Source organism: Janthinobacterium sp. GW821-FHT03C08 (assembly GCF_059420905.1).
The window spans coordinates 1-56,681 of record NZ_JBWKUP010000023.1; the positions used below are offsets into that span (position 1 = coordinate 1).

The following is a 56,681-nucleotide window of genomic DNA, read 5'->3' on the forward strand; positions in this document are numbered from 1 at the left end:
CTGGCGTCCCCAAGGGGATTCGAACCCCTGTACTCACCGTGAAAGGGTGATGTCCTAGGCCTCTAGACGATGGGGACCACGGAACTACAGTTTGCTACTTTACTCCTGCGCTGTTGGTGGAGGTAAGCGGGATCGAACCGCTGACCTCTTGCATGCCATGCAAGCGCTCTCCCAGCTGAGCTATACCCCCCGGGCGCAGAAATAATAAAAGCCGCACTTGGCGACTTTGTTCCACTACTTGCTTTCCATCCAGAACCCGTCTTTTGACCAGCCTGAACTTACAACAATCAGTACAAACAACTGCCACTACTATAACACAACTACCTGGCGTCCCCAAGGGGATTCGAACCCCTGTACTCACCGTGAAAGGGTGATGTCCTAGGCCTCTAGACGATGGGGACCGCGGAACTTCCGTACAACATCTGCACCACTTCAACGACTAACAAAACCTGACTGCGATTTTTCTGCTGGTGGAGGTAAGCGGGATCGAACCGCTGACCTCTTGCATGCCATGCAAGCGCTCTCCCAGCTGAGCTATACCCCCGTTGGTGCAGAAACAAGAGTATAGCAAAGAAGTTTCACTCTGCAAATACCCTTTTTCGTCTATGAGCAACTTTTCATAGGGGGCGGTTTCCACACGCAATTTCCACGCGATTTAACGGCGCGTACTTACAGCCACTTTGCCAGGCGCGCCAACACCGTCTCGCGGCCGAATACCACCACCACCTGGTCGATGGCCGGGGTCTGCAACTGGCCCGTCAGGATCAGGCGCAAAGGCATGGCCAGCAGCGGCATCTTGATGGTGTTGGCAGCCAGCACTTCCTTGATCATGGCGGCGACGGCTTCCTTGCTCCACTCCACCGTGGCGATGCGCTCGGCAAACTGCGCCAACACGGGCTTGATGGCATCCGTGATGTGCTGCGCCGCCAGATCGGCGTCCGGCTGCGGCTCGCGGAAGAACAGCATCGAGGCGGCCGCCAGTTCGTTGACCGTGTTGGCGCGCTCCTTCATCATGCCCAGCACCAGCGCCAGGTCCGGCGCGCCTTCAAAGACGGCGCCCGCTTCCAGCATCTGCGCTCTAGCCAAGCCGGCCAGGCGCGTATTGTCAGCCTGCTTGATGTAGTGGTTATTGAGCCACTTGAGCTTTTCCAGGTCGAACTGCGCGGCCGACTTGGTCAGGTGGTCGAGGTTGAACCATTCGCAGAACTGCTCCACCGAGAACACTTCATCGTCGCCATGGCTCCAGCCCAGGCGCGCCAGGTAGTTCAGCATCGACTCGGGCAGGAAGCCCTGCGCCGGGTAATCCATGACGCTGACGGCATCGCGGCGCTTGGACATCTTCTGGCCGTCCGAACCCAAAATCATCGGCAGGTGGCCATACAAAGGCAGCGGCGCGTTGATGGCGCGCAGGATGTTGATCTGGCGTGGCGTATTATTAACGTGGTCATCGCCGCGCAGCACGTGCGTGATGCCCATGTCCCAGTCGTCGACGGCGACGCAGAAGTTATAGGTTGGCGTGCCGTCCGGGCGCGCGATCACCAGGTCGTCCAGCTCGCGGTTCGAAATCGTGATCGTGCCCTTGACCACGTCGTCCCAGCTGACGTCGCCGTCGAGCGGATTCTTGAAGCGTACGACGGGCTTGCGGTCGGCAGGGATGGCCGGCAGGGTCTTGCCCGGCTCCGGGCGCCAGGTGCCGTCGTAGCGCGGCTTTTCGCCGGCGGCGCGCATGCGCTCGCGCATCGCTTCGACCTCGTCGGGCGAGGAATAGCAGTGATACGCCGTGCCTTCAGCCAGCATCTGCGCCACCACTTCGCGGTAGCGGTCCATGCGGGCCATCTGGTAGAACGGACCTTCGTCGTGGTCCAGGCCCAGCCACTGCATGCCCTCGATGATGGCCTGCACGGCTTCCGGGGTCGAACGCTCCACGTCCGTGTCTTCGATGCGCAGCACGAAGGTGCCGCCAAAGTGACGGGCAAAGGCCCAGCTGTACAAAGCGGTGCGGGCGCCGCCCAGGTGAAGGTAGCCGGTCGGGCTGGGGGCAAAGCGGGTACGCACGGGAGTAGCGGTTGTGGTCATCGAAGTAATCAGGCTGAAATGAAGAAAACACCATTTTACTCTGTTGACTGCCGCCGCTCCACTGGCATGCCTAGAGCAGCTGCAAGCGCTGCTTGACGGCGTCCGCCTGCGCCTGCAGCGCCTGCTCGAACAGGGCCACCAGCTGCGACAGGGGCCGGTGCAGGGGTTTCACGAGATTGACGGTGAATGGCAGCGAGACGCGGAAGCGGCGGATCTGCAAGCCCTGCCCCGCATAGTCGAGCGCCGTGAGCGGGTTGACGATGGCCAGGCCCACGCCCTCGCGCACCATGGCGCAGACGGAAGCGGCGCTGTGCGTGTCGAGCGCCATGCGCCGCTCCACGCCAGCCTGCGCGAAGATGGCGTCGATCTGCTGGCGGTAGGGGTCAACGGCGGCCAGGCTGATGAAAGGCTGGCCCGCGAAGTCCGCCGGCTGCAGCACGGCCTTGGCGGCCAGCGCATGGCCGTCCGGCAGCACGCACACTTCGTCGACGGACATCAGGGTCGCGAGCACCGTGCCCGGCGGCGCATTGCCCACTTCCGTCAGGCCGATGTCATGGCGCTGCGCCGACAGCCACTCCTCCAGCAGCGGCGACTCCTGCGGCGTGATGCTGATGCTCACCTTGGGAAAGTCGGCGACGAAGCGCCTGCACGCCTGCGGCAGCAAGGACTGCGAAAACACGGGCAGGCAGGCGATCGACAGCTGCCCCTGGTCGAATTGGCGCAGGGCCGTGGCCGTGCTGACGATGCGCTCCAGGCCGAAATACGCGCGCTGCACTTCCTCGAACAGCTGCAGCGCCTGCGCCGTGGGGCGCAGCCGCCCCCGCTCGCGCTCGAACAGGGTCAGGCCCGTCAAATGCTCGAGGCGCGCCAGCTCGCGGCTGACGGTGGGCTGCGAGGTATGCAGCATGGCGGCGGCGGCCGTCACGCTGCCCGTCGTCATGATGGCGCGGAAAACCTCGATATGGCGCAGGGAGATGGTCATGGGCATATCATAAATGAATAAGGTCAGCGCAAATGGATATTTTATGTTTATACGAAAATGCCCCATCATGAGCAGCATCGCAGGCTGGCTACGCGGACAAGACCCGCGCCATCCGCCCCCCCCAATATGACAGAGCCCACACCATGAAACCAGTGCCAGACGCCACCCTCGCCCAACTCGCCCAGGAACACGGCACGCCCCTGTGGGTCTACGACGCGGCCACCATCCGCGCGCGCGTCGCCCAGCTGGCGCAGTTCGACACCGTGCGCTTCGCGCAAAAAGCCAATTCCAATATCCATCTGCTCACCCTGATGCGCGAGGCGGGCGTGCACGTGGACGCCGTCTCGCTGGGCGAGATCGAGCGCGCGCTGCAGGCAGGCTTTGCGCCGGCGCAAACCAACGGCGCGGCCGGCGTCGTGTTCACCTGCGACCTGTTCGACCGCGCCACCCTGGCGCGCGTGGCGGCGGCGAAGATCGAAGTCAATTGCGGCTCCGTCGACATGCTGCGCCAGCTGGGCCCCGTGTCGCCCGGCCACCGCGTCTGGCTGCGCATCAATCCGGGCTACGGCCATGGCCACAGCAACAAGACCAATACGGGCGGCGAAAACAGCAAGCACGGCATCTGGCATGAAGAACTGCCGGAGGCGCTGGCCGTCATCCGCGCCCACGGGCTGCACCTGGTGGGCCTGCACATGCACATCGGTTCCGGCGTCGACTACAGTCACCTGGAAACCGTCTGCGGCACCATGGTTGACCTGGTGAAGAACATGGGCCACGACATCGAAGCCATTTCCACGGGCGGCGGCCTGTCCGTGCCCTACCGCGATGGCGAACAGCCCGTCGACACGGACCACTACTTCCAGCTGTGGGACGCGGCGCGCAAGCAGATCGAGGCGCACCTGGGCCATCGCGTGCACCTGGAAATCGAGCCGGGCCGCTTCCTGGTGGCGGACGCGGGCCTGCTGGTGGCCGAAGTGCGCGCCACCAAGCAAATGGGCGGCAACCACTTCACCCTGCTCGACACGGGCTTCAATGAACTGATGCGCCCTGCCATGTACGGCAGCTACCACGCCATGTCCGTCATCGCGCATGACGGCCGCGCCCTGGATGCGCAGCGCGCCACCGTCGTCGGCGGCCCCCTGTGCGAATCGGGCGACGTGTTTACCCAGCGCGATGGCGGCGTGGTGGAAACGCGGCTGCTGCCCGCCGCGCAGGTGGGCGACTACGTCGTCTTCGAGGGCGCCGGCGCGTATGGCGCGTCGATGTCGTCGAACTACAACAGCCGCCCCCACGCGGCGGAATACCTCGTCGATGGCGAGCGATCCCGTTTGATCCGCCGCCGCCAGGCGGTGGCCGAGCTGATCGCCCTGGAACAGTTCTAAGCCGTTTCAAGCACGCGCCCGCGTGCGGGCATGCACATCTGCTAACATCGGGGCAACCCGATGAAAGCCCGCCATGCCTGCCACCACCCTTGCCCTCCCCCGCAGCGCCAGCTTCGTGCTGCCGCTGCTGCTGTCCCTGCTCCTTGCCGGCTGCGCCGCGCTGCCTTCCCTGGAAGGCCGCGTCGCCTCCAGCGTCATCACCGATACGGACGGTACCCGGCTCGGCATGGCCATCGCGCCCCTGGCGGCGCAGCATCCCGGCGTCTCCGGCATCTACCCGCTGGCCGACGGACGCGATGCGTTTGCCGCGCGGGCGCTGCTGGCCGCAGCCGCCGAACGCAGCCTGGACGTGCAGTACTACATCTGGCACAAGGACATCACGGGCACCCTGCTGTTCGACGCCCTGCGCCAGGCGGCGGAACGGGGCGTGCGCGTGCGCCTGCTGCTCGACGATAACAACACCTCGGGCATGGACCAGATCCTGACGATGCTGGGCAAGCAGAAAAACATCGACATCCGCCTGTTCAACCCCTTCGTGCCCCGCTCGCCGCGGGCGCTGGCCTTCGTCACCGATTTCTCGCGCGTCAACCGGCGCATGCACAACAAATCGTTCACGGCAGACAACCAGGCCACCATCGTCGGCGGGCGCAATGTGGGCGATGAATACTTCGGCGCGGCCGGCGACGTGCTGTTTGCCGACCTGGACGTGCTGGCCGTCGGCCCCGTCGTCGACGAGGTGTCGCATGAATTCGATCGCTACTGGAACAGCGCCTCGGCCTACCCGGCGCAACTGCTGCTGACCAGGCCCGTGGAAGGCGACGCGGCCACCATCGCCGCCGAGGCGGACCGCATCGACGACACCCGGGCGGCCGCGGAATACGTGCAGGCGCTGCGCACCTCGCCCTTCGTCAGGCAGCTGATGGAGCGCCAGTTGCCGTTCGAATGGGCGAAGACGCGCATGATCAGCGACGATCCGGCCAAGGTGCTGGACCAGGCACGGCCCGGCACGGGCGTGGCGGAAAACCTGGAAAACCTGCTGGGCGTGCCGCACAAGGAGCTGGACCTGATTTCCCCCTATTTCGTCCCCGGCAAGGCGGGCACCCAGGCCTTTGCCGACCTGGCGCACAAGGGCGTGGGCGTGCGCATCCTGACGAATGCGCTGGAAGCGACCGACGTGGCGGCAGTGCATGCGGGTTATGCGAAGTGGCGGAAGCCGCTGCTGGAAGCGGGCGTGCTGCTGTACGAATCGCGCCGCTCGTGGGAAGCGGGAGACGCGCGCGAACAGCCGGGCCGCTTCGGCAGCTCCGCATCGAGCCTGCACGCGAAGACCTTTGCCGTCGACGACCAGCGCATCTTCGTCGGCTCGTTCAACTTCGACCCCCGCTCCATCGAACTGAACACGGAAATGGGCCTCGTCATCGACAGCCCCGCGCTGGCCGGCCAGCTGGGGCAAGCCATGCGCACGACCATCCCGCAGCGCGCCTACCAGGTGCTGCTGAATCCCGACGGTTCGCTGTACTGGATCGCCCGCAACGCCAACGGCACGACCACACGCTACGACACGGAACCGGGCGCCAGCGTGTGGAAGCGCATGGGCGTGGCGATTTTGTCGGTGCTGCCGATCGACTGGCTGCTGTAGTGCCATTTTAACGACCAACCCACATGCAAACCCTGGGGCCAGACTCTCAGGGTCCGACCCCAGCATTTTCGCCGCTGGGTTCTTTTACCGCACCGCTTCCGTCAGAATGCGCCCTTCCGACGCCGACGGCTGGCGGATGCGCAGCAGGTGGGCGAGCGTAGGCGCGATGTCGACCACTTCCGCGTATTCGCCATACGCGCCCGGCTTGATCCAGCGCGGGCCGAAGACCATCAGCGGCACGTTGGTGTCATAGGTGTACGGCGAGCCGTGCGAGGTGCCCCCGACGCCCTTGCCGAAGTACCAGGCCGGTTTCGTCACCACCATCAGGTCGCCCGACAGCTGGCGGTTCCAGGCGCGGCGCATCAGGGTATCCATGCGCGTGGCCACCGCGCCCGACTCCATCTGCGTGCGCGTGTAGATCTGCGCCATGCCGTCCTGTTGCAGCAGGAAGCGGGCCGCGGCGTCTTCCAGGGCGGCACTCTGGATGCCGCTCTTTTCCGCCAGCGCGTAATCGAGGTAGATATTCGGCATCGACCAGGTCGTCACCAGCTTGTCCACGCCCAGGGTCGTGGCCAGGTGCTGGTTCAGGCTTGCGGCCAGCTTGTCGCCGTCGATGCGCTTGGCGGAAAAGCCGCCGCGCGCTTCCGTAAATTCCGGCACGTTGGCAAAGCCATGGTCGGCCGTCAGCACCACCAGCACGTTGTCCATGCCGACTTTCTTGTCCAGGTCGGCGAAGAAGCCGGCCAGCATGCGGTCCAGGCGCTGCAGGTGGTCATGCGACATCTTGCTTTCCGGGCCATAGGCATGGTTCACATAGTCGTGTGCGGACAGGCTCACGCCCAGGATATCGGGCACGCCGGCCGGGTTGCGGCCCAGGTTCTCGCCATCGACGGCCGCGCGGGCAAATTCCAGGGTCAGCTCGTCGAGGAAGGGACCGGCCTTCAGGCGGCTGTAGTAATCGCCATCGAGGTTGCCGCTGTCGCTGTAGTAGGCGAAGGGGAAGGTGTTGCGCGTGCCCGGCTTGGCCGCCACGAGGTCGTCGCGCGCATCATTGACGTAGGCGCCGTCGGCCAGCAGCGGCGTCCAGCTCTTGCCGTAGTAGCGGTCCTGCGGCTTGGCCGCCTGGTAGCGCTGCACCCATTGCGGATGCTGCTGCATGTAGTAGGTGCTGCTGGCGAAATTGCCCGTCTTTTCCATGTACATATAAGCCGTGCCCGTCTTGCCGGCCAGCAAGATGGCGCCCCGGTCCTTGCCCGACACGGTGACGACCTTGGCCTTGTCGCCCGTGGCGTAGCGCAGCTCGTCGCCCAGGGTGCTCACGCGCAGCTTCACGGGCGAAGTGCCGTCGTCCGGCTTCGTTTCTTCGCCGATGTAGTGGAAATTGCCGTCTTCGGTGCAGTACACGGATTTCTTCGTGACAGGATCGATCCAGTTATTGCCGATCACGCCATGCTGGTAGGGATAGGCGCCCGACAGCACGGCCGAGTGGCCGATGGCCGTCACCGTGATGCCATGCGCCTGGTGCGCATCGCTGAACCACGCGCCCTGCTCCAGCAGGCGGCGGAAACCGCCCGGCCCGAACTGCTCGCGGTAGCGCGTCACCTGCTCTTGCGGCAAGCCATCGACCACCAGCACCACCACCAGCTTCGGCTGCGCCGCCGTGACAGGCACGGCAGGAACGGCAGGAACGGCCTTGGCCGCATGCGCCTGGCAAGCCGCCACGCTCGACACCAGCAGCAGCGCATGCGCCAGTTGCCGGGAAAGGGAGAAATTCTTCGTCATATCCGCTCGTTTATCAAATTTATTCGCAAGGACGCCACGCGCCCTTTTCGGCACCGGGCAGCATACGCAAACTATGTGACGCGATGATGACAGAAGCCATCCGGCCTTGCACGCAGAGAAATGTCTCCACGTAATTGCTTTTATGATAATCTGAGCGCAGACAGGCTGCCCATGAGAGGCGGCCGGGCTGGCCGGCAAGGCCGACACGAGACGAGGAGATTCAATGAAACAGGCATTCACCACGGGCGCAGGCTGTGCGACGGGCACGGTATTGTACGGCTATCTTTTTACGGCCGAGCACGCCCCGGACTGGCAGCGCGCGCTGTTTGTGGGCGTGTGCGTCTTTGCCCTCGCGCTGCTTGCGTCGCGCATCTGGCCGAAAAAGGCGGGCTGAAAAAACAGTGCCGGGGGCCATTTCTGGCGCCCGGCACGCTATCTGGCAAATGCCGCCTACTTCACGGTCACCTGGATGCTTTTGCTCAGCTCCGGCCCGTACGACTGGTGTGCGCCGTTGGCGAACTGCATCGTCAAGGTGTACTGGCCCGGCGGCAAGGTGACGTCCGTTTCCGTCTGGCCCTTGCCGAAATGCAAATGCTTGTCATCCATCGGGATCATCTCGCCCGCCTTCATCGGCCCCGTATTGATCAGCAGATGATGGTGGCCCGTCTTGGCCGTCATGTCGCCGGCCGGCTTGACGTCCATGCCGCTGACGGCAAATTTCACTTTGAACGGGCTGGTCACTGTCGCGCCGTCAGCCGGCTCGACGAAGGACACGGATTGGGCGTAGGCGCTGGCGGCCAGCAGGCTGCCGGCGATCACGGCGATACTGCGGCGCAGGAATACTGTGTTCAGGTGCATGATGTCTCCTCTTGTTTAATAACAACACGGACTGCATGAAACCATATCCCTGGCGGTCGTGGCGCCGGGGAAGATTATATCAATCCAACAGCACCACGGCGACCTTGAAAACCAGGTTTGCAAGGCCACCCAGCCGCTAGTCGTTCTTGATGACGATCGACGGGAACTTGCTTGTCATATCCTTGGCCTTTTCCGCCACCTTGATGGCGATGGTGCGGGCGATCTGCTTGTAGATCACGGCGACGGGGCCTTCCGGCTCGGCCACGACGGTGGGCGTGCCCGAATCCGTCTGCTGGCGAATCGCCATGGTCAGCGGCAAGGCGCCGAGGAATTCCACACCGAAATCCGCGCACATCTTCGCGCCGCCGCCGGCGCCGAAGATTTCTTCCGCATGGCCGCAGTTCGAGCAGATGTGCGTGCTCATGTTTTCCACCACGCCCAGAATCGGAATGCCGACTTTCTCGAACATTTTCAAGCCCTTGCGCGCGTCGAGCAGCGCGATGTCCTGCGGCGTCGTGACGATGACGGCGCCCGTGACGGGCACTTTCTGCGACAGCGTCAATTGAATGTCGCCCGTGCCTGGCGGCATGTCGACGATCAGGTAATCGAGGTCGCGCCAGTTGGTCTGGTCCAGCAGTTGCTGCAAGGCTTGCGTGACCATGGGGCCGCGCCACACCATCGGCTCGTCCGGATCGATCATGAAACCGATCGACGACACTTGCAGGCCGTGGTTTTCCATCGGCTCCATGCTCTTGCCGTCCAGCGTCTTCGGCTGGCCGCTGATGCCCAGCATCATCGGCTGCGACGGGCCATAGATATCGGCGTCCAGCATGCCGACCGTGGCGCCTTCGGCGGCCAGGGCCAGGGCCAGGTTGACGGCCGTCGTCGATTTGCCCACGCCACCCTTGCCGGAAGCGACGGCGATGATGTTTTTCACGTTGCTCATCGGCTTCAAGCCGCGCTGCACCGTGTGCGAAATGATCTTCGACGACACGCCCACGCTGACATTGCCCACGCCCGGCAGCACGCGCAGCGCGGCCAGCACGGATTTGCGGATCAGGTCGATCTGGCTCTTGGCGGGGTAGCCCAGTTCAATGTCGAGCGAAATGTCGCTGCCATCGACCTTCAGATTCTTGACGGTTTTACTGGAAACGAAATCTTTATGTGTATTTGGATCAATAACCTGGGCCAGCGCGGCCTTGACGTCTTCTACTGTGATGCTCATGTAAATCTCCGTGTGTACTTCATATGTGCAATACGCGCAGTCTAGCGCAAATTTGCATGGTGCGATGAAGGCAAAAGCATCACTTGGCGGCGCCGCATCTGCTCATATTGCGTTTCCGCTGTTAAAATGTCCTATTATCCATCCCAAAAGTGCATCAATCATGACTCGCAAGCTGTTCGTCACCACTGCCCTGCCTTACGCAAACGCCGCTTTTCACATTGGCCACATCATGGAATACATCCAGGCCGATATCTGGGTCCGGTTCCAGCGAATGCAACGCGATGGCGCAGCAGCCCGTGAAGTGCACTTTGTGGGCGCCGACGATACGCATGGCACGCCCATCATGATCGCCGCCGAAAAGGAAGGCATCACGCCGCAGCAATTCGTCGCCAACATCGCCGCCGGCCGCGCCCAGTATCTGGACGGCTTCCATATCGCCTTCGACAACTGGTATTCGACCGATTCGCCGGAAAACGTTGATCTGTCGCAATCGATCTACCGCAAGCTGCGCGATACGGGCCTGATCGTCACGAAGACCGTCGACCGCTTCTTCGACCCGGTCAAGGGCATGTTCCTGGCCGACCGCAACATCAAGGGCGAATGCCCGAAATGCGGCGCCAAGAACCAGTACGGCGACAATTGCGAAGTGTGCGGCGCCGCCTACCAGCCGACCGACCTGGTCAACCCCTTCTCCGTCTTCACCAACGCGACGCCCGTGATGAAGCCGTCGGAACAGTACTTCTTCAAGTTGTCCGATCCGCGCTGCTTCGAATTCCTCAAGGATTGGCTGAATACGCCAGGCCGCTTGCAGCCGGAAATGGTCAACAAGGTCAGCGAATGGCTGGGCGAGGCGGGCGAGAAGCTGGCCGACTGGGATATCTCGCGCGATGCGCCCTACTTCGGCATCCCGATTCCCGATGCGCCGGGCAAGTTCTTCTATGTGTGGATGGACGCGCCGGTCGGCTACCTGGCCAGCCTGAAAAACTATTGCGACAAGAAAGGCCTCGATTTCGACGCCTTGCTGAACGATCCTGCCACGGAACAAATCCACTTCATCGGCAAGGACATCGTTTCCTTCCATTTGCTGTTCTGGCCCGCCATGCTGAAATTCGCCGGCCACCCGGTGATCGACAAACTGAAAGTCAATGTCCACGGCTTCCTGACGGTCAACAACGAAAAGATGTCGAAGTCGCGCGGCACGGGCATTTCGCCGCTGCGCTACCTGGACCTGGGCATGAACCCGGAATGGCTGCGCTACTACATCGCCTTCAAGCTGAACTCGAAGGTGGAAGACCTGGACTTCAACGGCGACGATTTCGTCGCCCGCGTGAACAGCGACCTGATCGGCAAGTACGTGAACATCGCCAGCCGCTGCGCCGGCTTCATCGCCAAGCGTTTCGACGGCAAGCTGGCATCGACGCTGTCGGAAGGCGCGCAAAGCTGGATCAACCGCGCACTGACGGTGGACGTCAACGGCGTCATCGTCGAGCGCCAGGCCAGCATCGCCGCGCACTTCGAAAACCGCGAATTCGGCAAGGCCTTGCGCGAAATCATGGAAATCGCCGACATCACCAACCAGTATGTCGATGAAAACAAGCCGTGGATCCTCGCCAAGGACGTCGAGAAGACGTTTGACCTGCACGACGTGTGCACCACGGCCCTGATCCTGTTCCGCCAGCTGACGATTCTGCTGTCGCCGGTCCTGCCGGGCGTGGCGAAGAACGTGGCTTCGTTCCTCAACGACGAGCAATTTACCTGGGCGGATACGCAAGTGTTCGGCGACGCCGTCTCGAACAGCATGCTGGGCCGCACCATCGGCGCCTACAGCCATTTGATGACGCGCATGGATGCAAAGATGATCGAAGCGCTGTTTGACGCACCGCAAGCTGTCGCCATCGCCGCGCCGGCCGGCGACGCCGCCAACGACGCCGCGCCCGTGCCGACCGCTGAAACACCGGCCTCCGCCATCGAGGAACTGGCGCCCGAGATCAAGATCGACGACTTCCTCAAGGTCGACCTGCGCATCGCCAAGATCGTCAACTGCGAACTGGTGGACGGCTCCGACAAGCTGCTGCGCCTGACCCTGGACGCGGGCGAAGGCCGCTTGCGCAATGTGTTCTCGGGCATCCGCTCGGCCTACCAGCCGGAAGAACTGGTCGGCAAGCTGACGGTGCTGGTGGCCAACCTGGCGCCGCGCAAGATGAAGTTCGGCATTTCCGAAGGCATGGTCATGGCGGCATCCGCTGCCGACGAGAAGGCCAATCCGGGCATCTACATCCTGAACCCGTGGCCGGGCGCCGAACCTGGCATGCGCATCCGTTAAGGACAGACAGGAACCGATGATGAATATCGTGGTGCGCGAAGCAACAAATGCCGATGCACAGCTGATTGCCGACCTGACCCGCGCCGCGTGGGCCGGCAAGGTCGCCGCCTCGTCCAGCGGACACCACGAGACGGCCGAACTGGTGGAAGCGCAGCTGCGCCAGGGCGGCGGTTTCGTGCTGCTGGTCGACGACGTGCCGGCCGGCTCGCTGCGCTGGATGCCGCTCGACAGCGATCCCGCCATCTGGAAGATTGCGCGCATGGGCGTGCTGCCCGCCTACCGGGGCAGCCATGTGTCGCAGCATTTGCTCGAAGCCATCATTCATCACGGCCTGTCGTGCCAGGCGGAAGAATTGCGCCTGGCCGTGCGGCGCGACCAGCGCAAGCTCATCGATTTTTACGCGGCCTTCGAATTCGACCTGGCCGAGGAACTGGAATATTCGCACGCCAACCCCGCCGAACCGGCGCCGATGGTGATGCGGCGCCTGCTAAGGTATTGATTTTTAGCATTTTCGCCCCTGGCTTGCCCATACAACAACCCGCCAGCGCAGCCGGCGCGGTAGAATACGGCCGGCTGACCTTACTTATAAGACATTCAGAAGACACTATGAAACTGCCTGCAAAACACAACAACTACGTATCCGACCACACCCTGTTCATCGCCGAACTGAAAGCCAAGAATCCTGGCATGGAAGCGGGCCAGCAAGCGGGCCGCGCCCTGCTGTGGGACAAACCGCCCGTCAGCATCGATGAGCAGGAACGCCAACTGGCATCGGCCGTCAAGCAACAGGCCTACGTCTACCAGAACAAGAACTAAGACCTGGAACCGGCACGATGCTGCCTGAAGAGTCGGCGGGCACGCCCGGGCAGGACGCCCAGGATGTGAACGCGGTCATCGAGTCGCCCGAAGCCGCCGCTGGCGGCGACGGCAGCGGCGCCTCTGCAGCATCTGCACCCACGGACGCAGCGCCCGCCGCCGACCCGGTCGAAGCGGGCATCGCCCGCCTGTATGGCGAGCCCCTGCTGCGCATGCCGACGGATCTGTACATTCCGCCGGACGCGCTGGAGATCTTCCTCGAAGCCTTCGAAGGCCCGCTCGACTTGCTGCTCTACCTGATCCGCAAGCAAAACTTCAACATACTCGACATCCCGATGGCGCAGGTGACCCTGCAATATCTGAAATATGTGGACCAGATCCGCGTGCGCAACCTGGAACTGGCGGCCGAGTACCTGTTGATGGCGGCCATGTTGATCGAGATCAAGTCGCGCATGCTCTTGCCATCGCGCAAGAGCGATGTCGAGGAAGATGGCGGCGACCCCCGTGCCGAACTGGTGCGCCGCCTGCTCGAATACGAGCAGATCAAGCTGGCCGCCTACGACCTGAACGCCATTCCCCAGTTCGAGCGCGATTTCGTGCGCACGCAGATTTTCATCGAGCAAAGCCTCACGCCCACCTGGCCCGACGTGGAACCGGTGGACTTGCAGCAGGCGTGGCTCGACGTGCTGAAGCGTGCCAAGCTGACCCAGCATCACCGCATCAGCCGCCAGGAACTCTCCGTGCGCGAGCACATGTCGAGCATCCTGCGCCATTTGCAATCGTCGCGCTTCGTGGAATTCAGCGAGCTGTTCGACATCGCCGGCGGCGTGCCCGTGGTGGTGGTCAACTTCGTGGCCCTGCTGGAACTGGCCAAGGAAACCCTGATCGAAATTACGCAAGCCGAACCGTTTGCACCCATCTACGTCCGGCTGGCCTATTCGCCCGCCTGATATCCTCTCCCTTTGTCACTGACCACCGTACAACGGGGTTTTAGCGAAAGCAATCCATGAAAATTATTTCCGACATTGAAGAATTGCGCGACCAGCTCAGCGGACAGCTGCGCACGGCGTTCGTCCCCACCATGGGCAACCTGCACGAAGGCCATCTGTCGCTGATGCGCCTGGCGCGCAAGCATGGCGACCCCGTCGTCGCCTCGATCTTCGTCAACCGCCTGCAATTCGGCCCGAACGAGGATTTCGAAAAGTATCCGCGCACCATGGAAGCCGATATCGCCAAGCTGGAAAAGGAAGGCGTGTACGTGCTGTTCGCCCCGACGGAAAAGGAACTGTATCCGGAACCGCAGGAATACCGCGTGCGCCCGCCCGATGACCTGGGCAATACCCTGGAAGGCGAATTCCGCCCCGGCTTCTTCGAAGGCGTGTGCACGGTCGTCACCAAGCTGTTCTCCTGCGTGGGCCCGCGCGTGGCCGTGTTCGGCAAGAAGGATTACCAGCAGTTGATGATCATCCGCAACATGGCACGCCAGTTCGCGCTGCCGACGGAAATCATCGCCGCGGAAACCTACCGCGCCGACGATGGCCTGGCTTTGTCGTCACGCAATATGTACCTGTCGGAAAGCGAACGCGCGGAAGCGCCGGAACTGTACAAGGGTCTTAATTTCGTGGCCGAGGAAGTGCGCAAGGGCAACCTGGCCGTGGGTGAACTGGAACAGGCGGCGATGCGGCTGCTGGACGGCCGCGGCTGGAAATCGGACTACATCGCCGTGCGCAAGCGCGCCAACCTGCAGGCGCCCAACGCCGCCGAACTGGCTGCCGGCGAACCGCTGGTGGTGCTGGCCGCCGCCAAGCTGGGGCAGACTAGACTCATCGACAACCTGGAAATTTAACATACAGCAAAACCTACTGCGCGTCGCGATTTGCGGCCTGCGATGCTCACCACGCTTCAGCACGGTTGCGCTTCTCGGCCACAACTCTCTGCCGCTCGCTACGGTTTCGTCAGATGTTTTCAACGCAGTCACAGCGGGGCCGTTCGGCCCCGTTTCTTTTACTACTTCTCCATCCCTACCAGCTTGAGCTCGGCAAACAGCGGCTTGTTGCTGCCGCGTGCCGCTTGCAACATGTCATAGCTGGCCGCATCGAGCGCGATTTCCTCGCCCGCCCACAGCTTGCGCTGGTGCGCAGGCAGCCTCAGGCTGCGCAGGATGGCGCGGACCTGGGCGGGATCGGCTGCCAGCAGGCGGATGGCATGCGCATGGCGCTGCGTCCCCGTGAGTATCGGCAAGCCGCCTTCGGGGCCATGCTGGCTCAGGCTGACATAATCGCGGCTACCCACGCGGTGCAGATAGGCGTGCCGGCCATCGCCTTCGGCAGGCAATTGCGCGGCCGGCTCCTGCATCTCGACAGACGCGACAGGCACGACGGCGGTTTGCTCAAGGCTCACGCCGCAAGCTGCCAGCAAGGCCGTGCTCAGGGCGAAAAATAAAACGGGTGCTCGGCGCATGCTGCGCTCCTTCTTGTCGGGGTCGGGGACAAAGGGGGAATACTGCAGCGATCATGGGCCAAATCATTTGACGTGTAAAGTTAACTTTGAGAAATATTTCATTCTTTTGCGCAATTTCTTGCAATCAGCCGGCAGGCCGCAAGATCCGCCCGTAATACGCCAGACCCTGGCGCATGTGGGCATCAAAATCGATGCCCTGCTCGCGCATGCGGGCAAAGTCACCTGCGCTGATGCGCATCACATAGCTGTGCTGGCTGACCACCAGCCGCGATGCCACCACCGTCGCCCCCTGCGTGGCGGGGCCGCCATACCATTTCCCCGCCCCGTCATGCAGCGCGGGATAAACGTTGCCGTCCGCCTCCACCTGCCAGCCGCCATCGAGCAGGATCCAGATGCCGCCATCGCCGTCCGTGCTGTCCGCGATCGTCGTGCCTGGCTGCACTTCCCATTCCTGCGCATGCGCGATGACGTCGCGCAGTTGCGCCGTCGTCAGGCGCGTGAAAAAAGGCGTCTTGCGCAGCAGGTGCACATAGGTGACGGACGCTTGCATGGCGGACTCCTTCTGGCGGCCGGTAAAAGAACTGGCGTAGTTAGCCAGCGGCAGGAACAGTGCGCCGGCGGCAAGGGCAACAAGGGAGAATCGGGCTAGGGACAGTTGTCGGGACATGCAGGCCTCCATGGGAAAAGCGTCACTATAGGTAGGCGCGCCCGGCCGATAAAGGGGGCATTCCTGCCCACACCATGCCAGAAGGCTCAACAATCATTGTTAATTTAGATTGCACACTAAAACCAGTTCCGCCACCTTTATCCATCAATAAATAAAGATCACAATGGCTGCACTGGCTCGGCATTGCGGGCCTCCCACCACCACAGGAGAAACACCATGAACACAGCAGCCAAGGTCGCCATCGTCACGGGCGCATCGCGCGGCATCGGCGCCGCCATCGCCCGCCGCCTGGCCCGCGACGGCATGCGGGTCGTCGTCAATTACGCCAGCGGCAACGTCGAAGCGGACAAGCTGGTGGCGGCCATCGCCGCCGATGGCGGCAGCGCCATCGCCGTGAAAGCCAACGTGGCCGATGCGGCCGATGTGCAGGCGCTGTTCGATGCGGCCGAAGCGGCCTTCGGCGGCGTCGACGTGCTGGTCAACAATGCGGGCATCATGCCGCCCGTGCTGCCCGCCCTGGCCGACACGGACGACGCCACCTTCGACAGCCTGTTCGCCATCAACGTCAAGGGCAGCTTCAACACCATGCGCCAGGCGGCGACGCGCCTGCGCCACGGCGGCAGTGTGGTCAATTTCTCGACCAGCGTGATCGGCCTGGCCCTGCCCGGCTATTGCGTCTACGGCGCCACCAAGGCGGCCATCGAAACGATGACGAATATCTTCGCCAAGGAATTGCGCGGCAAGAACATCACTGTCAACGCCGTCGCCCCCGGCCCCACGGCCACGGCCCTGTTCCTGAACGGCAAGACGGAAGAAATGATAGAACGCATGCGCAAGATGGCCCCGCTGGAGCGCCTGGGCACGCCGGACGACATCGCCGCCGCCGTGGCCTTCCTGGCCGGGCCGGATGGCCGCTGGGTGAATGGCCAGACTTTACGCGCCAATGGCGGCCTCGTTTAATCTGGATCTGGCAAAGGACACCATCATGCAACAAATCATTTTGATTACCGGCGCCTCGACCGGCATCGGCGCCCTCTCCGCCCGCGCGCTGGCCGCCGCCGGCCACGTCGTTTATGCCAGCATGCGCGACACGCAGGGCCGCAATGCGCCGCGCGCGCAGGAGCTGCGCGACGACGCTGCAAGGCACGGCGGCGACCTGCGCGCGCTGGAACTGGACGTGCTGTCACAAGCATCGGCCGATGCCGCCATCGCCGCCATCCTGGCCGAACAGGGCCGTCTCGACGTCGTCATCCACAATGCGGGCGGCCTCGTCACGGGCCCCATGGAAGCGTTTACACCGGACGAAATCCAGCACGTCTTCGACACCAACGTGATCGGCGCCCAGCGCGTCAACAAGGCTGCCCTGCCAGCCATGCGGGCGCACGGCAGCGGCTTGCTGCTGTGGGTCGGCAGCAGCACCACGCGCGGCGGCTTTCCGCCGTTCATGGGGCCATACGCGGCGGCCAAGGCGGCCATGGATTCGGTCGCCGTCACGATGGCGTATGAGCTGACGCGCTTCGGCATCGAGACGTCCATCGTCACGCCGGGTGCCTTCACGCGCGGCACGGCGCATTTCCCCAACGCGGGCAAGCCGGCGGACCACGTCACCAGCGCCGCGTATGCGCGCTATGAGGGCTTGATGGACCAGGTGGCGGAACGCCTGTCGGCCCTGACGCCGCCCGATGCCGACCCGCAGGCGGTGGCCGGCGAGATCGTGCGCGTGGTGGGCCTGCCCGCCGGCCAGCGCCCGTTCCGCACGGTGATCGACTTTATCGGTGACGGCGCCCGGGAAGTGTCGGAAATTGCCGAGCAGGTGCGCATCGACTTTGCCCGGCGCATCGGCATCGGCGATTTGCTGTCCCTCCATGCCGCTGCCTGAAGCAAGGGGCAAAAAAAAACGCTGCCAGTTCGCACTGGCAGCGTTTTTTTCAGCGGAAAGACCGAGATCAGGCGCCGGCTTTTTCCAGCTTCTCGAAAATCTTGTTCAGCTTTTCATCGAGGGTCGCGGCCGTGAACGGCTTGACCACATAACCGCTGGCGCCCGCTTGCGCGGCGGCGATGATGTTTTCCTTTTTCGCTTCGGCCGTCACCATCAGCACGGGCAGCTTGGCCAGTGCCGGATCGGCGCGGATATGCTGCAGCATCGTCAGGCCATCCATGTTCGGCATGTTCCAGTCCGAGACGACGAAATCATACGATTCCGCGCGCAGCTTGGCCAGGCCCATGACGCCGTCTTCCGCCTCGTCGACGTTGGCATAACCCAGTTCCTTCAACAGATTCCGGACAATGCGGCGCATCGTCGAAAAATCGTCAACGACTAAAAATTTCATCTTTGGATCAGCCATGAATAACTCCGTTGTTTCTGTAGCGGTTTGTTAATAATATCGACATGAATGCCGACATTATGGTCGACACTACGGCAGCAAGTTGTAGGATAGCATTTTCGTTGCTTTTAGGCGAACAAACTTGCCTCAGATCATATAAAACGTGGCTTACACGCGCAAAGCGCGCATGCCATGCGCAGCCAGGTGGCCCAGCACCATGCCAGGCAGCGCCGTCAGGGCGCCGACCTCATGTGCTGCGCCGATGGCGATCGCCTCGCGCGGCATGCCGAACACCACGCAACTGGCTTCATCCTGCGCGAAATTATACGCTCCCGCCGCCTTCATCTCCAGCATGCCTTGCGCGCCATCCTTGCCCATGCCGGTGAGGATCACGCCGACGGCATTCTTGCCGGCCGATTGCGCGGCCGAGCGGAACAGCACGTCCACGGACGGACGGTGGCGGTTGACGGGTTCGCCCTGGTCGATCTTCGTCATGTAGTTGGCGCCGCTGCGCGTCAGGGTCAGGTGCGAATGGCCGGGCGCGATGTAGGCGTGGCCGGGCAGCACGCGTTCGCCGCCTGCCGCTTCCTGCACCGAAATCTTGCACAGCGAATCGAGGCGGCGCGCGAACGAGCGGGTAAACCCTTCGGGCATGTGCTGCGTGATCAGGATGCCGGGGCAGTCGGACGGCATCTGCATGAGGAATTCGCGGATCGCTTCCGTGCCGCCCGTCGAGGCGCCCACGATGATCAGCTTTTCGCTCGACGTCAGGGGACTGCGCAGGGCCGGCAGCGGCGCGGCCGCCTTGTCGCTGGCCGATGGCAGGGTGCGCGCGCGGATGCGCGCCTTGGACGCGGCGCGGATTTTATCGGCGATCATGTCAGTGTATTCGCGCATGCCGCTCTGGATCGAGATTTTCGGCTTGGTGACGAAATCGACGGCGCCCAGTTCCAGCGCGCGCATGGTGATTTCCGAACCGCGCTCCGTCAGCGAAGACACCATCAGCACCGGCATCGGGCGCAAGCGCATCAGCTTTTCCAGGAAGTCCAGGCCATCCATCTTCGGCATCTCGACATCCAGGGTCAGCACGTCGGGATTGGTCTGCTTGATCATCTCGCGCGCCACCAGCGGATCGGGCGCCGCGCCCACCACTTCCATGTCGGGCTGGCTGTTTACAATTTCCGTCATGACGCTGCGGATCAGCGCCGAATCATCCACGATCAAAACCTTGATCTTCATAGTCATCCTTCCAGGCCTGGCGGCCCTTATTCTTCATCAAAAAAACAGCTGATCAAACCATTGCGGGCGGCAGTGATGCGCAGCGCAACCGTGCCGGGGCGCGGCAAGCATCGCAGGGCGCAAGGCGCCACGCGCAGCAGGCTTGCTCCGGCGCTTAAAACAGCTCGATCTCGCCGCCCACGGGCGCCACCTTGAGGCGGCTGGCGTAATCGAGTTCGCGGCGCACCAGCGTGTCGTTATGCGTCTGCATCAGCTTTTTCACCAGCACCTTGCCGCTGCGGGGGAAAAAGTACACCTTGCGCGGGTGGATGTCGTTCAGGTCCTCGGCCACCACGCGCATCTTTTCCGCCTTCAGGTAGTTGATGACGAAGGCCGCGTTGCGCTCGCCGACGTTGATCGCCGTGAAGCCGCGCAGCACGGCGCCGCCGCCGAAGACCTTCGCTTCCATGTTCTCGCGCCGCGCGCCCGCCTTCAGCAGGTCATTGATCAATATCTCCATGGCGTAGGTGCCATAGCGCATGGAGGCCGAGATCGGGCTGTTGGTGTCGCTGCCGCCGTCCGGCAGCATGAAATGGTTCATGCCGCCCAGGCCCGTCACACGGTCGCGTATGCAGGCAGATACGCAGGAACCGAGCACGGTGACGATCAGCATGTCCTTGTTGGTGAAGTAGTACTCACCAGGCAGTATCTTGGCGGCGTCACAATTGAACGTCCGGTCGTAATAGACGTTAGTGGCGAATTGCTCTTTGGGTTCCAGGCTCATATTTCACTCTCATGTACGATGCGACGATGCCTTGGGTGCGCTGCCCCGCGGCTGATCGAGCTCATAGACTGTTTTACCGCGCAGCTTCAATGAATCCGACACGTACAGAAAATTCTCCGAATGCCCCGCAAACAGCAGGGCATCGGGCTTCATCAACGGCACAAAGCGCGACAGGATCTTGCGCTGCGTCGCCTTGTCAAAATAAATCATCACGTTACGGCAGAAGATGACGTCGAACTGCCCCGTCAACGGCCAGCCGTCGGCCAGCAGGTTGAGCGGCTTGAAGGTGATCATCTGGCGCAGTTCCGGGCGTACCCTGACCTGCCCCTCGCGGTCGCCCTTGCCACGCAAGAAAAAACGCCGCGCGCGGTCGGCCGGCATCTTGTCGAGCCGGTCCAGGTTGTAGACGCCATTGGCGGCCGTGGCCAGCACGTTCGTATCGATATCGGTGGCGATGATGGTGACCGGCGGCGTGAGCGTGTTGAATGCCTCGCACACCGTCATGGCGATCGAATACGGCTCCTCGCCGGTGGAACTGGCCGAACACCAGATGGTGATCGGCCCGCTCAGTTTCTTCACGTGCTCGGCCAGCAGGGGAAAGTGATGCGCCTCGCGGAAAAACGACGTCAGGTTGGTCGTCAGCGCATTCGTGAACGCTTCCCATTCGTCGCCCATGCGCCCCGCTTCCAGGTCGTCCAGGTAGCGGACGAACGAGGAAATGCCGGTCGCGCGCAGCCGCCGTGCCAGGCGGCTGTAGACCATCTCCTGCTTGCTGTCGGCCAGCGCGATGCCGGCCCGCTTGTAAATCATGGCGCGGACCCGTTCGAAGTCCTTGCCGGTGAAGTCAAACTCCTTGACCGAATCCGTTTTAGTTTGCGGCATTTGTTTTTACCTCTCTATGACTACTCTGACCAATGCCTTTGCAAGTATAACTAGCGGGACCGGGCTGGCGTCAGAACTCTTCCCAATCGTCGCCGCCGGCTGCCGCCAGCTTTTTCGCCGGCGCCGACGTCACGGCCTGCGCCGCTTTCGCCTGCCGGCCCATGCCTGCCGCCACCTTCAGTGCAGGGCGCGCGGGCACGGTGGCCCGTGCAGCTACCGGTGCTGGAGCGGCCGGCGCCACCGCTTCGCTACCCAGCTTGAAGATGCTGACGGCATCTGCCAGTATCTGCGCCTGGTCCTGCATGCTCTCGGCGGCCGCCGCCGCTTCCTCGACCAGCGCCGCGTTCTGCTGCGTCATCTGGTCCATCTGCGCGATGGCCTGGTTGACCTCTTCGATGCCATGGCTCTGCTCCTGCGTCGCCGCCGTGATCTCGCCCATGATGTCGGCCACTTGCCGGATCGACGTGACGATCAGGCCCATGGTCTGTCCTGCTTCGTCCACCAGGCGGCTGCCCGCGTCGACCTTGTCGACCGAATCGCCGATCAGGCCCTTGATTTCCTTGGCTGCGCCGGCCGACCGTTGCGCCAGGTTGCGCACTTCCGTCGCCACCACGGCAAAACCGCGTCCCTGTTCCCCGGCGCGCGCCGCTTCCACGGCCGCATTCAGGGCCAGGATATTCGTCTGGAAGGCGATACCGTCGATGACACCGATAATATCGACGATCTTGCGCGAACTGTCCTTGATCGAACCCATGGTATCGACCACTTGCGCCACCACCTTGCCACCCTGCTCCGCCACCGACGACGCCGACACGGCCAGCTGGTTGGCCTGGCGCGCATTGTCCGCATTCTGCTTCACCGTCGACGTCAGCTCTTCCATCGACGACGCCGTCTCTTCCAGCGAACTGGCCTGGTTTTCCGTGCGCGCCGACAGGTCCGCATTGCCGCTGGCGATCTCGCGCGACGCCACGGTAATGGTTTCCGTACCGTGACGCACATTGCTGACCGTCTGCACCAGGCTGTCGTTCATGTCCTTCAATGCCTGCTGCAGCGCACTCGTTTCATCCTTGCCTTCGACTACCACGCGCGACGTCAGCTCGCCCGCCGCCACCTTCTGCGCCACGGCCAGCGCGCCCGACAAGGGCTGCGTGATCGAACGCGTGATGAAGACGGCGCACCAGGCACCGATCGCCACGGCCGCGCCGCCCAGGATGAACAGTACCGTCATCAGGCGCGCATCGGCCGCCAGCGAACCGTCCATGAAGCTTTGCTGCGCCACGTGCTGCAAATCCAGCAGCTTGTTGATGTCGGCCAGCGTCTTCTTGTTCAGCGGATCGATGCGCGTGGCGATCACCTTGGCCCCGCCTTCGCTGTTAAACGCCAGCACCTGTCCCATCGCTTCCTTGAAGGCCGCATCGACTTCGAGGTCTATCCTGGCGATATTGGCCAGCAGCGCCTTCTCGCTATCGGACAGGCCCAGGGTCGCCAGCTTGGCGCGCGCGCCGTCATACAGCTTGCGCTGCTCGCGTACCTTGTTTTCTTCCGCCTGCATCAGGCCCACGTCGCCCTGCAAGCCGATATTGCGCATGGCGATGCCCGTTTCCAGCATCGCGCTCTTCATCAGCGACGCCTGCGTGTTTTTCTCGCCTGCCAGCGCCAGGCCGTCCAGCAATTCCGCCTTGTTGCGGTAATTCAGGGCGTTGGCCGAGACGACCACCACCACCAGGATGGCCAGGATGCTGCCAAAACCGATTCCCAACCGCGTGCCTATCTTAAAATCGCGCAAACTCATTACAGTCTCCCATATATATGTGTGAACGGCGCCCGCTCAACCGTGCGGTGCCGTGTTGTGGCCGGGTCTCTGTCGGACCTTGCAGCCTGCCGGCGCGCCTCTGGCCAATGCCCGCGCCGGTACATGCATATCTGTAGTGATTCTTTGCGTGGCAAAACGGCGGCGCACCCGGCGCCGCCCGCCGGCATTACGCTGCCAGCTTGTCGATCAGGCCCATCTCGCTGCTCGACATCAGCTTGTCGATATCGACCAGGATCAGCATGCGCTCGTCGATGGTGCCCAGGCCGATCATGTAGTCGGTCGAGAAGGCGGTGCCCATTTCCGGCGCCGGCTTGACCTGCTCGGGGCTCAAGGTGGTCACGTCGGACACGCTGTCGACCACCATGCCGACAATGCGTCCGCCGATGTTCAGGATGATCACTACCGTGAACTGGTCGTACACGGGCGTGCCCAGGTTGAACTTGATGCGCATGTCGACCACGGGAATGATGATGCCGCGCAGGTTGATGACGCCCTTGATGAATTCAGGCGCGTTGGCGATGCGGGTGACCGCCTCGTAGCCGCGGATTTCCTGGACCTTCAGGATATCGATGCCGTACTCTTCGGAGCCCAGGGTAAAGGCCAGGAATTCACGGCCGGCGATGTCCTTGCCGTCGCCCGGTTTGCTACCGGATAATGCTTGAGTATCTGACATGGTGGGTTTTCCTATCTGTTATCTGTCTGTGTTGCGAAAAGGGACTCGTCAGCCAGCTGGCGAGAGGAGCGGATCAGGGCGGCGACGTCGAGAATCAGCGATACGCCGCCGTCGCCAAGGATGGTGGCGCCGGAAATGCCCACCACCTTGCGGTAGTTCGATTCGAGGTTCTTCACCACGACTTGCTGCTGGCCCACGAGATCGTCGACAAACAGGGCCGCCTTGCGCCCTTCCGTCTCGAGGATCACGCAGATGCCTTCCGAAGGGCTGGTAAAGCGCGGCGCGATGTCGAACATCTGGTACAGCGGGATCAATGGCAGGTATTCGCCGCGCACCTTCACCACCTGGCCCTTGCCACTGATGTCCTTGATGTCTTCAACGGCCGGCTGCAAGGATTCGATGACAAAGCCCAGCGGCAAAATATACACTTCGTCGCCCACGCGGATCGACATGCCGTCCAGGATGGCCAGGGTCAGCGGCAGCGAGATGGAAATCGTCGTGCCGAAGCCCTTCGCCGAGCGGATGTCGACGACGCCGCCCATGGCGCTGATATTGCGCTTGACGACATCCATGCCCACGCCGCGGCCCGACACGTCGGTGACCGCTTCGGCGGTGGAAAAGCCGGGCGCGAAGATCAGTTGCCACACCTCGGCATCGCTCATCGTCTCGGACACGTCCAGGCCCTGCTGCATGGCCTTGGCCAGGATGCGCTCGCGGTTCAGTCCGGCGCCGTCATCGGACACTTCGATGATGATGTTGCCGCCCTGGTGGCTGGCCGACAGGAACAAGCGGCCCGCCTCCGTCTTGCCGGCGGCCACGCGCGCGGCCGGCATTTCCACGCCGTGGTCGATGCTGTTGCGCACCAGGTGCGTCAGCGGATCGACGATGCGCTCGATGAGGCCCTTGTCCAGTTCCGTGGCGGCGCCATTGGTGATGAAATCGACCTTCTTGCCCAGTTTCGTCGCCAGGTCGCGCACCATGCGCGGGAAGCGCGAAAAGACGAAATCCATCGGCATCATGCGGATCGACATCACCGCTTCCTGCAAGTCGCGCGTGTTGCGCGTCAGGTGGCTGACGCTGTCGAGCAGTTTTTCATGCAGCATGGGGTCGAGCGCGCCGGCGCGCTGCTCGATCATGGCCTGCGTGATCACCAGTTCGCCCACCAGGTTGATCAGCTGGTCGACTTTCTCGATCGAGACGCGGATCGACGACGATTCGGCAGCGGCCTTGTCGCCCTCTTTCTTGGCCGGCTTCCTGTCCTGCTCCGCTTCTGCGGCAACGACCGACACAGGCGCGGCGGCACTCGCAGAAACAGCGGGGCTGGCCTTGGCCGCCTCGGCGCGGATCTGTTCGAGCGGCTGGAAGAAACCGTAGCCGCGTTCGGCATCGCTCTGCACGCCGGCGGCGGCGCGGATTTCATCCAATGGCTGGAAGAAGCCATAGCCGGGATCGGCAGGCGCCTGCGCGGCGGCGGTTGCGCCCGGCAAGGGATCGAAGAAACCGTAGCCCTGGGCCTTTTCCTGTGCCGCGCGGGCAAGCTGGGCCGCATCGGCTTCGCCTGGCGCCAGCGGCGGCGCCTGCGTGATCACCATGTCGTCCGGATTGAGCACGAACGAGCAGATGGCCAGGATATCGTCCAGGCTTTCGTGCGTGGTCACTTCCAGCACCTTGCGCGCGTCGGGCAGGCTTGACACGGCCACGTCGCCCAGCAGGCCCAGTTCGGCCGCCAGCGCATCGACTTCGCGCTCTTCCATCTTCGGCAGCTCCAGGCGGTAGCGCTGGCCGCCAGCGTGGCTGACGACTTCCTTTTCCGCCGTGTGGAAAGCCGGCGCGACGGGCGTGAGCGCCGCCACGGGCACGTCCTGCGAAAACGACTGCAGCATCATGCGCACGTCGGCCACGGCATCCTGGTCGACGGGGCTGCCCAGACGATGGCCGTCGAGCTGCATCTTGAGAATGTCCTTGGCCGCCAAAAAGGCGTCGACGTGTTCCGCCGTCAGGGCCATCTGGCCCTGGCGGATGCGGTCGAGCAGCGACTCGAGGATATGCGTCACCTCGCTCATGTCGGAAAGGCCGAACGTCGATGCGCCGCCCTTGATCGAGTGGGCGGTGCGGAAAATGGCATTCAGGTCTTCGGCGTCGGGCGCCGCAATATCGACGGCCAGCAGCAGCCGTTCTTTTTCAGCCAGCAGTTCTTCGGCCTCATCGAAAAAGACCTGAAAAAACTGGCTAATATCGATGGTCATAGGGTGACTCCGTCAATTGCATCGTTGCGCTGCGCGGCTGGCATCAGCCAATCACCTTCTTGACCACTTCGATCAGGCGTTGCGGATCGAACGGCTTCACCAGCCAGCCATTGGCGCCGGCGGCACGTCCCTTCGACTTCATTTCGTCCGATGATTCCGTCGTCAGCATCAGGATGGGCACCTTCTGGTAGGTCGGCAGTTCGCGCAGCAGCTTGATCAGCTCCAGGCCGTCCATGCGCGGCATGTTCTGGTCCGTCAAGACCAGGTCCACGGTTTGCAGCTTGGCTTTTTCCAGTCCGTCCTGGCCGTCCACGGCCTCCACCACCTGGTAACCGGCGGCTTTCAGGCTGAACGCCACCATCTGGCGCAATGAGCTGGAATCGTCCACTGCAAGTATCGTTTTGGCCATCTTTGCTCCCACTTATTCCGGGCATCCTGCCCGAGTATTTGATTAATCAATCCATGCAACCGCAAGCGTTCCGCATCCTCATGCTAGAACAGCTCGATGTCGCCACTTTCCAGATGCTGCTGGCTGACCGCCTTGCGCAGCACGCTGCGCAACTCCAGGCTTTGTATCGCCAGCGCCATGCTGACCCGCCCCAGCAAGGCGACGATTTCCTCGTTGTCGCTCTCCGGCAGCATTTCCGCGCCGTGCGATCCCAAGGTCCCGAGGAACTCGCGCAAGCCCGTCACGCGCTTCAAGGTGCGTTCGATCAGCTGGCTGGTCATGTCCTGGAACTGCAGGCTGGTGATGGCCGCATTCACGTAGCCCCCGACCTCGTCCTGCAGCGCCAGCAGTCTTTCCCGCTGCTCTGCGGCCGGCACGCCGCCGTCGAGCAGCATGGCAATGGTGTCCTGCTGCGCCGCGACGGCCGCATGGATGGCCATGAAATTGAAGGACAGCTTCTCGATCGCCTCTTCCAGCAAGATGCCGGTCTGCACCAGGTCGGTTTCCACCTCCGTCAAGTGCTTGCGGCCATGGTCCGACACGCCGGACAGCAGGCGCTTTACATGCGAGCCAAGTATTTTCTTTCTTGTCATAAAGGTCTCATTGTTTCAATACACCACGCGTCGACGGTCCATGCGTGTTATTTTTTCGCCGCTGCCGGGCTGGGGACGGGGGCCGTCGCGGGCGGCGTACCGGCGGCCAGCCCGGAGGCAACTGCGGCGGAAGCGGCGTCGGTCACGGGCAGCTCCATCGCCGAACCATCGCGCAGGACGTTCTCTTCCGTGCGCTTGTTCATGACGATGATGCTGATGCGCCGGTTGATCGGATTGAACGGGTCGAGCTTGTCCAGGTGCGCCGCCGAACCCAGGCCCACCACGCGCAGCACCTTGTCTTCATTCATGCCGCCGATGACCAGTTCGCGCCGCGACGCATTCGCGCGGTCGGCCGACAGTTCCCAGTTACTGTAGCCGGCATCGCTCATGTAGGGCGTCGAATCCGTGTGGCCGGACAGGCCGATGCGGTTCGGCACTTCATTGAGCACGGAACCGATGGCGTGCAAGATTTCCTTGGTATAGGGCTGCAGGTTCGCATTGGCCAGCGCAAACATCGGACGGTTCTGCTCGTCGACGATCTGGATGCGCAAGCCTTCGCTGGTAATGTCGAGCAACAGCTGGTTCTTGTATTTTTTCAGCAGGGGATTGGCGTCGATGGTCGCCTCGATGCGCGCTTTCAGCGCCTGCAGGCGCCGGCCCTCCTCGCGCTCGAGCGCGGCCTTGGCCGAATTGAGGTCGAAGGACTTGCGCTGCTGGTCTTCCTGCGCCTTGCGTACCTGGCCATCCTGGCGCGACAGGTCCTGGCCGCCGCCCTGGATGACGGAATTGCTCTCGCCGCTGCCGGAACCGCCGGCCATCGCCACCTTCAGCGGCGTCTTGAAGAATTCGGAAATGCCGTTCAAGTCGCCCTTCGACGTGGAGCCAAGCAGCCACATCAGCAGGAAGAAGGCCATCATGGCCGTGACAAAGTCGGCGTAGGCGATTTTCCACGCCCCGCCATGGTGCCCGCCAGCCGTCTTCTTGATACGCTTGACGATAATCGGGCGCATGCCTTCATCGGCCATGGCGTCCCCCTTCCGTGTGCTGCAAATGACTCATGGTGTCCAGGCGTATATTCACTGCTTACTTCGTTTTCGATTTCTTGATGTGGTCTTCCAGCTCGTTGAACGTCGGGCGCTCGGTCGAGAACAGCACCTTGCGGCCGAACTCCACGGCCAGCGCCGGCGCATAGCCGTTCAGGCTGGCCAGCAGGGTCACTTTCACGCACTGGAACATCTTGCTCGACTCTTCCAGCTTCTGCTCCAGCAGGCTGGCCAGGGGGCCGACGAAGCCGTAGGCCAGCAAGATGCCGAGGAAGGTGCCGACCAGCGCGTGCGCGATCAGCATGCCCAGCTCGGCCGGCGGTATGCCCACCGATTCCATCGTGTGCACCACGCCCATCACGGCGGCGACGATACCGAAGGCGGGCAAGCCGTCGCCCACCTTGGCAATCACGTGGGCCGGCACGGCGCCTTCATGATGGTGCGTCTCGATCTCGTTGTCCATCAGGTTTTCGATCTGGAAGGCATCCATATTGCCCGACACCATCAGACGCAGGTAATCGGTCATGAATTCGACGATATGGTGGTCGGCCAGCACGGCAGGATACTTGGAAAACAGCGGGCTTTCTTCCGGCTTGTCGATATCGCCTTCGATCGACATCAAGCCTTCCTTGCGCACCTTGCTGAGCACCTCGAACAGCAGGGACATCAGCTCCATGTACAGTTCCTTGGTGTAACGCGATCCCTTGAACAGGCTGGGCAAGGCGGCCAGGGTGGCCTTGATCGCCTTGTTATTGTTACCAACAAGGAAGGCGCCCAGGGCGGCGCCGCCGATCATCAGCAGCTCGATCGGCTGGAACAGCGCCGCCAGATGGCCGCCCGCCAGCGCGAAACCGCCAAAAACCGAGGCGCAGACGACGATGTATCCGATTATGACTAACAAGTGCCCTGACTCCCAATTAGGACCGGGCTGACGCGCCCGGCATGCTCAAACCAGCTCCCTGCACCGCGGGCCGGGAACAGCGACAAAAAGTAACTGTAGGTAGATTGAAATGGCCTGCCTTTCAACACAATTTCAACAAAATGCCGTGTGGAACTACAATAACGTGAGATTGTCCTCCGGGCAAGCAAATAACGCAGACAATTGCTTAAAAGCACCATATGTAGAGCAAGGGACCACGCCCTGTGGCGGCGATGGTCTTATCGGGTTCGCGCGCGGCAATCTTGAATTCGTAACTAAGAAGCATACTACCGGGCAACATTTCCGCTTCCGCCTTGACCCATAGGGCCGCCATCGCTGCCGGCGACAGGTAGGCAAACACCACGTCGTAGCGGCCAAAATCGAGCGCCTCGTAGTCGCCGCGCAGGAAGCGGGCGGAGCTGCCCGCCAGCCGCGCGCGCAGGCGGCTGATCAGCCACGGCAGCGGCGCCAGTTCGATGCCGCAAAACTGGCCATCCGGACGGCGCCGCGCCAGGTCCAGCACGAGGCCGCCCAGGCCGCTGCCGATATCGACCAGGCGCACGCCGGGCCGCTCGGCGATCAAGTCGGCCACGGCTTGCCATGCCTTCGGCCCGGACGGATAAAACGGCACTTGCGTGCGGAAGGTGGACCAGTACAGACTCAGCAGGAAAACAAACGCCAGCAGGAAGACGAGAGGCGGCAAGTCCAGCTGGCTGGCGGCCAGCAGGGCCGGCGCGAACAGCAGGCCGATGGCGCACCACCAGCGCGCCAGGCCCGCGCGCCACGTGATGGCGGCCGCCAGCACGCCCTGCACGCCGGCCACGGCCAGCAGGGACATGGCGATGCCGGCACGCGCCAGGCCATATACCAGCAGCAACATCAAGGGAAAGGCCAGCACCTGGATCAGGATGGCCTTGAGCGCGGGGGCGCGCAGGATTTGTTGCAGCATGGGCAAGTTCAATGGGGAAAACGCCAGTGTAAGCGATGAGGGCAAAAAAAGCCGGAGTGCGGTCTGGCGACCGGCTCCGGCTTTCCCTGCACACGATAAATGTCGGCTCAGGCGGTCACGCCCGGCGCGGCGGCGGCCGCTTCATCGCGCGCCTTCTTGGTCTTGCCGGCCCGCGAAGGCATGTGGCACAGGCCGCACACATAATCGGCATTGAGGTCGAGGCAGTTGACGACGAACTTGCCGCCACACTTGCCGCAAGGCGCCATGGCCAGCATCTTGCTGCTGAAAAAGCGCACGAGGGTCCAGGCCCGCGTCAGCGACAGCAGCGACTCTTCGCCCGCTTCGGGCGGCATTTGCTCCAGATACAGCTTGTATGCCTTCATCACGGCTTCGATGCCCGTGGCGCCGGCGTGCTCGACGAGGAATTTATGGATGTTGATGAACAGCGAGGAATGGATGTTCGGCTGCCAGGTGAGGAACCAGTCGGTGGAAAACGGCAGCATGCCCTTGGGCGGCGAGACGCCCTTCAATTCCTTGTACAGGTTCAGCAGGCGCTCGCGCGACAGCGACACTTCCGTCTCCAGCAATTGCAGGCGGGCACCCAACTGTATCAATTCGATGGCCAGCTGGATTTCCTGCGCTTCCGATACGACACTTTTCTTGGCCATGCTAGTTGCTCCAGGTTTGACGGGTGCGAATAAACAGCCTTAAGCGATTTCTTCGACGCCCTGGCCAGCCATCAGGATGGCGGCGTGCGACTGGGCCAGCGAGCGGTCTTTATTGTAGTTCGTTAGCATGCCCAGGATGGCGCTGTCATCGAAACGGAAGCGGGCCAGCATCATGTTGCCGCCAGCCAGTTTCAGGATCTGCGCATTGCTCATGCCTTCGATCAGTTCGGCGATTTCGGCGGCGATGCCCAAACGGAAGATGGCCGTCACTTTATCCGCACGAATCATTTGCTGGGCCAGCATCAGGTAGCTCAGGTTAGCGTCGCGAATCTCAGCCATCATATCGTTAGCAGTCATTTCCATCTCCTCAATCCGTTGAATTCTGCTGGCAGTGTGTGTTGCCAGTGAGATACATTCTGCAGGAGCAACATCAAACGCAACAGAGGCCTAGCTCTGTATTTTTGGTCGGGGAATGACGGAAGGGACCGTAGGTGTTTGTCTGACAAACACTGCTCGATCATGGTCGCACGCCTGCAACGGCGCGGATTCTTGAGGTATGCAGGACGTCAGGTTTTGCTGACTTTTCACCCGCATTTAATATCACTTTTTTACAACAACTTGACCTGAATCAAGCCTATCTACCCATGTAACGGGGATCTCGGCAGGAACTTTAGGGCTTTTTTGAAAAATATTTCAAAAAACTTGACCACCCCATCCGGCCGATTTCACCGTTCATGTAATCGTTGACGGCGGCGTCTGGCGGAACTTTAGGGCTTTTTGAAAATATTTTTAAAAATCGTGATTTTTTTCGTTGACGCCCCGTGGACGGACATTTTTCAGCCACCTTCCCTACCGTAAATCTGGCGTTCGCGGCGGGATTTGTTACACTGCCGGCTCCTGCGTGATACTTCAAGCCTCAAGTAATATCATGCCATCCAGACAAGTCTCAACATGAAAGCCACCATGATTTCACTACATGATTGCAATGCGCGCGACCTGGACGACCCGCTGGCGCCCCTGCGCCAGCAGTTCGACCTGCCCGCCGGCGTGATTTACCTCGATGGCAACTCGCTGGGCGCCCGTCCCAGCGCGGCCCTGGCGCGCGCCCAGCAAGTCATCACGGCCGAATGGGGCACGGACCTGATCCGCAGCTGGAACACGGCCGGCTGGTTCGACTTGCCCAAGCGCCTTGGCGACCGCCTGGCACCGCTGCTCGGCGCGCAGACTGGTGAAGTGGTGATCACCGACACCACCTCCGTCAACCTGTTCAAGGCCCTGGCCGCCGCCCTGCAGATGCAGGCGAGCGACCCGGCGCGGGCAGCGCGGCGCATCATCGTGAGCGAACGCAGCAACTTCCCCACCGACCTGTACATGGCGCAGGGCCTGGCCGCCTGGCTCGACCGTGGCTACCAGCTGCGCCTGGTCGACAGTCCCGAAGAACTGGCGCAAGCCATCGCCGCCGATTGCGCCGTCGCCATGCTCACGCACGTGAATTACCGCACCGGCTACCAGCACGACATGGCCGCCATCAGCAGCCATTGCCACGCGCAGGGCGCGCTGGCGCTGTGGGACCTGGCCCATTCGGCCGGCGCCGTGCCGCTGGACCTGAATGGCGCCGGCGCCGACCTGGCCGTCGGCTGCACCTATAAATACCTGAATGGCGGCCCCGGCTCGCCCGCCTTCATCTGGGTGCCGGAAAAGCACCAGGCGCGCTTCCGCCAGCCTTTATCCGGCTGGTGGGGCCATGCGGCACCCTTCGCCATGGAACCCGGCTTCGCCCCGGCCGACGGCATCGCCCGCGCCCTGTGCGGCACGCAGCCCATCGTCTCGCTGGCCCTGGTCGAATGCGGCCTGGAGATCTTCGCGCAAACGAGCATGGAAGCGATCCGCCGCAAGTCGCTGGCCCTGACGGACCTGTTCATCGCGCTGGTGGAACAGCGCTGCGCCAGCCATCCGCTGGGCCTCGTCACGCCGCGCGAGCATGCGCGCCGCGGCAGCCAGGTCAGCTTCACGCACCCGCACGGCTATGCCGTGATGCAGGCACTGATCGCGCGCGGCGTCATCGGCGACTACCGCGAGCCTGCCATCATGCGCTTCGGCTTCACGCCCCTGTACACGAGCTTTGCCGACGTGTGGCATGCCGTCGAGATCCTGCGCGACATCCTCGACACGCAAGCCTACGACATCGCGGCCAAGCGCGATGCCGTCACCTGAACCATCCCATGAGCGACGACAAGACTATGAACAAGGAAAACACGAGCGGCTGCCCCATGCATGCGGGCGGCCAGCAAGACGCCGAATGGCATGGCGCGCAGATGGATTTCAGCGAATCTATGAGCTACGGCAACTACCTGGCGCTGGACCGCATCCTCACGGCCCAGCATCCGCTGTCGCCGAACCACAACGAAATGCTCTTCATCGTGCAGCACCAGACGAGCGAATTGTGGATGAAGCTGATGCTGCATGAGATGCACGCCGTGCGCGCCAACCTGCAAAGCGGCGACCTGGCGCCCGCGTTTAAAATGCTGGCCCGCGTGGCGCGCATCATGGATCAATTGGTGCATGCCTGGGACGTGCTGGCCACCATGACGCCGCCGGAATACACGGCCATCCGCCCCTACCTGGGTGCCTCCTCCGGCTTCCAGTCCTACCAGTACCGCGAAATCGAATTCATCCTGGGGAACAAGAACGCGGCCCTGCTCAACGTGCACACGACGGCGCCCGACACCTACAAGGTGCTTGATGCCGCGCTGCGCACGCCGTCCGTCTATGATGAATCCATAAAGCTGCTGGCACGCAGCGGCCTGCACATCGCTCCAGAGCGCCTGGACGCCGACTGGACCCTGCCCACGGCCGCCGACGCTTCCGTCAAGGCGGCCTGGCTGGAAGTCTACCGCGACCCGTCGAAGCACTGGGCCCTGTATGAACTGGCCGAAAAGCTGGTGGACCTGGAGACGGCCTTCCGCTTCTGGCGCTTCCGCCACGTGACGACGGTGGAACGCATCATCGGCTTCAAGACCGGGACGGGCGGCACGGCGGGCGTGAGCTATTTGCGCAAGATGCTCGACGTGGTATTGTTCCCGGAGTTGTTCGCCCTGCGCACCGAGCTATAAAAATGCCAGGCCAGATCGACTGCGCGGCGCGCCTTGCGGCCTGCCATGCTCACTGTGCACGCGCACAGCTGCGCGTCTCGGCCGCAATCCACTGTCGCTCGCTACGATTTTGTCGGGCATTTTACAAGGAGATTTGATGTCGCCTCTCGTCCTGACCCTGGCCGGCCTGTGGAATTCCGGGCCGCAGCACTGGCAAACCCATTGGGAAGCGCGCCACCCGCAATGGTCGCGCGTGCCGCACGGGGAATGGCAGACGCCGGACAAGGACGAATGGGTGGCGGAACTCGACCGGGCCATCGCCGCCTGCGCGCGTCCGCCCGTGCTGGCGGCGCACAGCCTGGCCTGCGCGCTGGTGGCCCACTGGGCGGCCAGCGGCTCGCCGCACAGGATCGCCGGCGCTGTCCTCGTCGCCCCCAGCGATGTGGAAGCGCCCTCCTACCCGTCCGGCACCACGGGTTTCTCTCCCATGCCGCTGCAAGCCTTGCCGTTCCCCAACCTGGTGATCGCCAGCGGCGATGACCCCTACGTCAGCTTCGCGCGGGCGCGCGCGTTTGCCGCCGCCTGGGGCAGCGACTTCACCCTGATCGGCGACGCCGGCCATATCAATGGCGACGCCGGCTACGGCCCATGGCCGGAGGGCGAACAGCTGCTGCTGGACTTCTGCGCCGCGCACCAGCCTTGAGAAGACGGCGCACGCACGTGCGCACGATAGGCAGGCATTTGCCCACAAGGAAGAACGCAGGCAGAATCGTGGCCTTTCCATAGCGGCGCCCCGGCGCCAGCCCCACGATGAAACGTCTGCTTCTGCCCTTGCTCCTCTGCTCCGCGCTGGCGCATGGCGCGCCCTTCTACGAAGGCAAGAGCCTCGCCCACCCCGCCATCGTCGCGTCGCAGGACAGCGGCCTCGATATCGCCTTCCTCAAGGAAAAAGACGGCGTGAATGGCTATTACTGCGAGTGCAAGAATGACAATACGAAACCCGTCCTGCTCGACCGGCTCGACAACGCCGCCATCCGTTCCGTCTTCTACGCCGCGCTGGACAAGGAGGGGGACGACAACGTGCAAACCATGCTGGTGCTGTTCCGCCAGGGTGACAGGAATGGCTTGCGCGCCTACCGTTACCACCGCAGTTCCGGCAAGTACCGGCGCCTGGACGGCTTGCAGCCGGCATTGAACCGCATCGTGGCGCAGAGCGCCAGCCCCAATGCGGGACAGGTCAAGGCCGCGCTGGCGAAACTGGCGCCCATGGACTACAGCGTCGCGCGGGGCAAGAGCGGCAATGCCGAGGTCGACGCCATCGACCATACGCAAGGCACCATCGTCGGCTACTACAGCGATGACGGCAAGCCCGTGGCGCCCGGCAGCAAGGACGCCATCACCTACAAGAAAACCTTCCTGAAAAAAGGTGGCCATTACCTGACGGCCAGCTACACCTTGTACAGTGATGCGGGCGCGGGCATCCTGCCCAATTACCGGCTGTGGCAAGTGACGTGGGAAACGGCACCGCAGCAGTTCACGGGCAGCGAAGACGGTCCGTCCGTCATCTACAGCCTGGCCTGGGACGACGGCTCGGTGGTCGAACGGGGCCAGTACGCGAAAGGCAAGCGCCAGGGACTCTGGGTGCGCGACGGCATGCACGAAGGCCGCGTCAAGGGCCATTACGTCGGCGGCCTGCAGGAAGGCCTGTGGCAATTCGACTATCCCAGGCAGAGCGAGAGCGGCATGTACCGGGCCGGCAAGCGCGAGGGCCGCTGGACGGTCGTCAACTATGCCGACGAAGAAGAGGTGACGGGCTTCGACACCTACGCGGACGGCCAGCTGAACGGCCCGCATGAGCGCCGCATGGGCGGCAAGCTGCGCACGCAGGGCAACTACGTCAACGGCACGCGCCACGGCGCGTGGATCACGGAAGACGGTGACGGCAGCTTCATCGACGGCTTGCGCGACGGGCCGTGGAAACTCAAGCTCAAGGACCAGGCCACGCAAAGCGTCACTTTCGTGAAAGGCAAGAAACAGGGCGAGGCGCTGGACAGGGATGCGCAAGGCGCGCTGCGCCAGCGCGACCATTACCAGGCCGGCGTACTCGAAGGCGCGCGCACGCGCTACCTGGGCCCGCCCGGCAAGGAATACGTGGTCTACACGGCCACCTACCGCAATGGCCAGCTCGATGGCCGCGAACAGGCGTTCGACGACAGCGGCAAGGTCCTGCGTCTCGACACCCTGTGGGACAACGGCAAGAAGCAGGGCCTCGACGCGCGCTACTACCCGAACGGCAAGCCCGAACGCCTGGCCGTCGTCGACCAGGGCCGCCTGCTCACCCACCTGCGCGAATACTATGAAGACGGCCAGCTGCTCAACGACATCCACCGCTGCACCTTCAAGGAGGATGGCAGCACGCGCGAAGACGTGTGCGAGTACCACCACATGTACTACCCGGACGGCAAGCCGCAGTACTACTACGCCTTCCAGTACGGCCAGCGCCAGGAGGGATACGAGAACTACCCGAACGGCAAGCGCAAGAATGAACTGCTGGTCGACCGCGCCGCCGACACCTCCGTCGTCAACGCATACTATGAAAGCGGCCAGCTCAAATGCACGGAGCCGCGCAGCGGCCACAGCACGCGCACGGTGAACGGCCAGACCATGATCAGCTACGCTTCGGCCGACCGCGATGGCGACAATATCTGCTACCACCCGAACGGCAAGGTGGCCAGTATCTACACCTTCCGCAAGCGCGTGCTCGTCGAATGCGGCAAGCGCTACGACGACACGGGCAAACAGACGTTCCCGGGGCCGGAAGGCTGCCCTCCCCCCAGGAAAGTCGACTACCCGATAGGACTGTGACGATGACGCAAACAAGACAGCCGCAGCGCATCCAGAATCCCGAGCGCATCGATGCCGGGGCGATCCGCGCCGCCATCGCCGCGGACGGCAAGGTCATCGTGCAGTTCGGCGAACACGTTGATGCCACACCGCTGCTGGCGGACCTCGATGCGCTGGCCGCCGCCTGCGGCGCGGCGCTGGAAATCCGCTTCTTCGGCCATCACTTCACGCCGTTCGACGCGGCCATCCTGCGCAAGCTGCCACAGGTGGCCAGCCTCTCGCTGGACTGCCATACCAGCGCGGTCAACCTGCAGACGCTGGGCGAGCTGCCGCACCTGCGGCGCTTGCAGCTGGGCGTCTACGAGATGCAGGAACACGACATCCTGGCGCTGGCGAACCTGCGCACGCTGGAGTATCTGAGCCTGGGCGAGACGCGCAAGGCCAACATCGACCTGGCGCCGCTGCGGCACTGGCCGCGCCTGGCGCAGCTGCACAGCACGGGCCACGTGAAAAACATCGGCGCCATCACGGCCCTGCCCGCGCTGGCCAAGCTGTCGCTGTCGCAAGTCAAGAGCAGGGACCAGGTGGACTTCATCAGCGCCATGCCGGCACTGGCGCAGCTGCGCTTCATCCTGGGCGGACGCGCGTCGATCGCCCACGTCACGGCGCCGCTGCTGGAGGAACTGGACGTGGTGCGCGTGCGGGGATTGGAAGACCTGGGCGACATCGGCCGTTTTCCCCGCTTGCGGCGCCTGTCGGTGGAAGACCAGATCAAGCTGAGGGAAATCCGGCTGGGGGCCAACCCTGCGCTGGAATGGCTGGTCCTGCGCAACTGCAAGACCCTGGAGCGCCTGCACGGCGTGGCCAGCCTGCCCGCGCTGCGCGACCTGGCCGCGTACCTGACGCAGCTCGACACGGATGCGCTGCTGGCCGGCGGCTTGCCGGCGACACTAAAACACCTGACCCTGGCGACGGGAAAAAGAAAACGCGATGAAGAAATCGCGGCGCAATTGGCAGCGCTGGGCTACGCCGAGGCGCGCTTTTACTGACCGCGGTGACTGGCGTCAGCGGCTGGCCGCCAGCCGGCGCTGCCACAGCGCCACGTCGATCATGACGCCGTCCGCGCCCGTGTTGCGGATGTACACGCGGTAGCTGCCCTGCCCCATGTCGCCATCGAGGTAGGCGGTACGCTCGTTGCGCTGCAGCCTCGCGCCCTTGGCCATCTGGCGGTAGCGCTCCACCACCGCGTCGAAACTGGCATAGCTGCGCAACGCCACTTCCAGGTCGCGCGGCGGACGGCCTTCGGCCTGGTCCAGCACATTGTTCTGCTTCTTGCCCTTCAGCGTGAGCGGATAGGCAAACACGCCGGCGCCGGCCGAGGTCAGCACGGTGGATTTGTCAAGCAGCAGCGGCAGCAGCGCCGGCGGGAACGCAGGCGGCAGCTGGGCGCGGTTCCAGCCCGGCAGCGGCGGCTGCGCCAGCACATATTCGACCGTGGCGATCTTCTGCCCGTCGGCCCCCGTTTCCCTGTCGCCCGCGATGAGCGCCAGCATGGGCGGCAGCTGCCTGGCCCAGGCCAGCAGGGGCGCCGCCTCGCCGACCAGCATGCCCTTGCGGTGAAACACCGTCAGCACCGTGTTCGGATCGGGATTGCAGACCTTGGCCAGCGGCTGGCCCTCCAGGTGGCAATGGCCGTTGACGAGGCCAAAGGCGATGATGGCACCGCGCTTGTCGAGCAGCATGGCGCCCCGCTCGCGGCCCTGGTTACGGTCATTCATCGACGCCAGCAGCTGGCGCCCGTCGGGCAGCACGCTGCGCGTCGCGTCGCGCTTTTCGCTGATGGCTTCGAGCGCCTGCGCCAGCAGCAAGTCATCGTCTTCCGTGTAGCTGCCGCGCGCATAGCCGAAGAAATCGAACAGGGCGGCGCGCACCTGCGGGTCTTCGCTCAGGCGCGGCAGGGGACCGCCCGCCAGCAGCGAGGCCAGGCTTTTCGCGGCCATCGGCGACGACGCCGTACTGGCGCTGGCCCAGGCAGGCTGAGAAAGGAAGCTGGCGGCCACCAGCAAGGCACCACCCAGGGAACGGTAAGTCGGTAAAGTGATATGCATGTTTCTGTCTGCCCGGGATCTACCCGTTATTCCGGCCACGCGTGGCGCGTCGGTGATTCTAGCATGGCGCCAGCGCCCATGCCGGGCGCCAGGCGGGTGGCGTGCGCGGCGGCCTGGCTGCTATCATGGCCAAGATGACGCCACTTGCCCACGCCTTCCCCCTGCTTGTCCTCCTGCCCGGCATGGATGGCACGGGCCGGCTTTTCCAGCGTTTTGAGGCGGCCCTGCGCGCGCAGGCCGACATGGACAGCCTCGCCTTCACCTACCCGGCTACGCCGCTCGCTTATCCGGCACTGGAAGCGTTCGTGCGCGAACGCCTGCCGAGCGACCGGCCTTTCATCGTCCTGGCCGAATCGTTTTCCGGGCCGCTGGGGGCAGCTTTGCGCGCCGATCCGCCGCCTGGCATGCGCGCCCTGATCCTGTGCTGCTCCTTCGTGTGCAACCCGCGCCCCCTGCTCGCGCCGCTACGCCACCTGCTGGACCTGCTTCCCTTCGGCTTCATGCCCGGCTTCGCCCTGCGCCAGGCGCTGCTGGCGCCCTTCGCCACGCCGGACCTGGAGGCGGACCTGGCCGGCGCGCTGGCGCAGGTGCCTCCCGGCGTGCTGCGCCAGCGCCTGCGCGCCGTGATCACGGCCGATGCCACGCCGGCGCTGGCACGCGGCAGCCTGCCCGTGCTGTACCTGCGCGCCCGCCACGATCGCCTCGTACCGCCGGCGACCGCCCTGCAGATACTGCGCCTGGCACCGGGCGCGCAGCTGGTCGACATCGACGCGCCGCACATGCTGCTGCAGGCGGCACCGGCCGCGGCGGCCGACGCGATTGCCGCCTTTTGCGCCAGCCTGTCAGCCGCGTAGATAGCGGCTCAGGCGCACGCTGGCCAGCACGGCCAGCCAGCTCAAACCGCCCGACAGCATGCTGAAATAAATGGCGCGCAGCGGATGCTGCGGCAGCAGGTACGCGAGCACCGCCGCTCCCAGCACGCCGCACAAGACCGGCTTGACCCGGCCTTCGGGCAGCAGCGCCAGCAGCAGGTTCGTGCCCGCATACACGTAAAACACCAGCAGCAAGGCCAGGCCACCGGCCACGCCGCGCGAGCCCAGACTGCCAAACAGCTGCGTGTACAGGAAAAAACCCAGCCAGCTCAAGGCAATAAACAGCAGGCAGCCCAGCGCATGCGCGCCCAGGCCCGCCATCCAACGCATTTTCATGATGCCCCTTAAAGAAAAAGCCGGCCCTTTCACGAGGAAAGAGCCGGCTTGGCTGCGTCTACGACAAGGAGATTACTTCGCCGAATTGAGCAGCAATTCGTTCAGGCGCTTGACGAAACTGGCCGGATCGGCCAGCGAACCGCCTTCGGCCAGCATGGCCTGGTCGAACAGGATGTTGGCCCAGTCGCCGAACTTGCCGCCTTCCGCGTCTTCGTATTTCAGACGCGTCACCAGCGGGTGGTTCGGGTTGATCTCCAGGATCGGCTTCGATTCCGGCGCGCTCTGGCCCGCAGCCTTGAGCATGCGCAGCAAATTGCCCGACAATTCGTTTTCATCGGCCACCAGGCAGGCTGGCGAATCGGTCAGGCGGAACGTCACGCGCACATCCTTGGCCTTGTCGGCCAGGACCGTCTTCATCTTGCCCACCAGGTCGGCGTACGAGGTTTCCGTTTCTTCGTGCTCTTTCTTTTCCGCTTCGTCTTCCAGGGCGCCCAGGTCCAGGCCGCCCTTGGCCACGGAGACCAGTTCCTTGCCTTCGAAATCCTGCAGGAAGGACAGCATCCATTCATCCACGCGGTCCGTCAGCAGCAGCACTTCGACGCCCTTCTTGCGGAAGATTTCCAGGTGCGGGCTGTTCTTGGCGGCGGCGTAGTTGTCGGCCGTGACGTAGTAAATCTTGTCCTGGCCTTCCTTCATGCGCGCCACGTAGTCGGCGAACGAGGTGATTTGCTCGTCGCTGTCGTTGGCCGTCGAAGCAAAGCGCAGCAGCTTGGCCAGGCGTTCCTTGTTGGCCGCGTCTTCGCCGATGCCCTCTTTCAGCACCTGGCCGAATTCCTTCCAGAAGACGGCGTACTTGTCCTTCTTCTCTTGCTCGTCCGCGTTCGCCAGTTCTTCCAGCATGCCCAGCACGCGCTTGGTCGAGCCTTCGCGGATGACTTTCACGTCGCGCGATTCCTGCAGGATTTCGCGCGACACGTTCAGCGGCAGGTCGGCCGAATCGATCACCCCGCGCACGAAGCGCAGGTAGGTCGGCATCAATTGCTCGGCATCGTCCATGATAAAGACGCGCTTGACGTACAGCTTGATGCCGCCGCGCTTGTTGCGGTCCCACATGTCGAACGGCGCCTTGGCCGGGATGTACAGCAGCTGCGTGTATTCGCTGCGGCCTTCGACGCGGTTGTGCGTGTGCGTCAGCGGCGCCTGGAAATCGTGCGACACATGCTTGTAGAATTCGTCGTACTGTTCCGGCGTGATATCGGCCTTGTTGCGGGCCCACAGGGCGCTGGCCTGGTTGACGGTTTCGTACTCGTCCTTCAGGACGGTTTCCTTCTTCTCTTCGTCCCATTCTTCCTTCTGCATCACGATCGGCAGCGAGATATGGTCCGAATACTTGCGGATGATGGACTTGATCTTCCAGCTCGACAGCAATTCATCCTCGCCTTCGCGCAGGTGCAGGATGATGTCCGTGCCGCGCGACGGCTTGTCGATGGTTTCGATGCTGTAATCGCCTTCGCCGGCCGATTCCCAGCGCACGCCTTCGGCAGCGTCCACGCCGGCGCGGCGCGTTTCGACGGTAATCTTGTCGGCCACGATGAAGCCCGAATAGAAGCCCACGCCGAACTGGCCGATCAGGGCCGCGTCCTGCTGCTGGTCGCCCGACAGCTTGCCGAAGAATTCCTTGGTGCCCGACTTGGCGATGGTGCCCAGGTGCGAGATCGCCTCGTCACGGGTCATGCCGATGCCGTTGTCGGAAATGGTGATGGTGCGCGCATCCTTGTCGAAGCTGACCTTGATCTTCAATTCGTGATCGTTGCCATACAGGGCATCGTTATCGATCGCTTCGAAGCGCAATTTGTCGGCCGCGTCGGACGCGTTCGAGATCAATTCGCGCAGGAAGATTTCCTTGTTCGAGTACAGGGAATGGATCATCAGGTGCAGCATTTGCTTCACTTCGGTCTGAAAACCCAGGGTTTGCTTTTCGGAAACAGCCATTTTTACCTCATAGTCTTGTGGATGGGACGGATGCTACGGAGTTGGGGATTGTACAAGCGATTTCAAGAGCCGCCGCTGAAACTCGCGCCTACCCCAGCGCGCGGGCGAAAAATTCCCACACCCGTTCATCCTGCAGCGTCGCCAGGTTCAGGCGCATGAAGGTGGATGGCAGCTGGCGCGGCGAGAACAGGCTGCCCGGACCCAGCACCAGGCCCTCGGCCAGCGCTTTTTCGGCCAGCACGTTCGTGTCGCAGCCCGCATCGGCCCAGATGAACATGCCGGCCGGCGCCGGATCGAAACGCAAGCCGGTCCGCTCGATGCGGCGATACGTGCCTTCGCGCACCTTGTCCAGGCGCGCGCGCAGGCGCTCGGCGTGCTTGCGGTACAAGCCCTGCGAGAGGATTTTATACACCACCCGCTCGCCGATGTCGCTGGTGGTCAGGGTGGCCAGCATCTTGCGGTCGGCCAGGCGCTGCGCCCGCTCCTTTGAGGTGGCGATGAAGCCCACGCGCAGGTTCGCCGCCAGACTCTTGGAAAAGCCGCCCAGGTAAATCACGCGGCGCAACTGGTCCAGCGCGGCCAGGCGCGTGGCCGCCTGCACGACGGCACCCGGGTGCATGTCGCAGTAGATATCGTCTTCGACGATGAGGAAATCGTGCTGCTCGGCCAGGCGCAGCACCTGGAAAGCCTTGGCCGCCGACAGCGACGTCGAACTGGGATTGTGCAGCACCGAGTTGATGACGTACAGCTTGGGGCGGTGCAGGGCCGCCAGCTGCTCCAGCATGGCGATATCGGGGCCGTCTTTCAAGCGCGGAATGCCGATGACCTGCATGCCCATGGCGGCAAAGGCGCCGAACATCAGCCAATACGCCGGATCGTCGACGAAAATGCAGTCGCCGGGGCGGGCAAACTCGCGCGCCACCAGGTCCAGCGCCTGCATCACGCCCACCGTGGTGACGATCTGCTCCGGCGGGCAGGCGATTTCCAGGCCCGCCAGCTTCAGCTGCAACTGCTGCCGCAGTGGCAGGAAGCCCTGCGGCGCGCCATAGCCCAGCAGCAGACTGCCCGGCTGGCGGCTGACATCGCGCAAGGCACGGGCCACCAGGTCGCCATCGAGCCAGTCGGCCGGCAGCATGCCGGAGCCGGGCGCGGGGATGACTGGCGTCTGGCGGAACATATTGCGGATCAGCCAGACGACGTCCATGGGCTGTGCCCCCGCGTCCAGGGCGCCGGGCGGCGCGGGCGTGTTCAGGGGCGAGCGCTCGCGCACGAAAAAGCCGGCGCCGCGCCGCGATTCCAGGTAGTCGCGGGCCACCAGCTTGTCGTAGCTGGCCACCACCGTGGCGCACGACACGCCATAGCTGGCGGCGCACTGGCGGATCGACGGCATGCGCGCGCCGCCGCGCAGCAGCTTGTCGTCGATGCGCGCCGCCACCGAGCGGACGATCTGGTCGATCAGGGTTTCGCCCGAGGCGCGCGACAGCAGGGGATGTGTATTGCTCATTTCACCATCACAGTATATGAAATTATGCGTTGAAGTGTATTTGTACTGTACTGCTATTGCGCCCTAGGATAGCAGTACAGGATAGATACATCCATGCCTGCCGCACATTTGATCCATACCGCCAGTTCCAGGACACCCATGCCATCGCACACCAGCACCGCTTCCGCCAGCTCCCCTCCCCGCCTCAGCGCCGACCACAAGGGTCTGCTGCTGGGCCTGATCGCCGTCGCCCTCTTCAGCCTCACGCTGCCCTTCACGCGCCTGGCCGTGGCCGAACTCGATGCCACCTTTGTCGCCCTGGGCCGCGCCCTGGTGGCCGCCAGCCTGGCGGGCATCTGGCTGTGGCAGCAGCGCGCGCCCCTGCCGCGGCGTGAGCAGTGGTTGCCGCTGGCGCTCGTGTCGCTCGGCTGCGTGCTGGGCTTTCCCTGGCTGACCTCGATCGCCATGCGCAGCCTGCCCGCGTCGCATGGCGCCGTGCTGGTGGGCATTTTGCCGCTGGCCACTGCCGTGTTTGCCGTACTGCGCGGCAAGGAGCGGCCCTCCCCCGGCTTCTGGCTGATGGCCGTGATCGGCACGGCCCTGGTGGTGGTCTTCGCGCTGCGCCAGGGTGGCGGCAGCTTTCACGTGGCCGACGTGCTGATGTTCGCCGCCGTGCTGCTGGGCGCGCTCGGCTACGCGGAAGGCGGGCGCCTGGCGCAAAGCATGCCGGGACAGCACGTGATTTCCTGGGCCCTGCTGCTGGCCGTGCCTTTTGTCTTGCCCGTGGTGCTGTGGAGCGCCTGGCCCCAGCGCACATTGATGGCGCAGGCCAGCACCGCCGCCTGGCTGGGTTTTGCGTATATTTCCGTGTTTTCCATGTTCATCGGCTTCTTTTTCTGGTACCGGGGCATGGCGCTGGGCGGCGTGGCGCGCGTGGGACAGACGCAGCTGCTGCAGCCTTTCCTTACCCTGCTGGGCGCCGCCGTCCTGCTGGGAGAGCCGCTGACGGGCGCCAGCCTGCTGTTTGCCGGCGCCGTGATCGCCGTCGTGGCGGCGGGACGCAAGCTGAAATAAAGCGCCATTGACGCCCGTTTGCAACGCCGTTGCGCGTGCGGATGGGCAGAGCGGCGTGCAAGCCGTACAATACCGCAGCACCATGGCGGCGCCTATCCGGCGCCGCTTGCGCACGCACCGCCACAAGCGGGCCAACAAAACCAGCCGGCGCAGCTCGGCATCTTCCGTGAGACTCGCATGAAAATTGAAAATCCGAATCCGATCCAATGGCGCTTTGCCGAACGCGCGGAACAGCTGCAAAGCTCGTTCATCCGCGAAATCCTGAAGATCACGCAGCGCCCTGAAATCATCTCGTTTGCCGGCGGCCTGCCCTCGCCCGCCACCTTCCCCGTCGAAGAAATGAAGACGGCCTTCGACAAGGTCCTGTCCAGCAATGGCAAGGTGGCCCTGCAATACGGCCCCACCGACGGCTACCTGCCGCTGCGCCAGTGGATCGCCGACTCGCTCTCCGGCCATGGCAGCAGCATCCTGCCGGAACAGGTCTTGATGACGTCCGGCTCGCAGCAGGCGCTGGACTTGCTGGGCAAGGTCCTCATCGACGAAGGCAGCAAGGTATTGGTGGAAACCCCCAGCTACCTGGGCGCCCTGCAGGCGTTTTCCGTCTACCGTCCCGAATTCGTCTCCGTCGATACGGATGACCAAGGCCTGGTGCCGTCGTCCATCGACCCCGTCGCCGATGGCGCGCGCCTGCTGTATGCGCTGCCGAACTTCCAGAACCCGACGGGCCGCAGCCTGTCCGTGGCGCGCCGCGTGGAACTGGTGGAAACCTGCGCCCGTCATGGCCTGCCGCTGATCGAGGATGATCCGTACGGCGCCCTGAGCTACAGCGGCGAGCCGTATCCGAAGATGGTCAACATGAACCCGGACGGCGTGATCTACATGGGTTCCTTCTCCAAGGTGCTCACGCCCGGCATCCGCCTCGGCTACGTGGTGGCCCCGCCACCGCTGGTGCGCCGCCTGGAACTGGCCAAGCAGGCGGCCGACCTGCACACCTCGCAACTGACGCAGATGGTCGTGCACGAAGTGATCAAGGATGGCTTCCTCGAGCGGCATATCCCCAGCATCCGCAGCCTGTACGGCAACCAGTGCCAGGCCATGCTGTCGGCGCTGGAAGAGCACTTCCCGGCCGGCGTCACCTGGACGAAGCCGGAAGGCGGCATGTTCATCTGGGTCACCCTGCCCAAGCACATCGACGCGATGCAGCTGCTCGACGAAGCCATCGCCAACAAGGTGGCCTTCGTGCCGGGCGCGCCGTTCTACGCGAACACGCCGGACACGCACACCTTGCGCCTGTCCTTCGTCACGGTGCCGCCGGAACGCATCCGTGAAGGCATCGCCATCCTGGGCAAGCTGATCGCCGCCAAGGTCTGACGCCCCTCCTCCACGCCCCGCCTTGCGGGGCGTTCCCGCTGTCCTGGCCGCCGCCGGGCACGCGTCTTTTCCCTCTAAAAACAGTCTACACGGCAACAACTTCGTGTATTTATTTTTAAAAATAGCATAAAATTAATGGTTTCCGCATCGCGGAGCGTCGATTTTTCACCCAAAAAATTGGCAAAGCGGTATGATTTGGCCGAAGTGCCAGATTTGAACCCGGTCAGCCTTTGACTACACATGTGTACATGCGCTCACGGTCCGCGGTCCGCAGCCTGGGCAACATTCCCGGCACCACCTTGTCCGCCGCCAGCCGCGGCGGGTACGGCGCGCGGGACTTCGGTACCGCCGACAGTGCAGCAAACGCTGGCCTGGAGCCTGGACAGGTTCCTGTAGCAGCACATCCGAAAAGGCCGGTAGCAATGAGTTCAGGCAGTGTGGGATCTTCCCAACGGCGCGAAGCCGCCATTTTGATTGTCGATGATGCGCCGGCCAACCTCGAGCTGCTGCGCAAGCTCATGAGCGAACAGGGCTATCAAACCTATGTCGCCACGTCCGGCGAACGGGCGCTGGCGATTGCCCAGCGCGCCCACCCCGACCTGATCCTGCTCGATGTGCTGATGCCGGACATGGACGGCATCGAAACCTGCCGCCGCCTCAAGCAGCACCCGCTGACGCAGCGCATCCCCGTCATTTTCATGAGCGCCAAGACGGAAACGGAAGACGTGGTGGCCGGCTTCGACTGCGGCGCCGTCGATTACATCAGCAAGCCGCTGCGCATGGCCGAGGTGTGCGCCCGCGTGCGCGCCCAGCTGCAAATCCGCAGCAACAATGAAACCCAGCAGGAACAGGCCGAACGCCTGCGCACCATCGTCAACAACATGGCCGAGGGCTTGCTGATCATCGAGGCCGATGGCCGCATCCAGTACACCAATCCCGCCTGCGACCAATACCTGGGCTACCGCGAGAATGAACTGGCGGGGCGCTCGATCGGCGAGCTGCTCAGCCCCCTCGTGACGCAGGAATACCTGGATTATTTTGCCATGTACGCGGCCAATCCGGACACGGCGCACAACCATGGCACGCGCGAAGTGGCGATCCGCCACCGCAGCGGCGACAAGCTCAGCATGGATCTGACCCTGACGCCCATGTATTTGCGCCAGCCCTTGTATATCGGCCTGCTGCACGACATCACGCACCACAAGCAGTCGGAAGACGCGCTGCAGCGGGCCGCCTACCTGGACCCGCTGACAAAGATCGCCAACCGCCGGCATTTCGACAGCTTCCTGGAAAAGGAATGGCAGCGCGCCGTGCGCGGCGGCAGCGCCCTGTCGCTGGTGGTGCTCGACGTCGACCATTTCAAGCTGTACAACGACAGCCTGGGCCACCCGGCCGGCGACACCTGCCTGCAGCAGGTGGCACAGGCCATCGCCGCGCATGCCAGCCGCCCCGGCGACCTGGCGGCGCGCTACGGCGGCGAAGAATTCGTGATGCTGTTTGCCGACACGGATGCCGACCGCGCCCTGGCCCTGGCCGAAACCATCCGCGCGCGCATCGAAGCGCTGCAACTGCCGCATCCGCGGTCCGCCACCTCGCCATGGATCACCGTGAGCATCGGCGTGGCCACCATCGAACCGCACCAGCTGGACGACCGCAAGGCGCTGTTCGTCGCCGCCGACCGCGCCCTGTACGTGGCCAAGGAAGGGGGCCGCAACCAGGTGCGCGCCACGCATTCGGGCAGCACGGCCTGGGAAACGGTCAAGGCACTAGTGTTACGTTAAGGCCTAAATACAACGCAAGATACGGCGAACCGGGAGTAGGTCCACGCCCCACGCAAAGACACCCCGGGCCAAGCAGACCTGAAAAATGTCGAGGGCAAGGCGCAGCGACGCAGACAGTACGCAAGTACGGCAAGGAAGCTGCAACGCCGCCATCGGCATTTTCTCAGGCCCGCGTCTCCGGCCCGCCATTTTCAGAAGTAATCAGAATTTTCTGGACACACTCAGCTTCGCATTACGCCCCACGCCCGTCACCGCCTCGCTCAGGTAGGGCATGTAGTTGCGGTTGAAGACATTATCGACCGTCAGGCGCACTTCCGTGCCGCGCCAGACGCCTTGCCGGCCGTTCCACGATGCGAACAGCGTGTGCAGCGCATAGCCTTTCGACGGCGGCAGGCGGTACACATTCCCCACCGGCAGTACGCGGTCCTGCTTCGCGACAAACCGGCCCTGCCAGCCGATGCTGGCGCCCAGGTCCGGCATGCGCCAGCCCAGGCCCGCCATCAGCTTGTCCGGCGCGATCGTCGACACGGGTTCGTCCGCGCCCCACGGGTCGCGCTGGGAGCCGGTGCGCGTGCCGCGCTGCTTCGACAGCGAAGCGCTGGCGAACAGGCGCGGCGAATTGTAGTAGGACTCGACTTCCACGCCCTGCGTATGGAAGCCGGCCAGGTTGCGGTAGTCGGATAGGGCCGGCGGCACCTTGCCCGATCCCGGCACATAGCCTTCGATCAGGATGCCCAGGCGCGGGCCGATATTGTCGCTGACCTTGTTGCGGTAGGCCGTCAGGCGCAGCTGCACGTCGTCGCGCTCCATGAAGACGTTCTGGCGGTGCAGCATGACGCCGGCGCGCACGGCCGTCACGCGCTCCACGGCCAGGTCGCGGCTGGTGCCCGGCGTCGATGAGCCCAGCCTTTCCGACACATAGTACTCATTCGAGTACATCTCGTCGATCGTCGGCGCGCGCCAGGTGCGGCTCAAGTCGCCGAACAGCGCCACGGCATTCGACGCCTTCCAGAACAGGCCCAGGCGGGGCGACCAGTCCGCGTGCACCTTTTCGCTGAAATCATGGCCGGCGGCGGCCAGCGGGCTGTTATAGCGCGACGCCTTGTTCGGCACGCCCTCGGAAACGACGCGGTCGTGGCGCAGCGCCGCCGTCAGGGTCACGCTGCCATAGGTCATGGCGTCCTGCAGGTACAGGCCCGTCGTTTCCTGGCGCCCGGCCGGCATGTAGTAGGGCTGGAAGTAGCCATAGTTGTACGTCGGGTCCTTCAGCGCCGTCGACGACGGGTAGTACATCAGGGTGTCGCGCACGTTCTTGTGCCACTGCAGGCCCGTTTGCAGCACGTGCGACACGGTGCCCGTGCCAAACACGCTTTCGTTGCGCACTTCGGCGATGCGGTCCACGTACGAGGCCCAGCTCTCGTTGCCCAGCGACCCCAGGTAGGAACCCGGCGAGGCCGATGGCAGGCGCTTGTCGTGCTGGTCCGTGTGCGAATAGCCGGCGCTGGCCGTCAGCTTGATCCACGGATTGTCCTGCGGCGCGTATTGCCACTTCACGGAATACGTGTCGTCGTTCTGGTCGCGGTAGACGGCCTTGCGCTGCCATGCCTCTTCCAGCCCGTACTTCCTGATTTCCGCCTCCGTCGGCGTGGGCACGTCCTCGCCCATGGCGGCGAACGGGCCCCAGCCCGTGCTGCCGCTCTTCATCGCCGTCAGGGTCAGCAGCTGCTCCGGCGTCAAACGGATATTCAGTTTCGCCAGGCTCGATGGCGCGTCGATGGCGGAAAAACGGAATGGCTTGCCATCGGGCTTGCGCAGATCGTCGGACTTGCGCTGCGTGGTAAACGCCATCGCATCGAAGCGGCCATCTTCCGTGCGGCCATACACGGCCACGGTGGCGTCGTTTTCGCCATTGTTCGAATGGCGCGAATACTTCACCATGGCGCCGATTTTCTCGTCGCCTTCCAGCATGTCCTTCGCATCCTTGGTCTCGACCGTGATGACGCCGCCGAAACCGCCATTGCCATACAGGCTGGTATGCGCGCCCTTGTTCACTTCGATCTGCTTGATCAATTCCGGCTCGATGAAGATGGAGCCCTGGCGGTATTTTTCGAACCCCTTGGGCACGCCGTCGAGGATGACCTTCACGTCCTGCACCTTGTTGAAGCCCCAGATATTGAGGCTCTGGCCGCTGGGACGGGCCGTGCCGGCCAGGTCCACGCCGGGCAAGGTGTCGAGCAGCGAGGCGACGTTGTCCGCCTGCTGGCGCTCGATGTCGGCGCTGCTGATGTACGAGCGCCCGGCCGTGCCGGCGCTGATGGCGTCGCCAAAGACGCTGATGGCCGGCATCTGCGTGGCGTTCTCAGGACTGGCGGCATCGGCGGTGTTGGCGGCCCAGGCGCCGGTGCCCAGGGTGCCGAGCGCCAGCGCCAGCGCGGCGGCCATCGGGGTCAATGCGCTGGCGCGCATGCGGTGTTTGCGTATCGTCTTCATTGCTGTCCTTGCCGACTACTTCATGCTTGTGGAATGAAAAAATGCAGGGCAGAGAAAACGGACTGGGCACGATCAAGCGGCGGCGTTGAAGGAAGCGTTGCGGCGGCATTCTGCCCGCGCGGACACGCCGCCGGCGCATGGCCGGCGGCGCACTGCAGTCACCGGGGATATGTTGCCTAAGTGAAATGCGGAGCACATCATAACTCAGATGCGAATGATTCGCAATACGATTTAATGGAGGCTACTCCGGGTAGCCGGTGATCTCGGCGATCTCGCGGTACAGGGGCTGCAGCCGCGCATACATCTTCCGGTACACGCGCCGGTACAGCTGCTCGTAGGTCTTGCGGTGTTCGGGATGCGGCTGGAAGACCTTACCCTTGCGCGTCATGGCCCGCACGGCGGCGGGGAAATCCGCATGCCAGCCCAGGCCCACGCTAGCGGCGATGGCCGCGCCCAGGCCCGAGCTTTCATACACGTGGGCGCGCGCTGCCGGCAAACCGAAGATGTCGGCCGTCAGCTGCATGGCGGCGTCGCTCTGCGAGCCGCCGCCGGCGATGCGCAGCTCCGTAATGGCGATGCCGCTGCGCCCCTCGATGCGCTCCTTGCCCTCGCGCAGCGCATACGCGAGGCCTTCGAGGATGGCGCGGTAGATGTGCGCGCGCGTATGCACGTCGCCAAAGCCGATCATGGCGCCCTTCGCTTCCGGCCCCGGCACCTTGATGCCGGGACTCCAGTACGGCTGCAGCATCAAGCCCATGGAACCGGGCGGCACGGCGTCGACCAGGCGGTCGAACAGCGCCTCGGCGCAGAGGCCCGTGCCATCTTCGGCGGCCGCGGCCCGTTCGCGGTCGCCGAACTGCTCCTTGAACCAGTTGACCATCCAGTAGCCGCGAAAAATCTGCACTTCCGTGCTGTAGGCGCCCGGCATGGCGGCCGGATATGGCGGAATGAAGCGCGTCACTTCCACGTATTTCCGATTCGTCGTGTTGATGGTGGCCGTGGTGCCGTAGCTCAGGCACGCCACGTGCGGCTCGACGCAGCCGGCGCCCAGCACCTCGCACGCCTTGTCGGCGGCGGCCGCCAGCAAGGGTGTGCCTTCAAGAATGCCCGTCGCGGCGGCCGCGGCGGCCGTGATGGCGCCCATGCGCGTGCCCGGCGTCACCAGCTCGGGCAGCATGGCGCGGCGAATGGCCAGCGCCTGCCACTTCCAATCGAAGCGCCCGGCCCAGGCGTGGCGCTTGTAGTCGAACGGAATATACGCCACCTGCGAGCCCGTCGAATCGATATATTTCCCGCAGAGGCGGTGGTTCAGAAAACCCGACAGCAGCAGGAATTTGTGCGTGCGCCGCCAGATGTCGGGCTGGTGCGCGCTGATCCAGTTGATCTCAGCCTCGCGGCGAAAATACCGGATCGTGCCATCGAGGCGCGTGGCGCGGAACAGGGCGCGCCACCACGGCGCCAGGCGGGGAATGTCGCGCGTATTGCGCTGGTCCAGCCAGGTGATCGCGGGCCGCAGCGGCGCGCCATATGCATCCACGTTGACCACCGTGCCGCGCTGCGTGGTGACGGCCACGCCGGCCACCGACGATTTTGCGATGTCCGTGACGCGCCACAGCTGCTGGCACGCTGCGCACACGGCTTGCCAGTAGCCGTCCGCGTCGTGCTCGGCCCAGCCGGGGTGTTCGGAGTAGTACGCTTCCAGGAAGACTTGCGCCTTGGCGGCCAGCTTGCCGTCCCGGTCGAACAGCAGCGCGCGCACGCTTTGCGTGCCATTGTCGATGGAAAGAATGTACGGGCCATCGCCCGCGACGGCGGCCATGGCTCAGGCCACGCTGGCCAGCGCGGCGCGCAGCGCCTGCAGCAGCGCTGGCGGCGTCAGTTCCGGCCTGGCGCTGAAGACGGGCGCTTCCCAGTCCTGATCCCGCACGGCCACCACGCGCAATCCCCCCTCCTCGCTCCATGCCGGATACCAGCCCACGTCGACGATGTCGCCGTTCGCGCAGGTGATTTGCAGCAGGTCCTCGCCCAGGTCGTCGACGAGGGCGGCGACGCCCTGGCGCAGGTCCAGCGGCGACAGGCTGTCATAGGTGATGCGGGCATTGCCCAGTTCCAGGGCCTCGCCAAACAGGGTGATGTCGATGATGCTCTCCTTATTCTTATGGTTTTCAATCGTATCGCGGCACGCTGTAATGGCGGCGCCACAGGGCCAGGTAGCGCTGCAGCTCGGCGTCCCAGCGCGCATCGTCCCAGCCCAGCTCCGCCTGGCAAATGGCGCGCAGGCGCGGCATGATAGCAAGCGCGCCGCCGGCCAGCTGCAAACCGAGGCGCGTGCGCCGCAGCAGCAGGTCGTCCAGGTGCTGCACGTCCTCGTTGCGTGCGCCCCAGCGCAACTGCGCCCACAGGGTCTGCGTGCCGGGAATCGGCTCCAGTTCGCCCTCGTGGGCCGCATCGCACAGCCCCTGCGCGTGTGCGCCATGACGGCCCAGCAGGCGCGCGCGCTGTTCCGCGTCGAGCAGCAAGGCCTTGCCCGACAGCGGTGGCACCGCGTCGAAGATGGGCAAGGGACGCAAATCCGCCTGCCAGCCCGGCAGCAGCGGCGCCGCGCGGCGCAGTGCGTCGAGGGCGATCACGCGAAATGTCGTCAGCTTGCCGCCGGCCACCGTCAGCAAGCCGTTTTCCAGCCATAGCGCATGTTCGCGCGCTTCCTTCGACGGGTCAAGCCGGCCGCTGTCGATGACGGGGCGCACGCCGGCAAACGTGGCCAGCACGTCCTCTTCGCCCAGCGCCAGCTGCGGGAATTGCCACTGCAAGGCGGCCAGCAGGTAATCGAGCTCGCCGCGCGTGATGGCCGGCTCCAGCTCCAGGCTGGCGCCGTGGTCGACATCGGTGGTGCCCACCAGGGTCACGCCCTCCCACGGATAGGCAAACACGGGGCGGCCATCGCGCGGATGCATCAGGCTGACGGCCTGCGCCAGCGGCAAACGCCAGGCGGGCAGCAGCAGATGGCTGCCGCGCAGGGGCCGCAATTTCGGCGGCTCTCCCACCTGGCCGCGCAAGGCGTCGGCCCAGGCGCCCGTGGCGCTGATCACCAGACACGCGCGCACGGTGGCTGCCGCGCCATCGAACGCATCGTGCAAGGTGGCGCCAACGACCTTATCTCCTTCGCGCAGCAAGGACGCCACGCCCAGGTAGTTGACAGCCACGCCGCCATGGCGCCGCGCTTCCTGCAGCACGCGCAGCACCAGGCGCGCATCGTCCGTCTTCGCGTCCTGGTACAGCATGCCGCCGCGCAGGCCGTCGCGCCGGACGTGCGGCGCCAGCATGGCAAAATCGGCCGCATCGACATAGCGCCGCGCGCGCCGCCCCGCCATCAGGTCGTAGATAGCCAGGCCCAGCATGAACTGGCGCCGGCCCGGCTTGCGTCCGATATAATCGCCGAAGGCGAAACCCTGCGCCTCGACCAGCCCGGCCGCATCCGCCAGCAAGGCTACCCGCTCGTGCACCGACTCGCGCGTCAGCGCGAACTGTCCCTGCTTGAGGTAGCGCAAGCCGCCGTGCACCAGCTTGGACGAGCGGCTCGACGTGCCCCAGGCAAAATCGCGCTGCTCCACCAGCAGCGCCTTCAAGCCGCGCCGCGCCGCTTCCAGCAGGATGCCGGCGCCCGTGATGCCGCCGCCGACGATCAGCACATCCCACTCGCGCGCCAGGATGCCAGGCAGCTCCTCCCTGTTCATGACGGGCCGCCGGCGTCGGGCAGCAGCTTGCCGGGATTCATCATGCCCTGCGGGTCGAACTGGCGCAGCAGCGCGCGCATGGCGGCGATGCCCAGTTCTCCCTTTTCCGCGGCCAGCCACGGCGCATGGTCCGTGCCCACGCCGTGCTGATGGCTGATGGTGCCGCCGTTGGCGACGATGGCGGCGCCGGCCGCGCTTTTCAGGCTGCGCCAGCGCGCCAGGTTTTCCTCGTAGGTGGGCGCCAGACGATACACATAGGTCGTGTAGACGCTGGCGCCCTGCGCGTACACATGCGACAGGTGCGTGTACGCGTGCACCTGCTCGCCGTGCGCGGCCAGCGCGGCGCGGCCAGCCTGCTCCAGCGCCGCCATCATGGGCGTGACGCGGGGCCAGTCGACGGCCGTTTCCACCGTGTCGATGACGTAGCCATGTTCCCAGGCGCCGTTGCGCAGGTAGACATTGCGAAAGCGCCCCTGCTTCCATTTGTCGCCCATGTGGCGCCCCACGTGCACGCCCCCATGGCGCCGCGCCAGCCCCAGGGCGGCGCGCAGGGCCGCCCGCGCCGGCTTTTCTTCCCCGCTGACGCCCACCATCAGCATGCACTTGCCGTCGCCGCAGCCGCGCAGGGACAGATAGCGTTCCAGCAGTCCCACCAGCTTCTTGTGCCCGGCCAGGGTCAGCATGGTCTGCGTTTCCGGCCCGTTCGACAGGCGCAGCATGGACAGGGACAGGCGCGACTGGGCCAGCGTGCGCACGGCGGCCTGCGCCTGCTCCCAGCCGGCAAAGAACACGGCGTGGAACGCTTCGTACGGTGGCAGCGGCGAAATGCGCACGGTGGCCTGCGTCACGATGCCCAGCCGCCCTTCGGAGCCGAGCACCATTTCGCGCAGGTCGATGCCGGCCGCCGAGGCGGGGAAGGTGGGGATGGCCAGGGTGCCGGCCGGCGTTTCCAGCACGCCGCCCGCGAACAGCTGCTCGATGCGGCCATAGCGCAGGGACTGCTGGCCCGATGAGCGCGTGGCGATCCAGCCGCCCAGGGTGGAATACTCGAACGACTGCGGATAGTGGCCCAGAGTGTAGCCGTGCGCGCGCAGCTGCGCTTCCAGGTCGGGGCCGTACACGCCCGCGCCGAACGTGGCCAGCTGCGCCTCGCGGTCCAGGTGGGCCAGCGCGCACAGGTGCGTGAGGTCGAGCGACAGCACGGGGCGCGGCCCCGGCGCCACCGTCAGGTGTCCCGCCACGCTGGTACCCCCGCCGCGCGGAATCACGGCCACGCAGGCCTGGCGCGCAAACTCGAGCAGCTGGCGCACCTGCTGCGCGCTGTCGGGGAACGCCACGCCGTCGGGAACACAGCCGACGCGGCCATGGCGCAGCTTGAACCAGTCAGGCAGGCTTTGACCCAGTGCATGGCGCACGCGCGTGGCCGGCGCCGTATCGATCAAGGGATGCGGCGCCAGGCGCGAGGCGGGCACCTGCGCGCAGGCGTCGTCAAAGCTGGCGTCCACGATGGCGCTGCCCGGCCCCAGCCGCGCGCGCAGGAACGCCAGCGCGTCTTCGCCCAGCACATGCACGATGCTCTCGTCACCCCAGCCATTCCAGCGTTGCATCGACATCCCCTCGTATTGGCCCAGTTGCGCGCCACGGCGGCTTGCTATACTGTGTTTTCCTGATCTCTTGCCTGATCAACAGCATATGCCGCCACGCGCCACGGGTATTGGTTTTTCATGACAAACGCATTGTTCCATCATGACAGCACTGACAGCCGCCACACGGAAGGCCGGGTCGCCATCGCCTACCTGCAGCCGTTGCTGGAGGCGGCCGAGGCGCACGGCATCGGTGCCGCCGCCCTGGCCAACGCGGCCGGCATGGCGCCGCACGACCTGGACGGGCCGTCGGCCACGGTGGCCGCGCGCGACTATGTGCGCCTGCTCGACGCGGGGGCGCAGCTGGCGGGCGACGCCCATTTCGGCCTGCACGTGGGCCAGCGCGTACGCATGGGCGCGTACAGCACCTATGGCTTGATCTTGCTCAGTTGCAGCAACGTGGGCCAGGCGCTGGAACAGACGGCGCGCTATGAACGGCTGGCGCACGACCTGGGCCGCTCCACCCTGCAGCGCGACGGCGCCGTGGCCCACTACCGCTGGAGCAGCCACTATCCGGCAGCGAGCCGGCACCTGGTCGACAGCGTCTTTGCCGGCGTCAAGGTGTGCGGCGACTGGCTGGCCGGCATGCCCCTGCCGCCGGCCCGGCTGGCGTTCACGCACGACGGCGGCGGCGAAACACTGCTGCGCCACGCGGCGCACCGCGACGAATACGTGCGCGTGCTGGGCAGCCTGCCCGCCTTCGACGCCCCCGCCAACACGGCCACCTTCGACGCGCAGTTGCTGGACTGGCCCGTGCCGAACGCCGACGTCAGCCTGTATGCCGTGCTGTGCCAGCACGCGGAACAATTGCTGGCGCAGCGGCAGACGGCCGCGGGCGCGGCGGCAGGCATCGACGCCCAGGTGCACGCGGCCATCGTGGCGGGCTTGCGCCACGGTTCGGCCAGGCTGGCCAGCATCGCCGCCGCGCTGGCCGTCACGCCGCGCACCCTGCAGCGCAAGCTGGCCGATGCGGGCACCAGTTTCCAGGCCCTGCTGGACCAGGCCCGCTACGGCCTGGCGCGCGATTATCTGCGCCAGCCGGGGCTGTCGCTGGTCGATATCGCCTTCCTGCTGGGCTACCAGGAACAGAG

The 56,681-nt window shown here is 64.2% G+C and carries 50 protein-coding genes and 4 tRNA genes (1 of these 54 running past the window's edge); 20 read left to right on the forward strand and 34 right to left on the reverse strand.

Annotated elements, in window-relative coordinates:
• Position 1 precedes the first annotated feature (1 nt).
• From AC07VL_RS25390 to AC07VL_RS25415, 6 genes are all read right to left on the reverse strand, one after another.
• Positions 2-77 (reverse strand) — tRNA-Glu (locus AC07VL_RS25390).
• A 37-nt stretch (positions 78-114) separates the two neighbouring features.
• A tRNA-Ala gene (locus AC07VL_RS25395) sits at positions 115-190 on the reverse strand.
• A gap of 135 nt (positions 191-325) precedes the next feature.
• Positions 326-401: transfer RNA gene (locus AC07VL_RS25400), tRNA-Glu, on the reverse strand.
• Positions 402-468: 67 nt separating this feature from the next.
• Positions 469-544 (reverse strand) — tRNA-Ala (locus AC07VL_RS25405).
• A gap of 125 nt (positions 545-669) precedes the next feature.
• Positions 670-2,076 (reverse strand): glutamate--tRNA ligase, encoded by a 1,407-nt coding sequence (gene gltX, locus AC07VL_RS25410; protein ID WP_494808308.1) that lies wholly within the window; start codon positions 2,074-2,076, stop codon positions 670-672.
• 70 nt (positions 2,077-2,146) lie between these two features.
• Positions 2,147-3,058 (reverse strand): LysR family transcriptional regulator, encoded by a 912-nt coding sequence (locus AC07VL_RS25415; protein ID WP_494808309.1) that lies wholly within the window; start codon positions 3,056-3,058, stop codon positions 2,147-2,149.
• Positions 3,059-3,201: 143 nt separating this feature from the next.
• Here AC07VL_RS25415 and lysA point away from each other — a divergent pair, with 143 nt between their 5' ends.
• Complete coding sequence (gene lysA / locus AC07VL_RS25420) at positions 3,202-4,440, forward strand: diaminopimelate decarboxylase (RefSeq protein WP_494808310.1); 1,239 nt, start codon at positions 3,202-3,204, stop codon at positions 4,438-4,440.
• Positions 4,441-4,513: 73 nt separating this feature from the next.
• Positions 4,514-6,079: a phospholipase D family protein gene (locus tag AC07VL_RS25425; protein WP_494808311.1), complete on the forward strand. Its 1,566-nt coding sequence runs from the start codon at positions 4,514-4,516 to the stop codon at positions 6,077-6,079.
• 84 nt (positions 6,080-6,163) lie between these two features.
• Here AC07VL_RS25425 and AC07VL_RS25430 read toward each other — a convergent pair whose 3' ends face one another.
• The gene (locus tag AC07VL_RS25430; RefSeq protein ID WP_494808312.1) at positions 6,164-7,861 is read right to left on the reverse strand and encodes an alkaline phosphatase family protein; all 1,698 of its coding nucleotides are present in this window, start codon (positions 7,859-7,861) and stop codon (positions 6,164-6,166) included.
• Positions 7,862-8,084: 223 nt separating this feature from the next.
• Between AC07VL_RS25430 and AC07VL_RS25435 the strand changes: the two genes are divergently transcribed.
• Positions 8,085-8,255, forward strand: coding sequence for a hypothetical protein (locus AC07VL_RS25435; protein WP_494808313.1), 171 nt, complete (start codon positions 8,085-8,087; stop codon positions 8,253-8,255).
• A 56-nt stretch (positions 8,256-8,311) separates the two neighbouring features.
• Here AC07VL_RS25435 and AC07VL_RS25440 read toward each other — a convergent pair whose 3' ends face one another.
• Together AC07VL_RS25440 and apbC are read right to left on the reverse strand one after the other, a co-directional pair.
• Positions 8,312-8,719 (reverse strand): DUF4399 domain-containing protein, encoded by a 408-nt coding sequence (locus AC07VL_RS25440; RefSeq protein ID WP_494808314.1) that lies wholly within the window; start codon positions 8,717-8,719, stop codon positions 8,312-8,314.
• Positions 8,720-8,855: 136 nt separating this feature from the next.
• On the reverse strand, positions 8,856-9,944 hold the full coding sequence (gene apbC / locus AC07VL_RS25445) for an iron-sulfur cluster carrier protein ApbC (RefSeq protein WP_070219730.1): 1,089 nt from the start codon (positions 9,942-9,944) through the stop codon (positions 8,856-8,858).
• A gap of 160 nt (positions 9,945-10,104) precedes the next feature.
• On the opposite strand from apbC, the gene metG reads away from it, so the two are divergent.
• The 5 genes from metG to panC all read left to right on the forward strand — a co-directional run bounded on the left by metG (position 10,105) and on the right by panC (position 14,929).
• Positions 10,105-12,267 carry a methionine--tRNA ligase gene (metG, locus tag AC07VL_RS25450; RefSeq protein WP_494808315.1) on the forward strand — a complete coding sequence of 721 codons (2,163 nt, stop codon included), beginning with the start codon at positions 10,105-10,107 and terminating at the stop codon, positions 12,265-12,267.
• Positions 12,268-12,286: 19 nt separating this feature from the next.
• On the forward strand, positions 12,287-12,766 hold the full coding sequence (locus AC07VL_RS25455) for a GNAT family N-acetyltransferase (protein WP_494808363.1): 480 nt from the start codon (positions 12,287-12,289) through the stop codon (positions 12,764-12,766).
• A gap of 107 nt (positions 12,767-12,873) precedes the next feature.
• Positions 12,874-13,083 (forward strand): DUF3460 family protein, encoded by a 210-nt coding sequence (locus AC07VL_RS25460; RefSeq protein ID WP_289952775.1) that lies wholly within the window; start codon positions 12,874-12,876, stop codon positions 13,081-13,083.
• 17 nt (positions 13,084-13,100) lie between these two features.
• The gene (locus AC07VL_RS25465) at positions 13,101-14,033 is read left to right on the forward strand and encodes a segregation and condensation protein A (RefSeq protein WP_494808316.1); all 933 of its coding nucleotides are present in this window, start codon (positions 13,101-13,103) and stop codon (positions 14,031-14,033) included.
• Positions 14,034-14,089: 56 nt separating this feature from the next.
• A complete protein-coding gene (gene panC, locus AC07VL_RS25470) occupies positions 14,090-14,929 on the forward strand; it encodes a pantoate--beta-alanine ligase (protein ID WP_290603446.1) in 840 nt (279 codons plus the stop codon).
• Between the two features lie 161 nt (positions 14,930-15,090).
• On the opposite strand, the gene AC07VL_RS25475 is transcribed toward panC, so the two are convergent.
• Together AC07VL_RS25475 and AC07VL_RS25480 are read right to left on the reverse strand one after the other, a co-directional pair.
• The gene (locus AC07VL_RS25475; protein ID WP_494808317.1) at positions 15,091-15,543 is read right to left on the reverse strand and encodes a hypothetical protein; all 453 of its coding nucleotides are present in this window, start codon (positions 15,541-15,543) and stop codon (positions 15,091-15,093) included.
• A gap of 124 nt (positions 15,544-15,667) precedes the next feature.
• Entirely contained in the window at positions 15,668-16,210 is a 543-nt protein-coding gene (locus AC07VL_RS25480) for a hypothetical protein (protein WP_494808318.1), read from the reverse strand.
• 216 nt (positions 16,211-16,426) lie between these two features.
• On the opposite strand from AC07VL_RS25480, the gene AC07VL_RS25485 reads away from it, so the two are divergent.
• Together AC07VL_RS25485 and AC07VL_RS25490 are read left to right on the forward strand one after the other, a co-directional pair.
• Complete coding sequence (locus AC07VL_RS25485) at positions 16,427-17,170, forward strand: SDR family oxidoreductase (RefSeq protein ID WP_494808319.1); 744 nt, start codon at positions 16,427-16,429, stop codon at positions 17,168-17,170.
• Positions 17,171-17,195: 25 nt separating this feature from the next.
• Positions 17,196-18,089, forward strand: coding sequence for an SDR family NAD(P)-dependent oxidoreductase (locus AC07VL_RS25490; RefSeq protein WP_494808320.1), 894 nt, complete (start codon positions 17,196-17,198; stop codon positions 18,087-18,089).
• 67 nt (positions 18,090-18,156) lie between these two features.
• Here AC07VL_RS25490 and cheY read toward each other — a convergent pair whose 3' ends face one another.
• From cheY to flhD, 14 genes are all read right to left on the reverse strand, one after another.
• A complete protein-coding gene (cheY, locus tag AC07VL_RS25495) occupies positions 18,157-18,555 on the reverse strand; it encodes a chemotaxis response regulator CheY (RefSeq protein ID WP_010396677.1) in 399 nt (132 codons plus the stop codon).
• Positions 18,556-18,702: 147 nt separating this feature from the next.
• On the reverse strand, positions 18,703-19,773 hold the full coding sequence (locus tag AC07VL_RS25500; protein ID WP_290603449.1) for a protein-glutamate methylesterase/protein-glutamine glutaminase: 1,071 nt from the start codon (positions 19,771-19,773) through the stop codon (positions 18,703-18,705).
• Between the two features lie 154 nt (positions 19,774-19,927).
• The gene (cheD, locus tag AC07VL_RS25505) at positions 19,928-20,536 is read right to left on the reverse strand and encodes a chemoreceptor glutamine deamidase CheD (RefSeq protein ID WP_071324465.1); all 609 of its coding nucleotides are present in this window, start codon (positions 20,534-20,536) and stop codon (positions 19,928-19,930) included.
• 9 nt (positions 20,537-20,545) lie between these two features.
• Positions 20,546-21,418, reverse strand: a complete 873-nt coding sequence (locus AC07VL_RS25510) for a CheR family methyltransferase (protein WP_290603450.1) — start codon at positions 21,416-21,418, stop codon at positions 20,546-20,548.
• A 70-nt stretch (positions 21,419-21,488) separates the two neighbouring features.
• A complete protein-coding gene (locus tag AC07VL_RS25515; RefSeq protein ID WP_494808321.1) occupies positions 21,489-23,210 on the reverse strand; it encodes a methyl-accepting chemotaxis protein in 1,722 nt (573 codons plus the stop codon).
• 187 nt (positions 23,211-23,397) lie between these two features.
• Positions 23,398-23,904, reverse strand: a complete 507-nt coding sequence (locus tag AC07VL_RS25520; protein WP_092799771.1) for a chemotaxis protein CheW — start codon at positions 23,902-23,904, stop codon at positions 23,398-23,400.
• An 11-nt stretch (positions 23,905-23,915) separates the two neighbouring features.
• Positions 23,916-26,150, reverse strand: a complete 2,235-nt coding sequence (gene cheA, locus AC07VL_RS25525; RefSeq protein WP_494808322.1) for a chemotaxis protein CheA — start codon at positions 26,148-26,150, stop codon at positions 23,916-23,918.
• A 43-nt stretch (positions 26,151-26,193) separates the two neighbouring features.
• Positions 26,194-26,559 (reverse strand): response regulator, encoded by a 366-nt coding sequence (locus AC07VL_RS25530; protein ID WP_034758362.1) that lies wholly within the window; start codon positions 26,557-26,559, stop codon positions 26,194-26,196.
• An 83-nt stretch (positions 26,560-26,642) separates the two neighbouring features.
• Complete coding sequence (locus tag AC07VL_RS25535; protein WP_290603453.1) at positions 26,643-27,191, reverse strand: chemotaxis protein; 549 nt, start codon at positions 27,189-27,191, stop codon at positions 26,643-26,645.
• A 47-nt stretch (positions 27,192-27,238) separates the two neighbouring features.
• Positions 27,239-28,216: a flagellar motor protein MotB gene (gene motB / locus AC07VL_RS25540; RefSeq protein ID WP_494808323.1), complete on the reverse strand. Its 978-nt coding sequence runs from the start codon at positions 28,214-28,216 to the stop codon at positions 27,239-27,241.
• A 58-nt stretch (positions 28,217-28,274) separates the two neighbouring features.
• Positions 28,275-29,135 (reverse strand): flagellar motor stator protein MotA, encoded by an 861-nt coding sequence (gene motA / locus AC07VL_RS25545; RefSeq protein WP_290603455.1) that lies wholly within the window; start codon positions 29,133-29,135, stop codon positions 28,275-28,277.
• A 205-nt stretch (positions 29,136-29,340) separates the two neighbouring features.
• The gene (locus AC07VL_RS25550) at positions 29,341-30,102 is read right to left on the reverse strand and encodes a class I SAM-dependent methyltransferase (RefSeq protein ID WP_494808324.1); all 762 of its coding nucleotides are present in this window, start codon (positions 30,100-30,102) and stop codon (positions 29,341-29,343) included.
• 107 nt (positions 30,103-30,209) lie between these two features.
• Positions 30,210-30,770 (reverse strand): flagellar transcriptional regulator FlhC, encoded by a 561-nt coding sequence (gene flhC / locus AC07VL_RS25555; RefSeq protein ID WP_494808325.1) that lies wholly within the window; start codon positions 30,768-30,770, stop codon positions 30,210-30,212.
• A gap of 39 nt (positions 30,771-30,809) precedes the next feature.
• On the reverse strand, positions 30,810-31,127 hold the full coding sequence (gene flhD, locus AC07VL_RS25560; RefSeq protein ID WP_034758381.1) for a flagellar transcriptional regulator FlhD: 318 nt from the start codon (positions 31,125-31,127) through the stop codon (positions 30,810-30,812).
• 606 nt (positions 31,128-31,733) lie between these two features.
• Between flhD and kynU the strand changes: the two genes are divergently transcribed.
• The 5 genes from kynU (at position 31,734) to AC07VL_RS25585 (ending at position 37,755) form a co-directional block, all read left to right on the forward strand.
• Positions 31,734-32,984 (forward strand): kynureninase, encoded by a 1,251-nt coding sequence (gene kynU / locus AC07VL_RS25565; RefSeq protein ID WP_494808326.1) that lies wholly within the window; start codon positions 31,734-31,736, stop codon positions 32,982-32,984.
• Positions 32,985-33,010: 26 nt separating this feature from the next.
• On the forward strand, positions 33,011-33,883 hold the full coding sequence (kynA, locus tag AC07VL_RS25570) for a tryptophan 2,3-dioxygenase (RefSeq protein WP_494808364.1): 873 nt from the start codon (positions 33,011-33,013) through the stop codon (positions 33,881-33,883).
• 136 nt (positions 33,884-34,019) lie between these two features.
• Positions 34,020-34,565, forward strand: a complete 546-nt coding sequence (locus AC07VL_RS25575; protein ID WP_494808327.1) for an RBBP9/YdeN family alpha/beta hydrolase — start codon at positions 34,020-34,022, stop codon at positions 34,563-34,565.
• Positions 34,566-34,672: 107 nt separating this feature from the next.
• Complete coding sequence (locus tag AC07VL_RS25580; RefSeq protein ID WP_494808328.1) at positions 34,673-36,727, forward strand: toxin-antitoxin system YwqK family antitoxin; 2,055 nt, start codon at positions 34,673-34,675, stop codon at positions 36,725-36,727.
• A 2-nt stretch (positions 36,728-36,729) separates the two neighbouring features.
• On the forward strand, positions 36,730-37,755 hold the full coding sequence (locus AC07VL_RS25585) for a leucine-rich repeat domain-containing protein (protein ID WP_494808329.1): 1,026 nt from the start codon (positions 36,730-36,732) through the stop codon (positions 37,753-37,755).
• A gap of 15 nt (positions 37,756-37,770) precedes the next feature.
• On the opposite strand, the gene AC07VL_RS25590 is transcribed toward AC07VL_RS25585, so the two are convergent.
• A complete protein-coding gene (locus AC07VL_RS25590) occupies positions 37,771-38,814 on the reverse strand; it encodes a hypothetical protein (RefSeq protein ID WP_494808330.1) in 1,044 nt (347 codons plus the stop codon).
• 125 nt (positions 38,815-38,939) lie between these two features.
• On the opposite strand from AC07VL_RS25590, the gene AC07VL_RS25595 reads away from it, so the two are divergent.
• The gene (locus tag AC07VL_RS25595) at positions 38,940-39,668 is read left to right on the forward strand and encodes an alpha/beta fold hydrolase (protein WP_494808331.1); all 729 of its coding nucleotides are present in this window, start codon (positions 38,940-38,942) and stop codon (positions 39,666-39,668) included.
• Here AC07VL_RS25595 and AC07VL_RS25600 read toward each other — a convergent pair.
• From AC07VL_RS25600 to AC07VL_RS25610, 3 genes are all read right to left on the reverse strand, one after another.
• Complete coding sequence (locus AC07VL_RS25600; protein WP_494808332.1) at positions 39,657-40,022, reverse strand: hypothetical protein; 366 nt, start codon at positions 40,020-40,022, stop codon at positions 39,657-39,659. The genes AC07VL_RS25595 and AC07VL_RS25600 overlap by 12 nt on opposite strands.
• Positions 40,023-40,094: 72 nt before the next feature.
• Complete coding sequence (htpG, locus tag AC07VL_RS25605) at positions 40,095-42,014, reverse strand: molecular chaperone HtpG (protein ID WP_494808333.1); 1,920 nt, start codon at positions 42,012-42,014, stop codon at positions 40,095-40,097.
• A gap of 88 nt (positions 42,015-42,102) precedes the next feature.
• Complete coding sequence (locus AC07VL_RS25610) at positions 42,103-43,518, reverse strand: aminotransferase-like domain-containing protein (protein ID WP_494808334.1); 1,416 nt, start codon at positions 43,516-43,518, stop codon at positions 42,103-42,105.
• Between the two features lie 138 nt (positions 43,519-43,656).
• Between AC07VL_RS25610 and AC07VL_RS25615 the strand changes: the two genes are divergently transcribed.
• From AC07VL_RS25615 to AC07VL_RS25625, 3 genes are all read left to right on the forward strand, one after another.
• Positions 43,657-44,571 carry a DMT family transporter gene (locus AC07VL_RS25615; protein WP_494808335.1) on the forward strand — a complete coding sequence of 305 codons (915 nt, stop codon included), beginning with the start codon at positions 43,657-43,659 and terminating at the stop codon, positions 44,569-44,571.
• 177 nt (positions 44,572-44,748) lie between these two features.
• Positions 44,749-45,942 carry an aminotransferase-like domain-containing protein gene (locus AC07VL_RS25620; protein WP_494808336.1) on the forward strand — a complete coding sequence of 398 codons (1,194 nt, stop codon included), beginning with the start codon at positions 44,749-44,751 and terminating at the stop codon, positions 45,940-45,942.
• Positions 45,943-46,364: 422 nt separating this feature from the next.
• On the forward strand, positions 46,365-47,723 hold the full coding sequence (locus AC07VL_RS25625; protein WP_494808337.1) for a diguanylate cyclase domain-containing protein: 1,359 nt from the start codon (positions 46,365-46,367) through the stop codon (positions 47,721-47,723).
• 201 nt (positions 47,724-47,924) lie between these two features.
• Here AC07VL_RS25625 and AC07VL_RS25630 read toward each other — a convergent pair whose 3' ends face one another.
• The 5 genes from AC07VL_RS25630 to AC07VL_RS25650 all read right to left on the reverse strand — a co-directional run bounded on the left by AC07VL_RS25630 (position 47,925) and on the right by AC07VL_RS25650 (position 55,554).
• The gene (locus AC07VL_RS25630) at positions 47,925-50,213 is read right to left on the reverse strand and encodes a TonB-dependent hemoglobin/transferrin/lactoferrin family receptor (protein ID WP_494808338.1); all 2,289 of its coding nucleotides are present in this window, start codon (positions 50,211-50,213) and stop codon (positions 47,925-47,927) included.
• Between the two features lie 241 nt (positions 50,214-50,454).
• Positions 50,455-52,032, reverse strand: coding sequence for an FGGY-family carbohydrate kinase (locus tag AC07VL_RS25635; protein WP_494808339.1), 1,578 nt, complete (start codon positions 52,030-52,032; stop codon positions 50,455-50,457).
• Between the two features lie 3 nt (positions 52,033-52,035).
• On the reverse strand, positions 52,036-52,455 hold the full coding sequence (locus AC07VL_RS25640; protein ID WP_494808340.1) for a hypothetical protein: 420 nt from the start codon (positions 52,453-52,455) through the stop codon (positions 52,036-52,038).
• Positions 52,379-53,947, reverse strand: coding sequence for a glycerol-3-phosphate dehydrogenase/oxidase (locus AC07VL_RS25645; RefSeq protein ID WP_494808341.1), 1,569 nt, complete (start codon positions 53,945-53,947; stop codon positions 52,379-52,381). The genes AC07VL_RS25640 and AC07VL_RS25645 overlap by 77 nt, the downstream gene beginning before the upstream one ends.
• Positions 53,944-55,554, reverse strand: a complete 1,611-nt coding sequence (locus tag AC07VL_RS25650; protein ID WP_494808342.1) for an FAD-binding oxidoreductase — start codon at positions 55,552-55,554, stop codon at positions 53,944-53,946. The genes AC07VL_RS25645 and AC07VL_RS25650 overlap by 4 nt, the downstream gene beginning before the upstream one ends.
• 117 nt (positions 55,555-55,671) lie before the next feature.
• Between AC07VL_RS25650 and AC07VL_RS25655 the strand changes: the two genes are divergently transcribed.
• Positions 55,672-56,681 carry the 5' portion of an AraC family transcriptional regulator gene (locus tag AC07VL_RS25655; RefSeq protein ID WP_494808343.1) on the forward strand. It continues 88 nt past the right edge of the window, so 1,010 of the gene's 1,098 nt are visible here — the first part of the coding sequence; the start codon lies at positions 55,672-55,674; the stop codon falls past the right edge of the window.

Bases quoted from the DNA above. Each gene is read 5' to 3' on its own strand.
- gltX (WP_494808308.1), bottom strand. From the start codon at position 2,076: ATGACCACAACCGCTACTCCCGTGCGTACCCGCTTTGCCCCCAGCCCG.
- AC07VL_RS25415 (WP_494808309.1), bottom strand. From the start codon at position 3,058: ATGACCATCTCCCTGCGCCATATCGAGGTTTTCCGCGCCATCATGACG.
- lysA (WP_494808310.1), top strand. From the start codon at position 3,202: ATGAAACCAGTGCCAGACGCCACCCTCGCCCAACTCGCCCAGGAACAC.
- AC07VL_RS25425 (WP_494808311.1), top strand. From the start codon at position 4,514: ATGCCTGCCACCACCCTTGCCCTCCCCCGCAGCGCCAGCTTCGTGCTG.
- AC07VL_RS25430 (WP_494808312.1), bottom strand. From the start codon at position 7,861: ATGACGAAGAATTTCTCCCTTTCCCGGCAACTGGCGCATGCGCTGCTG.
- AC07VL_RS25435 (WP_494808313.1), top strand. From the start codon at position 8,085: ATGAAACAGGCATTCACCACGGGCGCAGGCTGTGCGACGGGCACGGTA.
- AC07VL_RS25440 (WP_494808314.1), bottom strand. From the start codon at position 8,719: ATGCACCTGAACACAGTATTCCTGCGCCGCAGTATCGCCGTGATCGCC.
- apbC (WP_070219730.1), bottom strand. From the start codon at position 9,944: ATGAGCATCACAGTAGAAGACGTCAAGGCCGCGCTGGCCCAGGTTATT.
- metG (WP_494808315.1), top strand. From the start codon at position 10,105: ATGACTCGCAAGCTGTTCGTCACCACTGCCCTGCCTTACGCAAACGCC.
- AC07VL_RS25455 (WP_494808363.1), top strand. From the start codon at position 12,287: ATGAATATCGTGGTGCGCGAAGCAACAAATGCCGATGCACAGCTGATT.
- AC07VL_RS25460 (WP_289952775.1), top strand. From the start codon at position 12,874: ATGAAACTGCCTGCAAAACACAACAACTACGTATCCGACCACACCCTG.
- AC07VL_RS25465 (WP_494808316.1), top strand. From the start codon at position 13,101: ATGCTGCCTGAAGAGTCGGCGGGCACGCCCGGGCAGGACGCCCAGGAT.
- panC (WP_290603446.1), top strand. From the start codon at position 14,090: ATGAAAATTATTTCCGACATTGAAGAATTGCGCGACCAGCTCAGCGGA.
- AC07VL_RS25475 (WP_494808317.1), bottom strand. From the start codon at position 15,543: ATGCGCCGAGCACCCGTTTTATTTTTCGCCCTGAGCACGGCCTTGCTG.
- AC07VL_RS25480 (WP_494808318.1), bottom strand. From the start codon at position 16,210: ATGTCCCGACAACTGTCCCTAGCCCGATTCTCCCTTGTTGCCCTTGCC.
- AC07VL_RS25485 (WP_494808319.1), top strand. From the start codon at position 16,427: ATGAACACAGCAGCCAAGGTCGCCATCGTCACGGGCGCATCGCGCGGC.
- AC07VL_RS25490 (WP_494808320.1), top strand. From the start codon at position 17,196: ATGCAACAAATCATTTTGATTACCGGCGCCTCGACCGGCATCGGCGCC.
- cheY (WP_010396677.1), bottom strand. From the start codon at position 18,555: ATGGCTGATCCAAAGATGAAATTTTTAGTCGTTGACGATTTTTCGACG.
- AC07VL_RS25500 (WP_290603449.1), bottom strand. From the start codon at position 19,773: ATGAAGATCAAGGTTTTGATCGTGGATGATTCGGCGCTGATCCGCAGC.
- cheD (WP_071324465.1), bottom strand. From the start codon at position 20,536: ATGAGCCTGGAACCCAAAGAGCAATTCGCCACTAACGTCTATTACGAC.
- AC07VL_RS25510 (WP_290603450.1), bottom strand. From the start codon at position 21,418: ATGCCGCAAACTAAAACGGATTCGGTCAAGGAGTTTGACTTCACCGGC.
- AC07VL_RS25515 (WP_494808321.1), bottom strand. From the start codon at position 23,210: ATGAGTTTGCGCGATTTTAAGATAGGCACGCGGTTGGGAATCGGTTTT.
- AC07VL_RS25520 (WP_092799771.1), bottom strand. From the start codon at position 23,904: ATGTCAGATACTCAAGCATTATCCGGTAGCAAACCGGGCGACGGCAAG.
- cheA (WP_494808322.1), bottom strand. From the start codon at position 26,150: ATGACCATCGATATTAGCCAGTTTTTTCAGGTCTTTTTCGATGAGGCC.
- AC07VL_RS25530 (WP_034758362.1), bottom strand. From the start codon at position 26,559: ATGGCCAAAACGATACTTGCAGTGGACGATTCCAGCTCATTGCGCCAG.
- AC07VL_RS25535 (WP_290603453.1), bottom strand. From the start codon at position 27,191: ATGACAAGAAAGAAAATACTTGGCTCGCATGTAAAGCGCCTGCTGTCC.
- motB (WP_494808323.1), bottom strand. From the start codon at position 28,216: ATGGCCGATGAAGGCATGCGCCCGATTATCGTCAAGCGTATCAAGAAG.
- AC07VL_RS25550 (WP_494808324.1), bottom strand. From the start codon at position 30,102: ATGCTGCAACAAATCCTGCGCGCCCCCGCGCTCAAGGCCATCCTGATC.
- flhC (WP_494808325.1), bottom strand. From the start codon at position 30,770: ATGGCCAAGAAAAGTGTCGTATCGGAAGCGCAGGAAATCCAGCTGGCC.
- flhD (WP_034758381.1), bottom strand. From the start codon at position 31,127: ATGACTGCTAACGATATGATGGCTGAGATTCGCGACGCTAACCTGAGC.
- kynU (WP_494808326.1), top strand. From the start codon at position 31,734: ATGATTTCACTACATGATTGCAATGCGCGCGACCTGGACGACCCGCTG.
- kynA (WP_494808364.1), top strand. From the start codon at position 33,011: ATGAACAAGGAAAACACGAGCGGCTGCCCCATGCATGCGGGCGGCCAG.
- AC07VL_RS25575 (WP_494808327.1), top strand. From the start codon at position 34,020: ATGTCGCCTCTCGTCCTGACCCTGGCCGGCCTGTGGAATTCCGGGCCG.
- AC07VL_RS25580 (WP_494808328.1), top strand. From the start codon at position 34,673: ATGAAACGTCTGCTTCTGCCCTTGCTCCTCTGCTCCGCGCTGGCGCAT.
- AC07VL_RS25585 (WP_494808329.1), top strand. From the start codon at position 36,730: ATGACGCAAACAAGACAGCCGCAGCGCATCCAGAATCCCGAGCGCATC.
- AC07VL_RS25590 (WP_494808330.1), bottom strand. From the start codon at position 38,814: ATGCATATCACTTTACCGACTTACCGTTCCCTGGGTGGTGCCTTGCTG.
- AC07VL_RS25595 (WP_494808331.1), top strand. From the start codon at position 38,940: ATGGCCAAGATGACGCCACTTGCCCACGCCTTCCCCCTGCTTGTCCTC.
- AC07VL_RS25600 (WP_494808332.1), bottom strand. From the start codon at position 40,022: ATGAAAATGCGTTGGATGGCGGGCCTGGGCGCGCATGCGCTGGGCTGC.
- htpG (WP_494808333.1), bottom strand. From the start codon at position 42,014: ATGGCTGTTTCCGAAAAGCAAACCCTGGGTTTTCAGACCGAAGTGAAG.
- AC07VL_RS25610 (WP_494808334.1), bottom strand. From the start codon at position 43,518: ATGAGCAATACACATCCCCTGCTGTCGCGCGCCTCGGGCGAAACCCTG.
- AC07VL_RS25615 (WP_494808335.1), top strand. From the start codon at position 43,657: ATGCCATCGCACACCAGCACCGCTTCCGCCAGCTCCCCTCCCCGCCTC.
- AC07VL_RS25620 (WP_494808336.1), top strand. From the start codon at position 44,749: ATGAAAATTGAAAATCCGAATCCGATCCAATGGCGCTTTGCCGAACGC.
- AC07VL_RS25625 (WP_494808337.1), top strand. From the start codon at position 46,365: ATGAGTTCAGGCAGTGTGGGATCTTCCCAACGGCGCGAAGCCGCCATT.
- AC07VL_RS25630 (WP_494808338.1), bottom strand. From the start codon at position 50,213: ATGAAGACGATACGCAAACACCGCATGCGCGCCAGCGCATTGACCCCG.
- AC07VL_RS25635 (WP_494808339.1), bottom strand. From the start codon at position 52,032: ATGGCCGCCGTCGCGGGCGATGGCCCGTACATTCTTTCCATCGACAAT.
- AC07VL_RS25640 (WP_494808340.1), bottom strand. From the start codon at position 52,455: ATGCGCGCTGGGACGCCGAGCTGCAGCGCTACCTGGCCCTGTGGCGCC.
- AC07VL_RS25645 (WP_494808341.1), bottom strand. From the start codon at position 53,947: ATGAACAGGGAGGAGCTGCCTGGCATCCTGGCGCGCGAGTGGGATGTG.
- AC07VL_RS25650 (WP_494808342.1), bottom strand. From the start codon at position 55,554: ATGCAACGCTGGAATGGCTGGGGTGACGAGAGCATCGTGCATGTGCTG.